The 49,302-nt window shown below is 74.0% G+C and carries 49 protein-coding genes (1 of these 49 running past the window's edge); 21 read left to right on the plus strand and 28 right to left on the minus strand.

What is annotated here, in order from left to right:
- On the plus strand, nucleotides 1–243 hold the 3' portion of the coding sequence (locus DMH08_RS04095) for a hypothetical protein (RefSeq protein WP_125611797.1). Its footprint begins 156 nt before the window's first position; the window shows 243 of its 399 coding nt (coding positions 157–399); its start codon lies beyond the left edge, outside the window; its stop codon occupies nucleotides 241–243.
- Nucleotides 244–443: 200 nt separating this feature from the next.
- Nucleotides 444–650 carry a hypothetical protein gene (locus DMH08_RS04100; RefSeq protein WP_125611799.1) on the plus strand — a complete coding sequence of 69 codons (207 nt, stop codon included), beginning with the start codon at nucleotides 444–446 and terminating at the stop codon, nucleotides 648–650.
- A 21-nt stretch (nucleotides 651–671) separates the two neighbouring features.
- On the opposite strand, the gene DMH08_RS04105 is transcribed toward DMH08_RS04100, so the two are convergent.
- From DMH08_RS04105 to DMH08_RS04170, 14 genes are all read right to left on the minus strand, one after another.
- Nucleotides 672–2,279, minus strand: a complete 1,608-nt coding sequence (locus tag DMH08_RS04105) for an AMP-binding protein (protein ID WP_125611801.1) — start codon at nucleotides 2,277–2,279, stop codon at nucleotides 672–674.
- A 62-nt stretch (nucleotides 2,280–2,341) separates the two neighbouring features.
- Nucleotides 2,342–3,526 (minus strand): argininosuccinate synthase-related protein, encoded by a 1,185-nt coding sequence (locus tag DMH08_RS04110; protein ID WP_034517029.1) that lies wholly within the window; start codon nucleotides 3,524–3,526, stop codon nucleotides 2,342–2,344.
- A 95-nt stretch (nucleotides 3,527–3,621) separates the two neighbouring features.
- Nucleotides 3,622–5,166: a class I adenylate-forming enzyme family protein gene (locus tag DMH08_RS04115; RefSeq protein ID WP_125611803.1), complete on the minus strand. Its 1,545-nt coding sequence runs from the start codon at nucleotides 5,164–5,166 to the stop codon at nucleotides 3,622–3,624.
- A 76-nt stretch (nucleotides 5,167–5,242) separates the two neighbouring features.
- Entirely contained in the window at nucleotides 5,243–6,274 is a 1,032-nt protein-coding gene (locus DMH08_RS04120; RefSeq protein ID WP_026401519.1) for a M20/M25/M40 family metallo-hydrolase, read from the minus strand.
- Nucleotides 6,271–7,071, minus strand: a complete 801-nt coding sequence (locus tag DMH08_RS04125) for a [LysW]-aminoadipate kinase (protein ID WP_034517025.1) — start codon at nucleotides 7,069–7,071, stop codon at nucleotides 6,271–6,273. Before DMH08_RS04125 ends, DMH08_RS04120 begins: the two co-directional genes overlap by 4 nt.
- Entirely contained in the window at nucleotides 7,071–8,078 is a 1,008-nt protein-coding gene (argC, locus tag DMH08_RS04130; protein ID WP_026401517.1) for an N-acetyl-gamma-glutamyl-phosphate reductase, read from the minus strand. The genes DMH08_RS04125 and argC overlap by 1 nt, the downstream gene beginning before the upstream one ends.
- Entirely contained in the window at nucleotides 8,075–8,989 is a 915-nt protein-coding gene (lysX, locus tag DMH08_RS04135; RefSeq protein ID WP_233617386.1) for a lysine biosynthesis protein LysX, read from the minus strand. The genes argC and lysX overlap by 4 nt, the downstream gene beginning before the upstream one ends.
- A gap of 5 nt (nucleotides 8,990–8,994) precedes the next feature.
- The gene (gene lysW / locus DMH08_RS04140) at nucleotides 8,995–9,162 is read right to left on the minus strand and encodes a lysine biosynthesis protein LysW (protein ID WP_026401516.1); all 168 of its coding nucleotides are present in this window, start codon (nucleotides 9,160–9,162) and stop codon (nucleotides 8,995–8,997) included.
- Nucleotides 9,137–10,237, minus strand: a complete 1,101-nt coding sequence (locus DMH08_RS04145; RefSeq protein ID WP_199747610.1) for a transketolase family protein — start codon at nucleotides 10,235–10,237, stop codon at nucleotides 9,137–9,139. Before DMH08_RS04145 ends, lysW begins: the two co-directional genes overlap by 26 nt.
- Entirely contained in the window at nucleotides 10,234–11,097 is an 864-nt protein-coding gene (locus DMH08_RS04150) for a transketolase (protein ID WP_125611805.1), read from the minus strand. The genes DMH08_RS04145 and DMH08_RS04150 overlap by 4 nt, the downstream gene beginning before the upstream one ends.
- A complete protein-coding gene (locus DMH08_RS04155) occupies nucleotides 11,097–11,936 on the minus strand; it encodes a family 3 encapsulin nanocompartment shell protein (protein WP_125611806.1) in 840 nt (279 codons plus the stop codon). Before DMH08_RS04155 ends, DMH08_RS04150 begins: the two co-directional genes overlap by 1 nt.
- A 3-nt stretch (nucleotides 11,937–11,939) precedes the next feature.
- A complete protein-coding gene (locus DMH08_RS04160) occupies nucleotides 11,940–12,713 on the minus strand; it encodes an SDR family oxidoreductase (protein WP_125611808.1) in 774 nt (257 codons plus the stop codon).
- A complete protein-coding gene (locus tag DMH08_RS04165; RefSeq protein WP_199747611.1) occupies nucleotides 12,698–13,405 on the minus strand; it encodes a hypothetical protein in 708 nt (235 codons plus the stop codon). Before DMH08_RS04165 ends, DMH08_RS04160 begins: the two co-directional genes overlap by 16 nt.
- Before the next feature lie 348 nt (nucleotides 13,406–13,753).
- On the minus strand, nucleotides 13,754–14,794 hold the full coding sequence (locus tag DMH08_RS04170) for a ketoacyl-ACP synthase III family protein (RefSeq protein WP_026401512.1): 1,041 nt from the start codon (nucleotides 14,792–14,794) through the stop codon (nucleotides 13,754–13,756).
- Between the two features lie 309 nt (nucleotides 14,795–15,103).
- Between DMH08_RS04170 and DMH08_RS04175 the strand changes: the two genes are divergently transcribed.
- Nucleotides 15,104–16,738: an AMP-binding protein gene (locus tag DMH08_RS04175; RefSeq protein WP_158642246.1), complete on the plus strand. Its 1,635-nt coding sequence runs from the start codon at nucleotides 15,104–15,106 to the stop codon at nucleotides 16,736–16,738.
- Nucleotides 16,739–16,782: 44 nt separating this feature from the next.
- Here DMH08_RS04175 and asnB read toward each other — a convergent pair whose 3' ends face one another.
- From asnB to DMH08_RS04195, 4 genes are read right to left on the minus strand one after another with little or no spacing between them, the layout of a single operon-like run.
- A complete protein-coding gene (gene asnB / locus DMH08_RS04180; RefSeq protein ID WP_125611814.1) occupies nucleotides 16,783–18,621 on the minus strand; it encodes an asparagine synthase (glutamine-hydrolyzing) in 1,839 nt (612 codons plus the stop codon).
- A 38-nt stretch (nucleotides 18,622–18,659) separates the two neighbouring features.
- On the minus strand, nucleotides 18,660–19,457 hold the full coding sequence (locus DMH08_RS04185) for an alpha/beta hydrolase (RefSeq protein WP_026401510.1): 798 nt from the start codon (nucleotides 19,455–19,457) through the stop codon (nucleotides 18,660–18,662).
- The gene (locus DMH08_RS04190; protein WP_125611816.1) at nucleotides 19,454–21,016 is read right to left on the minus strand and encodes an amino acid adenylation domain-containing protein; all 1,563 of its coding nucleotides are present in this window, start codon (nucleotides 21,014–21,016) and stop codon (nucleotides 19,454–19,456) included. Before DMH08_RS04190 ends, DMH08_RS04185 begins: the two co-directional genes overlap by 4 nt.
- On the minus strand, nucleotides 21,013–22,191 hold the full coding sequence (locus DMH08_RS04195) for an acyl-CoA dehydrogenase family protein (RefSeq protein WP_026401508.1): 1,179 nt from the start codon (nucleotides 22,189–22,191) through the stop codon (nucleotides 21,013–21,015). Before DMH08_RS04195 ends, DMH08_RS04190 begins: the two co-directional genes overlap by 4 nt.
- 385 nt (nucleotides 22,192–22,576) lie before the next feature.
- Between DMH08_RS04195 and DMH08_RS04200 the strand changes: the two genes are divergently transcribed.
- Together DMH08_RS04200 and DMH08_RS04205 are read left to right on the plus strand one after the other, a co-directional pair.
- Nucleotides 22,577–22,861, plus strand: coding sequence for an acyl carrier protein (locus DMH08_RS04200; protein WP_034517137.1), 285 nt, complete (start codon nucleotides 22,577–22,579; stop codon nucleotides 22,859–22,861).
- A gap of 1 nt (nucleotide 22,862) precedes the next feature.
- On the plus strand, nucleotides 22,863–24,212 hold the full coding sequence (locus tag DMH08_RS04205) for a TrpB-like pyridoxal phosphate-dependent enzyme (RefSeq protein WP_125611818.1): 1,350 nt from the start codon (nucleotides 22,863–22,865) through the stop codon (nucleotides 24,210–24,212).
- A gap of 36 nt (nucleotides 24,213–24,248) precedes the next feature.
- Here the strand turns inward: DMH08_RS04205 and DMH08_RS04210 are convergent, their stop codons facing one another.
- From DMH08_RS04210 to DMH08_RS04220, 3 genes are all read right to left on the minus strand, one after another.
- The gene (locus DMH08_RS04210) at nucleotides 24,249–25,703 is read right to left on the minus strand and encodes an MFS transporter (protein WP_051300389.1); all 1,455 of its coding nucleotides are present in this window, start codon (nucleotides 25,701–25,703) and stop codon (nucleotides 24,249–24,251) included.
- Nucleotides 25,704–25,977: 274 nt separating this feature from the next.
- On the minus strand, nucleotides 25,978–26,820 hold the full coding sequence (locus tag DMH08_RS04215) for an NAD(P)H-binding protein (RefSeq protein ID WP_125611820.1): 843 nt from the start codon (nucleotides 26,818–26,820) through the stop codon (nucleotides 25,978–25,980).
- A gap of 70 nt (nucleotides 26,821–26,890) precedes the next feature.
- A complete protein-coding gene (locus DMH08_RS04220) occupies nucleotides 26,891–28,075 on the minus strand; it encodes an epoxide hydrolase family protein (protein WP_125611822.1) in 1,185 nt (394 codons plus the stop codon).
- A 62-nt stretch (nucleotides 28,076–28,137) separates the two neighbouring features.
- On the opposite strand from DMH08_RS04220, the gene DMH08_RS04225 reads away from it, so the two are divergent.
- Nucleotides 28,138–29,112 carry a helix-turn-helix transcriptional regulator gene (locus DMH08_RS04225; RefSeq protein WP_125611824.1) on the plus strand — a complete coding sequence of 325 codons (975 nt, stop codon included), beginning with the start codon at nucleotides 28,138–28,140 and terminating at the stop codon, nucleotides 29,110–29,112.
- Here the strand turns inward: DMH08_RS04225 and DMH08_RS04230 are convergent.
- The 5 genes from DMH08_RS04230 to DMH08_RS04250 all read right to left on the minus strand — a co-directional run bounded on the left by DMH08_RS04230 (nucleotide 29,109) and on the right by DMH08_RS04250 (nucleotide 33,463).
- Nucleotides 29,109–29,717, minus strand: a complete 609-nt coding sequence (locus DMH08_RS04230) for a carboxymuconolactone decarboxylase family protein (protein ID WP_026401503.1) — start codon at nucleotides 29,715–29,717, stop codon at nucleotides 29,109–29,111. The two genes, DMH08_RS04225 and DMH08_RS04230, sit on opposite strands and share 4 nt — an antisense overlap.
- Nucleotides 29,710–30,564 carry an SDR family oxidoreductase gene (locus DMH08_RS04235; protein WP_026401502.1) on the minus strand — a complete coding sequence of 285 codons (855 nt, stop codon included), beginning with the start codon at nucleotides 30,562–30,564 and terminating at the stop codon, nucleotides 29,710–29,712. The genes DMH08_RS04230 and DMH08_RS04235 overlap by 8 nt, the downstream gene beginning before the upstream one ends.
- A 33-nt stretch (nucleotides 30,565–30,597) precedes the next feature.
- Entirely contained in the window at nucleotides 30,598–31,239 is a 642-nt protein-coding gene (locus DMH08_RS04240; RefSeq protein WP_125611826.1) for a TetR/AcrR family transcriptional regulator, read from the minus strand.
- A 96-nt stretch (nucleotides 31,240–31,335) separates the two neighbouring features.
- Complete coding sequence (locus DMH08_RS04245; RefSeq protein ID WP_125611828.1) at nucleotides 31,336–32,592, minus strand: hypothetical protein; 1,257 nt, start codon at nucleotides 32,590–32,592, stop codon at nucleotides 31,336–31,338.
- Nucleotides 32,593–32,611: 19 nt separating this feature from the next.
- Nucleotides 32,612–33,463, minus strand: a complete 852-nt coding sequence (locus DMH08_RS04250; RefSeq protein ID WP_026401499.1) for an LLM class F420-dependent oxidoreductase — start codon at nucleotides 33,461–33,463, stop codon at nucleotides 32,612–32,614.
- Nucleotides 33,464–33,543: 80 nt separating this feature from the next.
- On the opposite strand from DMH08_RS04250, the gene fadD1 reads away from it, so the two are divergent.
- The 14 genes from fadD1 to DMH08_RS04320 all read left to right on the plus strand — a co-directional run bounded on the left by fadD1 (nucleotide 33,544) and on the right by DMH08_RS04320 (nucleotide 47,106).
- A complete protein-coding gene (fadD1, locus tag DMH08_RS04255) occupies nucleotides 33,544–35,121 on the plus strand; it encodes a fatty-acid--CoA ligase FadD1 (RefSeq protein WP_125611830.1) in 1,578 nt (525 codons plus the stop codon).
- 76 nt (nucleotides 35,122–35,197) lie between these two features.
- Nucleotides 35,198–35,797 (plus strand): TetR/AcrR family transcriptional regulator, encoded by a 600-nt coding sequence (locus DMH08_RS04260; RefSeq protein WP_026401497.1) that lies wholly within the window; start codon nucleotides 35,198–35,200, stop codon nucleotides 35,795–35,797.
- Nucleotides 35,794–37,050, plus strand: a complete 1,257-nt coding sequence (locus DMH08_RS04265) for a cytochrome P450 (RefSeq protein ID WP_125611832.1) — start codon at nucleotides 35,794–35,796, stop codon at nucleotides 37,048–37,050. Before DMH08_RS04260 ends, DMH08_RS04265 begins: the two co-directional genes overlap by 4 nt.
- 16 nt (nucleotides 37,051–37,066) lie before the next feature.
- A complete protein-coding gene (locus DMH08_RS04270; RefSeq protein ID WP_125611834.1) occupies nucleotides 37,067–37,849 on the plus strand; it encodes an SDR family oxidoreductase in 783 nt (260 codons plus the stop codon).
- Nucleotides 37,846–39,231 carry a cytochrome P450 gene (locus tag DMH08_RS04275; protein WP_125611836.1) on the plus strand — a complete coding sequence of 462 codons (1,386 nt, stop codon included), beginning with the start codon at nucleotides 37,846–37,848 and terminating at the stop codon, nucleotides 39,229–39,231. Before DMH08_RS04270 ends, DMH08_RS04275 begins: the two co-directional genes overlap by 4 nt.
- A 5-nt stretch (nucleotides 39,232–39,236) precedes the next feature.
- Nucleotides 39,237–39,434, plus strand: coding sequence for a ferredoxin (locus DMH08_RS04280; protein ID WP_026401493.1), 198 nt, complete (start codon nucleotides 39,237–39,239; stop codon nucleotides 39,432–39,434).
- Nucleotides 39,435–39,443: 9 nt separating this feature from the next.
- Nucleotides 39,444–40,103, plus strand: a complete 660-nt coding sequence (locus tag DMH08_RS04285; RefSeq protein ID WP_125611838.1) for a nuclear transport factor 2 family protein — start codon at nucleotides 39,444–39,446, stop codon at nucleotides 40,101–40,103.
- Nucleotides 40,100–41,605: an aldehyde dehydrogenase gene (locus DMH08_RS04290; protein ID WP_125611840.1), complete on the plus strand. Its 1,506-nt coding sequence runs from the start codon at nucleotides 40,100–40,102 to the stop codon at nucleotides 41,603–41,605. Before DMH08_RS04285 ends, DMH08_RS04290 begins: the two co-directional genes overlap by 4 nt.
- Nucleotides 41,602–42,351, plus strand: a complete 750-nt coding sequence (locus DMH08_RS04295; RefSeq protein ID WP_026401491.1) for an SDR family oxidoreductase — start codon at nucleotides 41,602–41,604, stop codon at nucleotides 42,349–42,351. Before DMH08_RS04290 ends, DMH08_RS04295 begins: the two co-directional genes overlap by 4 nt.
- Before the next feature lie 23 nt (nucleotides 42,352–42,374).
- Nucleotides 42,375–43,247, plus strand: a complete 873-nt coding sequence (locus tag DMH08_RS04300) for an NAD(P)-dependent oxidoreductase (protein WP_199747613.1) — start codon at nucleotides 42,375–42,377, stop codon at nucleotides 43,245–43,247.
- Nucleotides 43,244–43,687, plus strand: a complete 444-nt coding sequence (locus DMH08_RS04305) for a carboxymuconolactone decarboxylase family protein (protein ID WP_125611843.1) — start codon at nucleotides 43,244–43,246, stop codon at nucleotides 43,685–43,687. The genes DMH08_RS04300 and DMH08_RS04305 overlap by 4 nt, the downstream gene beginning before the upstream one ends.
- Nucleotides 43,688–43,699: 12 nt before the next feature.
- Entirely contained in the window at nucleotides 43,700–44,788 is a 1,089-nt protein-coding gene (locus tag DMH08_RS04310) for an NAD(P)H-dependent amine dehydrogenase family protein (protein WP_125611845.1), read from the plus strand.
- Nucleotides 44,789–44,839: 51 nt separating this feature from the next.
- Nucleotides 44,840–45,577 carry a glucose 1-dehydrogenase gene (locus tag DMH08_RS04315; RefSeq protein ID WP_125611847.1) on the plus strand — a complete coding sequence of 246 codons (738 nt, stop codon included), beginning with the start codon at nucleotides 44,840–44,842 and terminating at the stop codon, nucleotides 45,575–45,577.
- 29 nt (nucleotides 45,578–45,606) lie between these two features.
- Nucleotides 45,607–47,106 (plus strand): FAD-binding protein, encoded by a 1,500-nt coding sequence (locus tag DMH08_RS04320; protein ID WP_084549958.1) that lies wholly within the window; start codon nucleotides 45,607–45,609, stop codon nucleotides 47,104–47,106.
- A gap of 37 nt (nucleotides 47,107–47,143) precedes the next feature.
- On the opposite strand, the gene DMH08_RS04325 is transcribed toward DMH08_RS04320, so the two are convergent.
- Both DMH08_RS04325 and def read right to left on the minus strand, forming a co-directional pair.
- Nucleotides 47,144–47,968: an MOSC domain-containing protein gene (locus tag DMH08_RS04325; RefSeq protein ID WP_026401486.1), complete on the minus strand. Its 825-nt coding sequence runs from the start codon at nucleotides 47,966–47,968 to the stop codon at nucleotides 47,144–47,146.
- A 7-nt stretch (nucleotides 47,969–47,975) separates the two neighbouring features.
- On the minus strand, nucleotides 47,976–48,653 hold the full coding sequence (gene def / locus DMH08_RS04330; protein WP_125611849.1) for a peptide deformylase: 678 nt from the start codon (nucleotides 48,651–48,653) through the stop codon (nucleotides 47,976–47,978).
- 95 nt (nucleotides 48,654–48,748) lie between these two features.
- Between def and DMH08_RS04335 the strand changes: the two genes are divergently transcribed.
- A partial coding sequence (locus DMH08_RS04335) for a helix-turn-helix domain-containing protein (protein ID WP_125611851.1) occupies nucleotides 48,749–49,302 on the plus strand: 554 nt, incomplete at its 3' end.

Genomic DNA, 49,302 nt, shown 5'->3' on the forward strand with positions numbered 1-49,302 from the left:
GTCCCGGAGGAGTACCGCTGCGCCGGCGGCGACCTGGCCGGGCTCAGCGTGTTCCAGTCCGACGACCACGTGGCCGACGCGGTGGAGGGGCGGCGGACGCGATCGGCGGGGCCGCCCCGCCGGAGCACGGCCCGCAGGCCGCGGCGTTCTGGTCCGCACTCGCGGCCTACGCGGAGGACCGCCATGCCCGTGAGCGCTACCGCGAGGACGAGATCGGCGGCGGCTGGGCCTGGATCTGGCTGACCGAAGCGGAGCTCGCGGCACCGCCCTGCCCGCTGCCCGACCCCGCGACGAAGGAGCCGGACCGGACGGACGACGACTGCGCCGACGCCTGGCGGCACGATCGTCCGGCACGCCCGCTGCGCCTCCGGGCCCGCGCCGACGACCCGAACGCCGGCAAGCGCTACGACGAATGGGGAAGCAGCGGGTCCGGGTACATCGAGATGCACTCCGAGGAGGGCGAGCGCCTCGGGCTGAAGGAGAGGTTCTTCGACCGGTGCCACTTCGGCGGCACCGCCACCGTGGCGAACGGCGGCGACTTCGGCCCGTTCTTCCTCGGCTTCGGCGAGGCGCTCGGCGACCCGAACCTCGGCGGCGGCGGCTTCGCGCACCTCGACCTGGAGACCGAGGAGATCGACTGGTCGCAGTGAAGGTCCTCCCCGGCCGGGCGGTCAGGTGAAGCGGTCGCGGAGTTCCACCTTGCGCACCTTCCCGGTGGCGGCCGCCCTGGGGAGGGCGTCGACGAACTCCAGGCGCTCCGGCCAGAAGAACGCCGTCATCCCGGCGTCGCGCAGCAGCGCCCGCACCTCCTCCAGCCCGATCCGGCCGTCCGCGGAGGCCGGTCGGACGACCGCGCAGATCGTCTGGTCGGCGCCGCCGAGCACCGGCAGCCCGACCACCGCCGCCTCCTCAACGGCGGGATGCCGGGCGAGGATCTCCTCCATCTCGGTGGTCGGCACGAAGAACCCGTTGCGGAAGACGGTGTCCTTCGTGCGGCCGGTGATGCGGATCCCGCCGCGCCCGTCGCGGCGGGCCAGGTCGCCGGTGTCGAACCAGCCGTCCTCGTCGCAGAACGACGCGTACAGCTCCTCCCGCCGCAGGTACCCCAGGCATTGGGCGGGGCCGCGCACCCGCAGCGCGCCGACGTCCTCCCGGCCGGGCAGCGGGTCGATGCGGACCTCCATGCCGGCGATCGGGCTGCCGTCGCTGTGCGCCGCCCAGTCCACCGGGTCGTCCGGGCGGCTGATCGTGACCGCGCCGTTCTCCGACATGCCCCACAGCGAGAACAGGCGCCGCCCGAACACCTCGCCCACCTCCCGGACGAGCGAGGTCGGGATCGGCGCGGACCCGCCGACCACCCAGCGCAGGGCGCCGAGGTCGCGCGGCCCGGCGCGCTGGGCGTCCACCAGCGGCCGCAGGAAGTGCGGCGGGGCGTACAGGTAGGTGACCCGGTGCTCCGCCAGCAGGTCCGCCATGGCGGCGCCGTCCGTGGTGTCCTGGAAGACCGCGGTGCCGCCGAGCGCGAGCGGCATCAGCATCCCGCGGACGAACCCGGTGTAGTGGGTGTAGGCGGCGACCATGGTCAGGACGTCGTCGGCGCCCAGGTCGAAGACCTCGGCCTCGCCGCGGATCGGCGCGTACAGGGTGTTCTGGCTGTGCAGGACGCCTTTGGGCTCGCCGGTGGTGCCCGAGGTGAACAGGGTCAGGTACGGCTCGTCCGGGCCGAGCTCCCGGCCATCGAGGTCCGCTTCGCGCGTCTTCTCCCACGGGGTGTCGAAGAAGAACTCGTGCAGGTCGCGGACGCCCGGGGGTTTCGGCCCGCCCGACACCACGACGTGCTCGAGCGACGGCAGCTCGGCGGCGAGCCGCAGGCCGAGCTCGCCCGGCGCCTCGCCGCCGAACTCGGCGAGCGTGACGAAGACCCGGGACTCCGTCAGGCCGAGGTAGGCCGCCAGCTCCCGCTCCCGGTACACCGGGAGGAGCGGGCAGATCCGCGCCCCGGCGCGCAGGCAGCCCAGCGCGAGCACCGTCAGCTCCCAGCCGTTGGTGAGGTGGACGGCGACGGTGTCGCCGGGTCGCACGCCCAGCTCGATCAGCGCCCCGGCGCAGCGGTCGGTCAGCAGGGCGAGCTCGGCGTAGTCGAGCGTGCGGGTGTCCCCCGAGTCCGCGCGGCGCGCGACGACCGCGGCCTTGCCGGGGTGGTCGCGCGCGTGCCGCCGCAGGTCGTCGAGGAAGGTCGCGTCCCGCCACCAGCCGCTCCGCCGGTACTCCTCGGACATCCCGTACCTCCGTCTGGTTCGCCTCGAACGTCGGATTCGATGGGTGGTCTCCCCGGGGCGCGTCACGCCGTGGAGAAGTGGAAGGCCGACCGGGCCGTGTCGCGCTCCCACGCGTCGCGGTCGCGGATGTAGAGGGCGTCGCGGGCCTCCACCGACAGCACGGTCATCCCGGTGCGGTCGAGCCGGTAGGTGATCCGGCCGGTCACCCGCTCGGCGACGCTCGTCACGAACGCCTGCGCGGCCACCCGGAGCGACCCGAACCAGCGGCCCTCGAGCGCCTCCCTGGTCCACGCCTGCTCCAGCGACAGCTTCTCCCGGATGGTCTCGGCGGGGACGGTGGCGCTCTCCAGCTGCCGGTACGCGTGGAGCAGCAGGCACGCGGCGGGCATCTCGCGGACCTCCAGCACCTTCTCGCCGCTGTCGATGTGCTCCAGGCCCGAGTAGCGGCCGAGACCGTAGCGGCCCGCCCGGCGGTTGAGGGCCCCGATCAGCTCGCGGAGGCCCGCGGGCTCCCCGTCCAGCGCCACCGGCCTGCCGGCCGCGAAGTCGATGGCGACCTTCTCCGGCCGCTCCGGCGGCGCGGCGGACGTCCAGGTGTAGAGGTCCTCGGGGACCGGGAACCATTCGGGGTCGTCCAGCAGGCCGGACTCGAACTCCCGGCACCACAGGTTGGAGTCCCCGCTGTGCGAGCGGTCGGCGAAGTCCGGGAAGCCCGCCTTCTTCAGCGCGGCCCGCTTGTCGTCGCGGCCGATCGCGTCGAGCTCGTAGGGGCTGCCGAAGTGCCCGTCGAAGCCGAGCGCGGCGATCGAGGTGTTCAGCCTCCGCAGGCTGTTCTGCGACCGGTTCGCGGTGTGCAGCACCACCTGCGCGCCGACCTCGCGGGCGAGCTCCACGGCCGCGCGCGCGAGCAGCGGGCGGCTCAGCGAGGAGCTGACCGGGTGGATGCCGAGATAGGACGCCTGCGCGGCGATGGCGGGCGCCACGAACTCGTCGGCGAAGACCGCCGCGCGGTCGGCCAGGACGTGGCGGGCGCCGAGCCGCGCCGCCCCGCCGGCGCTGTCGTCGTACTCGGCGTCGCCGCCCAGGCCCACCGACAGCGCGTACACCTCCAGGTCGGGGTGGCGGCTGAGCCGCCACAGCAGGTAGAAGCTGTCCAGTCCGCCGCTGAACAGCGTCACGACCCGCCCGCCGTTCCGGGCGACCGCTTCGATGTCGTCGAATTCGCGGACGCATTTCTTGGTCCACACGTCAAACCTCCGGAGCGGGACGCTCCCATGCCGTTCCGAGCCACGTCGGTAGTGAGAAACGGGACGCGGACGCGCGCCCGTGCAGATCCGGGGGGTCAGTTGACCTGGCGGTCCCTTCCCGCCCAGTGCGGCTTGCGGAGTTCGCGTTTGAGGACCTTCCCGGTGTTCGACAGCGGGAGGGCGTCGACGAACTCGTAGCCGGTGGGGGTCTTCCAGGCGATCAGCGGCTCGCAGTGCCGCCGGATGTCCTCCGCGCTCGCCGTCCGGCCGTGCTTGAGCACGATGACCGCGTGCACCTTCTCGCCCGGTTTGTCGTCGGGGACGCCGATCACCGCGACCGCGGCGACGGCGGGGTGGGACGCGACCGCCTGCTCCACCTCGGTGGAGTAGACGTTCCACCCGTCGACGTTGATCACGTCCTTGATGCGGTCGACGATGTAGAGGTAGCCGTCCTCGTCCATGTACCCGCCGTCGCCGGTGTGGAGCCAGCCGTCCCGGACGGTCCGCGCCGTCTCCTCGGGCTTGCTCAGGTAGCCGAGCATCATGGCGCCGGTGCGGACGAGGATCTCGCCGACCTCGCCGCGCGGCACCTCCGCGCCGGTCTCGTCGGCGATCCGCACCTCGGCGCCGATCGCGGGCCGCCCGGCGGACCGCAGCTTGCGGCCCGCGGCGTGGTCCTCCGGCGGCAGCAACGTGGCGAGCCCGAACTCGTTCATCCCGTACCACTGGTGGAAGGCCGCGTTGGGGAACACCTTCATCACCCGCGTCAGCAGCGCCTCGGTGATGGGCGCCGCGCCGTAGGCGATGCTCCGCATGCTGGACAGGTCCCGCTCGGCGATGTCCGGGCGGTCGACGATCTGCTGCATCGTGCCGGGCGCGAACGGCGCGTGCGTGACGCCGTGGCGCTCGATGGCGTCGAGGAGCCCGTCGACGTCGGTCGACCGGGGGACGACGGTGATCCCTCCCCACATCCCCTGGATCAGCCAGGTCACCATCATGGAGATCGAGGAGAAGTTCGACGTGATCAGGATGCGCCCGCCGGGGACGCCGTGGCACGGGACCCGCGCCGGGAGGATCAGCGCCTGGTGGACGAGCCCGGCGTGGCTGACCACGACGCCCTTGGCGCGTCCCGTCGTCCCGCTGGTGTAGACGACGCAGGCGGGGTCCTCCCCGCCCCGGCGGGCGTCCTCCACCGGCCCGGTGCCCGCGATCAGCTCCTCGAACCCGGCCATCCCGGCCGGCGGCGGCCCGTCGCCGACGTGGACGACCTCGCGCAGGTCGGGGCAGGCCGCCCTGATCTCCTCGAGACGGTCCAGGAACGCGTCGTCGATGAAGAGGATCTCGGTCCGGGACTCGGCCAGCGCGTAGATCATCTCGCGCGTGCTCCACGCGGGGTTGACCGGGTGGAACACCCCGTTCGCCCACGCCACGGCCAGGAAGAACTCGATGTAGCGGTCCGAGCCGAGGGCGAGCATCCCCACGTGTTCGCCGCTCCCCACCCCGCGCTCCCGCAGGGCGCCCGCGAGGCGGGACACCCGGTCGGCCTGTTCCCGCGCCGTACGGAACCGGTCGCCGTAGGCCGTGACCGGCTCGTCCGGGGCGAGCTGCAGCGCCCGATGGACGATGTGGGTTAGGTGCATGGTGTCCTCCGAGTAGCGAACGGGCCGGGCAGGGCCCGCCGACCGGGATCGCGCCGCCCGTCCGGGTTCACGGCGTTCACAGCGCGGTGGCGAGTTCGTCGAGGGCCGCGGTGAGCACGTCGACGCCCCGCAGGTACTCGCCGATCTCGATGTGCTCGTCGTCGGCGTGGTCCAGCGAGCTGTCGCCGGGGCCGTACGTCGCCATCGGCACGTTCCAGTGGGGTGCCACGGTGTTCATGTCGGACGTGCCGGTCTTGAGGGTCGGGCGCGGCCGTCCGCCGTGCCGCCGGATCGCCGTCGTCACCGCCCGGACGACCGGGTCGGACCGGTCGCGGCGCACGGCGGGGATGTACCGGACGACCGTGACCTCGCCGCCGTCCGCGCGCCCGCGCAGCCGCGCGGCCAGGTCCTCGACGTCGAAGCCCGGCGGGACCCGGCAGTCGATGTCGACCACGGCCTCGGTGAGGTCGCCGCGGATGCCGCGCAGGGTCGCGGCGGGCGCCCCGAACGCGCCGTGGTCGGCGCCGGGCCCGAGCTCCTCCAGCAGGCCGCGCCAGAATCCCGCCGCGACCTCGCTCGCCTTGGCCACGGGGTTGGTGGAGTGCGTCGCGGGGCGCGCCACCCGGTACTCGATGTCGATCTTGCCCTTGTAGCCCAGCACGACCCGCGACCAGCCGCTCGGTTCCCCCACGACCAGCGCATCGGGCGCCGGGACGGTGCGCGCCAGGTGCTCGCCGCCGCGCGAGAGCCGCTCCTCCTCGACCGCCCCCGCGACCCGGATCGTGCCGGGGAAGGTCGGCCGGGCGGCCGCCGCGCTGATCATCGCCGCGAGCGGCCCCTTCGCGTCCGCGGCGCCCCGGCCCACCAGCCGGTCGCCGTCGCGGCGCGCCGGCAGCGGCCGGTCGACGGTGTCGAGGTGGCTCAGCAGCATCACCACCGGGCCCCGCCCGGTGCCGATGTCGCCGATCACGTTGCCGACCTCGTCGCGGTACGCGGCCATGCCGAGGTCGTTCATCGTCTTCTCGAGGAAGCGCGCCAGCTCGTCCTCGCGGCCGGACGGCGAGGGGATGTCCAGCATGGCGTGCAGCAGGTCGACGGGCCCGATCATGTGATCTCCAGGGTCGTGCCGGCGCCGCGCAGGGCCGCGGTGACCGGACGGGGCACGCGCCCGTCGCAGACCGAGACCCGGGGGACGCCGGCGAGCAGGGCCTCGCGAGAGGCGATGAGCTTGCGGTGCATGCCGCCGCTCGCCGCGTACGGCACCGGGCCGTCGGGGGCCAGCGCGCAGCGGTCCAGGACGGTGTCCTCGTCGGCCGCGTCGCGCAGCAGGCCGGGTGCCGTGGTCAGCAGCACCAGCCGCTCGGCGCCGAGCGCGCCCGCCACCGCCGCCGCGGCCCGGTCGGCGTCCACGTTCACCGGCGCGCCGTCCTCGCCCAGCGCGGGCGGCGACACCACCGGGACGAACCCGCCGTCGAGCAGCACCCGCAGCACCCGGGTCCGCACGCCGGTGACGCGCCCGCTGTGGTCGTCCCGGACGAGCACGGTGCGGCCGTCCCGGACGGTGCGCTGCGCGGGTTTGCGCCGCGCCCGCAGCAGCCCGCCGTCGAGCCCGGTCAGCCCGACCGCCGGGACGTCCGCCGCCGCGAGGGCGCGCAGCAGCCGCGGCTTGACGCGTCCCGCGAGCGCGAGGGTGACGACGTCCAGCATGGCGGGGTCGGTGTACCGGCTGGTCACGCCGCTGGGCGACACGAGGGTGCGGGCGGGCACGCCCAGCTCCCCCGCCAGCCGGTCGGCCTCCGGGCCGCCGCCGTGCACGAGGACGACCTCGCCCGCGCGCCCGGCCAGGTCCGCGCACACCGGCTCGGGCGGCACCGCGCCGCCGCACTTCACCACGGTGACGCCCATCAGACCGGGTGCAGGCCGGGGAACCCCAGGCCCAGGGTCTCGGGCTCGCCGGCGCGGATGTTGAGGCACTGCACCGCGGCGCCCGCTCCGCCCTTCACGAGGTTGTCCAAGGCCGCGATCGCGGTGATCCGGTCGCCGTCCACCGCGAAGCCGACGTCGCAGTAGTTCGAGCCGGACAGCAGCTTCGGGTCGGGGAACCGGTGCGCGCCCGTGCGGTGGGCGACGACCCGGACGAACGGCTCGTCCGCGTAGCGTTCGCGGTAGGCGCGCCGCAGGGTCTTCTCGTCGGCCGTCCCGGTGGCGTGGCAGACGACCTGCACCCCGCGCACGGCCTCGACGCCGGTGGCGGTCATCCGGGCGTCCAGGCCGGTCAGCCGGGTCACCTCGGCCTCGTGCCGGTGCCGCACCGGGGCGAACACCCGCATCGCGCCGCTGCGCTCGGCGTGCAGGTTGGCGGCCCCGGCGAGCGCGCCCGAGCCGCTCGACCCCGTGCGCGCGTCGATCTGCACGTCCGGCCGGACCAGCCCGGCCAGCGGCAGCAGGGCGAGGGTCGCGGCGGTCGCCGCGCATCCCGGCACGCTGATCAGGTCGGCCCCGGCCAGTTCGGCCCGGTACATCTCCGGGATGCCGGGGACGAACGCGCCGAGCAGTTCGGGGGCGGCGTGCGGCACGCCGTAGTACCGCTCGTAGACCGCGGGGTCGGGGTCCCGGAAGTCCCCCGAGAGGTCGATGACCGTGCCCGCCCGCTTTCTCACCTCGGGCAGCAGCGCCATGGTGGCCCGGTGCGGCGTGGCCGTCAGCAGCACGTCGCAGGTGTCCAGGTCGTCCGGTGCCGTGAACACCAGGTCGGTCTGGCCGCGCAGGTTGGGGTGGACGGAGTCGGCGCGGCGGCCCGGGAAGCGGGTGGAGACCGCCTGCGCGACCGTCGCCCCGGGATGCCCCAGCAGCAGCCGCAGCAGTTCGCCGCCCAGGTATCCGGCGGCGCCCATGACGCCGACCCGGATCATGTCGCCTCCCCGGTTCGCGCGCCCGGCGCCGACCCGGCCGCGGCGGCGGGCTCGGCGCCGGCGCGGGACGCCGCGTCCAGCAGGTGCGCGACGATGGCGTCGGCCACGTCGACGGCGTCGCCGTGCGCTTCCTGGAACCCGTGGAACTCCACGGTGTGGTTCACCTCCAGGACGAGGGGCCCGGCGGGGCCCTCGACCAGGTCGACGCCCAGCACCCCGCCGCCGACGGCGCGGGCGGCCGCGCGCGCCGGCTCGGTGAGGTCCGGGGTGAGCGGGCAGGGGACCGACCGCGCGCCCCGGGCGGCGTTCGTCCGCCAGCCGTCCGCGTAGCGGTACGTCGCGCCGACCACCTCGTCCCCGGCCACGATCACCCGGATGTCGCGGTTCGGCTTGTCGACGAGTTCCTGCAGGTAGACGATGTGCTGCTGCGGGGTCGGCAGGGCGGCGCGGTGCTCCAGGACGGTCTCCGCCTGGTCCCGGTCGTGGACGGCCGCGACCAGCCGCCCCCAGGACCCCGCCAGCGGCTTGATCACGACCGGGAAGCCCAGCCGTTCGGCGGCGTCGGCGCCCGCCTCGGGGGCGAGCGCGACCGCGGTGCGCGGGACGGGCACCCCGGCGCGCCGCAGCAGCAGCGTGGTCCGCAGCTTGTCGCCGCAGGCGGTGATGGTGTCGGACGTGTTGACGGTCGCGACGCCGCGGGCCTCCAGCAGCAGCGACGCGTACAGGCCGCGGCTGTGGGAGATCTCCCGGTTCAGCGCCGCCGCGTACTCCGGCGCGCCGCCCGCCGCGGGCCCGCCCGGCTCGTCGGCGAGCCGGCGGGTGTCGACGTGCGCGTACGCGACCCCGCGCCGCTCCAGCGCGGCGAAGATGCGTTTCTCCTCGTAGCGGACGCGGGAGGCGAGGACGGCCACCGGCCTCACTCTCCCCAGTCCTCCTCGATCTCGGGGGCGAGTTCGAGGGTCACCGGGTCCAGGGCGACGACCTCGAGTTCGCTGGAGCAGTCCGCGCACTGGGCGATCTCGCTCATCCGGACGGGCTCGGCGAGCCGTACCGGGCCCTCACACTCGGGACAGGCAAGGGTCATCCGTACCACCTCCATGGGTTCCGCTGAACAGCTTCAGTGCCGCGGCGACGGCCGCGTCGGCCGTGATGCCGTACCGGTCGAGCAGGTGCTCCTGGTCGCCCGCGCGCTCGGCGAACGTCGCGGGCATGCCGATCCGCGCCACCCGGACGGGCGCGTGCTCGGCCAGCGTCTCGGCGACCGCGCCGCCGAGCCCGCCCGAGCGCCAGTGCTCCTCGACGGTGACGACGCCCCGGGCGCCCGCGGCGGCCTCCAGGACCGCGTCCGCGTCGAGCGGGTGCGGCGTGTGCAGGTTGAGCACGGCCGCCCGCACCCCGCGCGCCGCCAGCAGGTCCGCGGCGCGCAGCGCGGCCAGCACCGGGTGCGGCCCGCACGCCATGAGCGCCACGTCCCCGGGCGGCGGCCGCAGCCACTGGGCGCGGCCGATCTCGAACGGGGCGGCGCCGGGTCCGCCGCCGTCCAGGTCCGGGGTGGCGCCGCGGCCGAGCCGGATGTAGACGGGGCCGGGCAGCGCCAGACTCTGCCGGACCGCCTCCTCCGCCTGCCGCGCGTCGCCCGGGACGACCACGGTGAAGCCCGGCAGCATCCGCATGATGCCGAGGTCCTCGAGCGCGTGGTGGGTCGGTCCGAGGTGCCCCGCGGCCAGCCCCCCGTGGGTCGCGACGATCCGGACCGGCAGCGCGTTGTACGCGATGTCGATCTTGATGAACTCCAGCGCGCGGGTGGCGGCGAAGGTGGCCATCGTGGTGACGAACGGCATCTTCCCGCTCGCGGCGAGCCCGGCGGCCGTGCCCATCAGGTTGTGCTCGGCGATCCCGAGGTTGAGGTAGCGGCCGGGCACGGCGGCGAAGGCGTCCCGCTCGAACAGCCCGGTGTCGCTGTCGAGGCAGTAGAGCCGCTCGTCGGCGCCCATCAGCCCGGGCAGCAGGTCGCGGTACACCTCCCGCGCGGACCGCGGCCGTGCGGCCGGGCGCTCGTCCGTCCGCGTTCCCGAACGCCGGTCCGGGCCCGCTTCCGGGCGCCGGTCCGGCCGGTCTCCGCGCGCGCCGTCCGGCGTGCCCGTCCCGTCGCCGGTCACGGGGCCTCCTCCCTTCTGCGCCGGGCGCGCAGCACGGCCAGCGAGCGGTCGGCCTGGCGGCCGCTCAACTTCGCGTAGTGGCTGCGGGTCTTCGCCTCGACCGACGGGAGCCCGCGGCCCTTCACCGTGTGGGCGATGACCGCCACCGGGCGCCCGTCCCGGCGCGCCGCGCTCCCGTTCGCGCCGGACGCGCCGGACGCGCCGGGGGCGAGCACGCCGCGCAGGGCGGCGAAGTCGTGGCCGTCCACCTCCCGCACCGACCAGCCGAAGCTCCGCCAGCGGTCCGCGAGCGGCTCCAGGCCGATCGCGTCCTCGGTGGGACCGGTGATCTGCAGCCGGTTCCGGTCGATGACGGCCGTCAGGTTGCCGAGCCCGAGCGCGGCGGAGGCCATGGCCGCCTCCCACACCGAGCCCTCCTGCAGCTCGCCGTCGCCGAGGACGGCGAAGCAGCGGCGGTCCCGGTCGGCGAGCGCGAATCCGTTGGCGAGCGCGAGCCCGTGGCCGAGGGAGCCGGTGGGCATCTCCACCCCCGGGACGGCGCGGACCGGATGGCCCATGAGCCTGCTGCCCGGCCGGGCGTACTCCGCCAGCTCCCCGACCGGGAAGAAGCCGCGCTCGGCCAGCACGCCGTACAGGCAGATGGCGCCGTGCCCCTTGCCGAGGACGAGGATGTCGCGGTCCGCGGCGGCGGGGCGGCGCGGGTCGATCCGCATGACGTCGAAGTAGAGGACGGTGAGGATCTCCACCAGCGACATCGACCCGCCGAGGTGGCCGCCCTCCGGCCCGCCGCACATGCCCACGATGTGCTCGCGGACCCGGTGGGCCGTCGCCGCGAGGTCCGCCCGCGCCGGCGCGCCCATCAGGCCCGGCCCGGCAGCGCGGCCAGCACGAAGTGCCCCGGCAGGTGCACGGCGAGTCCCTCGCGGATCTCGGCGACCAGCGCGCCGCCGTCCAGCCGGATCACCGACGAGCGGCGGTCCAGCAGCGTCGCGGCGGCGGTGAAGTCGCCGACGAGCGCCGTCCCCGGGGGCACCATGCGGGTGCGGCTGACCTTGACGCCCTGGGCGGCCAGCCGTTCGAGGAACGCGCCGTCCTCGACCAGCGGCCACCAGTCGTCCGGGTGCAGGACGATCCCGTCGGCGGACCCGCCGTACCACTCGCACAGCGCCGCCGTCGCCAGCAGCGCGCGGGCGGCCGACCCGCGGTCCTCCGGCGCGGACGGGCGGTGCCGCAGCCCCGGGGTCCGCAGCAGGCCGCGGATCGGACCGTTCCCGTTGAGCAGCACGTCGTTCTCCGCCGTGCCGAGCCGCACGAGCAGGCGGTAGTCGACGAACGCGGCCAGCGCCGCCGGGTCGGCGAGGATCTCCGCCGGCACCGGGACGGACGCGCTGACCGTCTGCGTCCGCACCGTCGCCGCGCCCACCTCGAACTCCCACTCGGGGGCGGCGTCGTCCGGCTTGGTGTTCTCGGCCCGCTCGGTGAAGACGACGGTCTCGTCGGCGTCCACGACGGCCTTGCGGAGCAGGTGCCGGACGGTGAAGCGGGGCCGGCGCTTCGCGGGCGGGAACAGGTCGCTGATGGACGCGCGCAGCTCGACCCGCGCGCCGGGCCCGTGCCGGGCGTGGGCGAGGGCGAACTCCTCCCCCGGGCTGCGCCGCGTCAGTGCGGGATCGTCCAGCAGCATGTGCACGTCCGACATGGATCACATCCCCAGGGAGCGGCCGCCGTCGACGACCTGGACGGTTCCGGTGACGAAGCTCGCGCGGGCGCTCAGCAGGAACGTTCCCACGGCCGCGACCTCCTCGGGCCGGGCCACCCGGCCGAGCGGGATGCCCGCCTCCGCGGCGACGCGGGCGGTCTCCGCCTCGGCGTCGCCGGTCAGGTCGGCGAGCAGGGCGTCCGTCGCGGTGTAGCCGGGGGCGAGCACGTTCACGGTGACGTCCCCGGGGCCCAGCTCGTGGACCAGCGTCTTGGCGTAGCCGATCAGTCCCGGCCGGACGATGCCCGACAGCGCGAACTTCGGGATGATCTCGCGGACCGTCTCGCTGGTGATCATCAGGATCCGCCCCCAGCCGGCCCGGCGCAGGTGCGGCAGCGCGGCCTGGACGAACGCGATGTGCCCGACCATGCCCAGTTCGAGCGCCGAGCGGTAGTCGTCGGGGCCGAACGCGCTCGTCGGCCCGGCGGGCGGCCCGCCGGCGTTGGCGACCGCGATGTGCACCGCGCCGTGCTCGGCGGCGGTGTCGTCGATCCAGGCGCGCGTCGCGTCGGTGTCGCGCACGTCCAGCGCGCGGGTGCCGACCTCGGCGCCCAGCTCGGCGCGGATCTCGTCGCGGGCCTTGGCCAGCCGGCCCGGGTCGCGGCCCGCGATCGACACCGCGGCGCCTTCGCGGACCAGGTCGCGGGCGAGCGCGAGGCCGATGCCCGCGGACCCGCCGGCGACCAGGGCCACCTTTCCGTTCAGTCCCAGGTCCACGTCGTCCCCTTCGGGTAGCCGTACCGGTGGAGCAGCGGAAGCGAGAGAAGGGTGGTGGCGGCGCGCCGCGGGCCGGGCATCGCGGTCCGCCACCGGCGGTCCTCCTCGATGGCGGTCCGGCCCCGCCCGAAGCGGTTCGGGTTGCCGGTGACCGTGTGGTTGCCGCCGAGTTCGACGGTCCCGTCGGCGCCGACGGGGTTGGGGCCGCCGTGCCCGAGCAGGTCCAGGACGGCGTCCACCGCGGCGCGCGGGCTCCCGGCCACGGCCTCGTACAGCATGTGCAGCGAGTCCTCCCGGTGCGCCCGGCCGACGGCCTCGGCGGCGAGGTTGAATCCGGTCCAGTGCAGCGTGCTGTCCAGCAGGGAGCGCTGCCCGGTGTAGTCCTTGTTCCGCGCCCATGACCAGGCGGCGGCGCGCGGATCGCGGATGAGGTGGACGTAGCGGCCCTCGATGCCCGGCATCCGGGACAGCAGCGCGGCGTCGGAGGCGTACTTGGAGCCGTCGACGATCACTTCCGCGCCGGAGACGCGCGCGATGGCGCGGTAGGTCGCGGCGAGCGTCTCGGGCCAGCCGTTGCGCGGCGGGGCCCGCAGCACGCGCCAGGTGTGCCGGGTGCGGTACTGCTCCTGCCAGGCGACCACTTCGGCCGCGTGCCTTTCGAGGGAGAGCCCGGCCGGCCTGACTTCTTCCAAAACCTCGGACCAGAAGGGGCACTTGCGGTGATTCTCGCCGCAGCCGCACCGCGCGTTACTACCGGTACCGAGCACTCCATTACGCCAGAGGAATCGCAACTCGCCCACATGGACGATACCTGGAACCTCGGCCAGAACATTACCCAGCATGGTGCTGCCGTTACGGCACCAACCGGTGATGTAAAGCACTTTCACTGACGATCACAACCCTCCGAGCGGGACGGGTCCGCGTCGACCTCGAACATGGAAACATGATCTTGCACGAAGGGGAATTATCAAGATAGGAGCATGATTGGCTCCGTTTGTTGTGATGTTGTGCCATAAAGGGGCGGGCGGGCGGCCGCGGTGTCAGGCGCTCCAGGAGGGGCGGGCGACGATCTCGACGGCGGCGCACGACCAGGCGAATCCGGCGCCGATGCCGACCAGCAGGACCCGGTCCCCCGGCGCCGCGCGTCCGGTCTCCACCAGGTGCGTCAGGCCGGTGAGCTGGTCCGCGGCCCCGACGTGCCCGGTGCGGCGGCCCCAGTCCCACGCGGTGCGGTCGAGGTCCAGCCCGAGCGGTTCCGCGTACTTCGTCCGGAGGACGTGCTCGCCGACGTTGGGGAAGACGTACCGGTCGATGTCGCCGGGCTTCAGACCGGCCTCGTCCAGCGTTCCGCCGACGGCGTCGGCGAGGCCGGACGCGATCCGCTCCCCCACCGAGCCGCCGGGCCGGTCCGCGGCGCCCCCGGCGAACGCCGCCCGGCGGTCCCGCACGTCCACCGGGCGGCCCGGCGCCGCGGCGAACGGCTCGGCGCCCCGGTACATGCCCTCCAGCCCGGTGTCCACCACGGTCGAGACGGCCAGCAGCCGCGCGAACCCGGTCCGGCCGATGACCGCCGCGGCCGCGCCGTCGCCGTACACGATGCCGCGCACGTCGCCGCGCCAGCGGTCGAAGCCGGGGTCGGCGTAGCGGTCGGCGGTCGTGACCAGGGCGGCGCCGCGGGAGGCGTCGGCGGCGAGGTAGGAGGCGGCCAGTTCCACCGCGCCCAGCGCGCCCGCGCACATCTGCTGGACGTCCAGCGCGGGCGCCCGGCGGCCCGCGTCGCCCAGGACCTCGCGGTGCACGTACGCGGCGGCGGGCCAGTAGTCGATCCCCTGGAACCACGCCGAGGCGTGCAGGAGGAGGGACACGCCGGACGCCGGCGTCCCGGACCGGGCGAGCGCCAGCCGCCCCGCTGCGGCGGCCATCTCGGGCGGGGCCTCCCCGTCGGCGACCGTGACGGAGGCGTACCCGTCCGCCCGCCGGTCCTCCGGGTCGTACCGGCCCTCGCCGACCGCCGTGTCGACGTCCACGGCGGGCGGCAGCCGGTACGCGAGCCCGGAAAGGAACAGATCACCGCAACGCATTCGAACCTCCGAGGGTGGTGACGGTAGAAGATTTAGACGTTATGTTGATCTCCGGCGCCGCATTAACCGTTTCCCGCATCGGCAGGAGGCCGCGGTGGGCGACAGCACTCTCCCGAGTTATCGTGACCCGATCCGCAACGGCCGGTCCGGGAGACGCGCCCCTCCGGCGGATCCAATTCCATGCGGCCCGGACCGCAGTTATCGAAGCGCACGAAACCGATCGCGAAACGTTTCCGGAAGGACGAACGGGCGGCGGCCGTTTCCGGCTTCGGCCGCACGCGCCCGCCGGAGCAGAACGGGAGTGCAGACATGACCACGACCTCCGCGAGCCACCGCGAGCGCGGCTGGTGGCGGGACGAGACGTTCCTCGACGACCTCCGGCGGCACGCGCGCGACACCCCCCGCAAGACGGCGGTGATCGCCCGGCGGCAGTCCGACGGGCGGACGCACCGGCTCGACTACGAGCGGCTCGCCGCGATGGCCGACCGGTGCGCGAGCGCGCTGGTGGAGCTCGGGCTGCGGCCCGGAGACGTGTTCGCCGCCCAGCTCACCGACAGGTGGGAGCTCGCCGCGCTCACGCTCGGGTGCATCCGGGCCGGGGTCGTGTACTGCCCGCTGATGAAGACGTACCGGCGCCGCGAGCTCGACGTCATGCTGCGCGTCACCGAGGCGCGGGTCCTCGTCACCATGGCCGAGGACAACGGCGACCGGCTGGGCGAGCTGGGCGCCGAGTTCGCCGCGGAGCTGCCGTCCCTGGAACGCGTGTTCGTCGCGGACGGCCCCGGACCGGAGGGCACCGGCGAGTTCGAGTCGTTCTTCTTCGGCACCGCCTGGGAGGAGCGGCACGGCCACCTGCTCGACGAGCGGGAGCTCGGCCCCGACGACCCGTACCTCGTCCTGTTCACCTCCGGCACGACCAGCGACCCCAAGGGCGTCCTGCACAGCCAGAACACCCTGTACGCCGCCGTCCGCGGCGAGGCGGAGACGTTCGGGCTCGACGAGACGCTCGTCATGTACACCACCGCGCTGTACACGCACTACACCGGCGTCGTGCAGGGCATGCTGATGCCGCTGGCGCTCGGCGGCACCATGGCGTTCCAGGACGCCAAGGACCCCGCCGACGCCCTCGACTTCATGGCCGCCCACGGGGTCGCGTTCTTCTACTGCGCGCCCTTCTACCTGCTGAGCCTGATCAAGGAGCAGCGGGCCGCGCCGCGCGCCCTGCCGGCGCTGACCTGGCTGGTGAGCGGGTCGGCGCCGATCCCGCCGTACTTCATCGACGAGACCAGGAGCGTCTTCGGGCTCCGGCTGTACTCGCTGTGGGGGATGACGGAGAACGGGCCCGTGACGATCACCCGCCCGGACGACCCGGAGGACTGGGCCGCGCACAGCGACGGCAGCCCCATCGCGGACATGCGGCTGCGCATCGACCCGGTGTCGGACCGGAGCGGGGGCGAGGGCGTGCTGTGGGTGAAGGGGCCGACGCAGTGCCTCGGCTACTACCGGCGGGACGAGCTGTACGCGGCCGACCTCGACGAGGACGGCTGGTTCGACACCGGCGACCTGGCGCGGCCCGACGGCCGCGGCGGCATCCGGATCACCGGCCGCGCCAAGGACATGATCCTGCGCAACGCGAACATCGCGCCGGTCACCGACCTGGAGTCGATCATCGGCCGGCATCCCGGCGTGCGGGACGTCGCGGTCATCGGCCTGCCCGACGAGCACGAGGACGAGACGATCTGCGCGGTGGTCGCGCCCGCGCCGGCGGCCCCGCCGGTGACGCTCGACGAGCTGCACCGCGCGCTGGACGGGGCCGGCATGACCAAGGCGTACTGGCCGCGCCGGCTGGAGCTCGTCGAGAGCTTCCCGACGACCGCGACGGGCAAGATCCGCAAGGAGGAGCTGCGGCGGCGCTACGGGCGGACAGGCCACCGCCCCGGCTGACGTGCGCCGGGGCCCGCGCCCCGCCCGGCGGCGGCCGGGCCCCGTCACGCCACGACCCGGACCCGGGAGAGCCACCGGTCGAGCTCGAGCAGGTACGACAGCCCGATGGCGGACGTCCGCGCGGTGATCGGGCCGGGCAGCGCGTCCAGCCCGGAGGTGACCGCCGCGCGGACCTTCTCCCGGTCCAACACGTCGAACAGGGGCGCGTTCGGGTCGCCGGCCCGCTCCAGGACGAGGCCCTTCAGCGTCTCGACGTACCCGGGGTCCCGGCTGGCCGGGTAGGCGCTCTTGGGGCGGTCGACGATCTCTTCCGGCAGGAGGTCCGCGCACGCCCGGCGCAGCAGCGCCTTCTCCATCCCCCCGCCCTCCGCGCCCCGGCCGGTCTTGAGGTCCGCGGGGACGTTGAACAGGTACTCGGCGAGCCGGTGGTCGGCGAACGGCACCCGCACCTCGAGCCCGACGGCCATGCTCATCCGGTCCTTGCGGTCGAGCAGCGCGCCCAGCCACCGGGTGAGGCCGAGGTGGAAGACCTCCCGCCGCCGACGCGCGCCGGGGTCCTCGCCCGCGAGGCGCGGCACCTCCGCCAGCGCGTCCCGGTAGCGGTCGGCCTCGTACTCCTCCGGCCGGATCGCGCGCCGCACCTCCTCGCGGAGGAGCACCTCCGGCTGGCGGCGCCCGTACATCCAGGGGAACGACGTGTGCCCGACGTACCGCTCGTCCGTCTGCCAGGTGTAGCCCCCGAACATCTCGTCGGCGGACTCCCCCGACAGCGCCACCGTGCAGTCCTCCCGGACCCCGCGGAACAGGTGGTGCATGGAGATGTCGAGGTCCCCCCAGCCGGGGAGGTCGCGGGCGCGCAGGCCGAGTTCGATGTCCTCGACGAGGCCGTCCGTGCCGACCTGGACGACCGAGTGCTTGATGCCGAGCCGCTCGGCGACCAGCTGCGCGTACGGCTCGTCCGGGCTCGGCCGCCACAGGTCGCTGCCCGGCCGGGCGGGCGCCGGGACGCTCACGGAGTAGCTGGTGAGCTCCCCCGCGAACCGCCCCGCGGCCAGGGCGGTGATGGCGCTGGAGTCGATCCCTCCGGACAGCAGCGTGCCGACCGGCACGTCCGCGACGATCTGGCGTTCGACGATGTCCTCCAGCAGGGAGCGGACCTCCTCCGTCGTCGCGCGGAAGTCCCCGGTGTGGGGCCGGGCCTCCACCTGCCAGTACCGGCGCTCGCGGACCCCGGACGCGTCGGCGACGACGAGGCGGCCCGGCTTCACTTCCCGCATCCCGCGGTAGACGGCGTGCCCGGGCGTCCTCGCGCGCGGGACGGCGAGCAGCTCGGCGAGTCCCTCGAGGTCCACCTCGGCGTTCATCTCCGGATGGGCGAGCAGCGCCTTGGGCTCGGAGCCGAAGACGATCCCGCCGCCGAGCCGGGCGTAGTAGAGCGGCTTGATGCCGAGCCGGTCCCGCACCAGGAGGAGCCGCTGCTCCCGCTCGTCCCAGATGGCGAACGCGTACATCCCGTTGAGCCGCGCGACGAGGTCCTCGCCCCACTCCAGGTAGGCCGCCAGCAGCACCTCCGTGTCCGAGCGCGTGCCGAACGACCGGCCCGCCGCGCGCAGCTCCGCGCGCAGCTCAGCGAAGTTGTAGATCTCGCCGCTGAAGGTGATGACGACCGGGCGGCCGTCCGGCCCGGGCCGCAGCATCGGCTGCCGCCCGCCCTCGATGTCGATCACGGCGAGCCGCCGGTGCCCCAGCGCGGCGTGCCGCGACAGCCACGTGCCCTCGTCGTCCGGCCCCCGCGGCGCCTGCGTCCGCGTCATCGCGGTGATGACGGGGCCGCGGTCCCGCAGGTCCAGCGTCCAGTCGACCCATCCGGTGATGCCGCACACGAGCGCTCCCTCAGTCGTCTTCTAGTGGTGCACGCAGGTCAGGCGGACAGAAGGCGGCCGCGCGCGAACGCGAAGAGGTCGGCGAGGCCCGCGTTCACGAACGCCCAGTCGTGGCCCCCGGGCCGCTCCCGGTAGCGGTGGGGCACGGAGTGCTCGGCGAGCGCGTCCCGCATCCGCCGGTTCATGGCGATCATCCGGGGGTAGTCGTCCAGGCCGACGTCGAGATGCATTTCGATCGGGTACTTCTCGTCCCGGTCGCGGAGCGCGCGGTACGGGTCGTACTCGCGCCGGACCGCGCTGCCGACCGGGCCCCAGACGCGCTCGTGGTCCCGCGTGGTGGGGATCGCCAGCCGCCGCTCCTCCCGCAGCCGGCGGTACGGGTCGCCCTCCCGCAAGGGGGCCTCGAAGGCGCCGGCGCTGCTGCACACGACCGAGAACACGTCGCCGTGCCGGAGCGCCTGGAAGAGGGCCGCGGCCCCGCCCATGGAGAACCCCCCGATGCCCCTCCCCTCGCGGGACGCCGCCGTGTTGTACCCGCCGTCGACGCGGCCGACGACCTCGCGGACGAGGTGGTCCTCGTAGCGCCTGCCGCGCGCGTCGTTGATGAACCAGGAGCGGCCGGACTCCGGCAGCACCACGATCAGCCCGGTCGCCTCCACGACCGCCGGCAGGTCCGCGCACCGCAGCCAGGTGCCGCGGTTGCCGCCGAACCCGTGCAGCAGGTAAAGCACCGGGAAGGCGGGGCCGACCGGCGAGTACGTCGACGGCAGGACGACGTTCACCGACTTCTCCCGGCCGATCGACGCGCTCCGCCAGGTCTCCGTCACGACCTTCATCGCACGTCCGCCCGCGAGGCCAGCCGCCTCCGGTCGATCTTCCCCGTGCCGGTGACCGGGAGCTCCGCCGCGGCGTGGAAACGCTCCGGGACCATGTAGCGCGGGATCTCGGCCAGGCAGTGCCGGCGCAGGCCGGGGACGTCGAGGGGCCGCCCGTCCGGCACGACGTGCGCTTCGAGGACCCGCTCCCCGGAGCCGTCGTCGACGGCGACGCACGCCGCCTCCCGGACGTTGTCGGCGGCCGCCAGGACCGCCTCGACCTCGCCGATCTCGACACGGTGTCCGCGGATCTTCACCATGTCGTCCTCGCGACCGCAGAACTCGTAGTTCAGCTCGTCGTCGACCCGCACCAGGTCGCCGGTCCGGTAGGCGGCCGGCGGCGCGGCGCCGTCCCGCGGCGGCCGGAGCGTCTTCGCCGCGGTGAGGTCGTCGTCCCGCCAGTAGCCGAGCATCACCGAGTCCCCGGCGACGCAGAGTTCGCCGAACGCTCCCGGCTCGTGCTCCAGCGGGCGCCCGTCCCCGTCGACCACGAACGTCGTCGCGTACGGGCAGGCCCGTCCGATGGGCACGGGCCGGACGCGTCCTTCCGCGACGTCCCGCTCGCGGACGCGGTGGTAGACGCAGACGTTCGTCTCGGTCGGGCCGTAGAGGTTGCAGAGGTCGGCGCCGGGGAGGAGCGCGCGCAGCTCCCGGAGCCGGGCGACCGGGAACGCCTCCCCCGCGAACAGGACGGTCCGCAGGGACGACCCGGCCAGCAGCCCGCGGTTCTTCGCGGCCAGCATCCGGGTGAGCGCGCCCGGCACGGAGTACCACACGGTGACGCGCCGCTCGGCGACGAGCCGGTTGAGGGCGCCGCCGAGGCCGGCGTGGCTCTCCGGCACCAGGACCGTGCAGCCGCCGGCCAGGCACGTCGCGAACAGGTCGAGGACCGACAGGTCGAAGTGGAAGGGCGCGTGGCCGGCGACGCGGTCGTCCGGTCCCAGCCCGAACTCGCCGACCGCCCACTCCACGAACGCCCCGGCGTTGCCGTGGGAGAGCACGACGCCCTTGGGGACGCCCTTCGACCCCGACGTGTGCAGGATGAAGGCCGGGCTGCCGGGACCGGTGCCCGGCCCGTCCGCGTCGTCCGCCGGAGCCGCGGCGAGCGCCCGCTCCCAGGCGATCACGGACGCGTCCGGCGCCGCGCCCACGCAGACGATCGGGCAGGACGAGTTCTCGAGCAGCCACCCGACGCGGTCGTCCTGGGCGATCACGCACGCGACCTCGCAGTGCGCCAGGATGCGGCCGGCCCTCTTGTAGGGCGCGCTCGGGTCGATCGGGACGTACGCGGCACCGGCCTTCAGGACGCCGTGCACGGCGACGACCGCCTCGATCGACTTGTTGAGCCACAGGCCGACCCGGTCGCCGGCGGCGACGCCGCCGTCGCGCAGGGTGCGGGCCAGCGCCGCGCTGCGCCGGTCCAGCTCGCCGTAGGTCAGCGTCTCGCCCCGGAACTCGACCGCGGGCGCGTCCGGCCGCTCCGCGGCCCACCGGCGCAGGGGGTCGCCGAGACCGTTCACCCTTCCTCCCCGTCTCCCCCGGTGTCCGGCCAGGTGATGCCGAGCTTCCCGGAGATGATCACTCGCTGCATGTCCGACGTCCCGGATGAGATCGTCATGCCGAGGGCGTCCCGGAGGTTCCGCTCGGCGCGTCCGTCGGAGGTGTAACCGAGCGCCCCGTACACCTGCATCGCGCTCGTGAAGACCTCCGCCGCGGCCTCGCTCGCGTACAGCTTGCCGACCTCGGGGAAGATGCCCGCGTCGGGCCCGTCCAGCTCCGCCGCGGCGCGGTACAGGAGCATGCGGGCGACCTCCCAGCGGATGCGCATGTCGACGATGCGGTTGGAGACCGACTGGAAGTGCCCGATGTGCTTGCCGAACTGGCGGCGCCGCCGGCAGAAGAGCGTGCACGCGTCGATCTCGCGCCGCATCACGCCGAGCCACGGCGCCAGGAGGAGGGCCCGCTCCCAGGCCATCGACCGTGCGAAGACCGCGGCGCCCTGCCGCTCGGCGCCGAGCCTCCGGGAGGCGGGGATGCGGACGCCGTCCAGCTCGACCTCCCCCCAGCGGGCGGTGCGCAGGCCCATCTTCTCCGGCCGCTCCCGGACCGAGACGCCCTCGTCGTCACGTTCCACCAGGAAGGCGGTGACGCCGGTGAAGCCGAGTTCGGTGTCCACCGTCGCGTACACGACGAACACGTCCGCCACGGGCGCGTTGGTGACGTAGCGCTTGCGCCCGGTCAGCCGGTAGGAGCCGCCGTCGCGCTCGGCCTCGGTCGCGAGGGACATCGCGTCCGATCCGCTCTTCGGCTCGGTCATCGCGTTGGCGCCGATGAGCCGGCCGGCGGCGAGTCCGGGCAGGTACCTGCGGCGCTGGTCCTCGTCGCCGAACGTCCGGAGCGGCAGCTCCACGGCCAGGACGTGGGCGCCGATCGCCATCAGCAGCCCGTTGTCGAGGCAGCCGTGGCCGAGCCCTTCCATCGCGCTCACGTAGTCGCCGAGATCGCGTCCGGCTCCCCCGTATTCGGGGGGCAGGACCAGGCCCAGCACCCCGCGTTCGGCACATCGCGCCCAATCGTCGCGGCCGAACATTCCGGCCCGATCGCGTTCGGCCGCGTCCCCGCTCAGCTCTTCTTCGGCGAACCTGCGGAAATCGCGGTAGAGCTCCTCCCGGCCATCGTCCCTTTCGAACCGCAAGGCACTCCAATCCCCCGAGCGGGATGTCATCCGGCCGCACCGAACGCTGCCCATTGTGCATGCGCCTAGCGATCTTGAGAAGCACAACATCTGCCAAATGGGTTCGGCGCGCCACTTCGCGCCGCCTCTTGCGCGCCCCGGACGCCTGTCGTACGGTACGGACCGTCAACCGATCGACGCGGTAAACGACCCGGTCATGGGCCGCCGCCGGTTCTCCGGAGAGGACCCGGCGGGTCGGACCGGCCGAACCGGCGACTCCACCGCCGGCCCGTGACGCGCCGTTCCGCGACTGCTGGCGCACGCATATCCCCGGCGCCGATTCCTCCCCCCGCCGACTCCCGTTCGCTTCTCCTTCCGGCCGACGCCGCAGACGAGGTGCATGCCCATGGATCGTGCCAACAGAACGGACCTCGCGGCGCAGATCAAAAGCATTATGATCCGCGTTCTCGATCTGAACATCGACCCTGCGCGACTCGACGAGAAGGTCTCGCTCTACTCGCCGACCGTGGGCATGGACTCGCTCAGCCTGCTGCACACCCTCGTGGAGGTCGAGAAGGAGTTCGGCATCGAGATCGACGACGAGGACGTCATGCTCGCGGAGCTGCGCGACGTGGGCAGCCTGGTGGACATGATCAGTGGAATCGTCGACGCGGAGGGCGGCGGAGCCTGAGATGCGGGAGAATTTCGAACTCGACCGGGACCGGATTCCGACGCATTGGTACAACGTCCTCGCCGATCTCCCGTTCGACGTTCCAGCGGCGCGGCCGGCGCGACCGAGAAACGACTTGGAAACACCCCTGCAACCGCAACTCCCGCTGTCGATGTACCGCCAGAGCATCAGCCGCGAGCGTTTCATAGAAATACCCGACCCCGTTCGGGCGGAGTACCGGCGCTGGCGCCCGACTCCGTTGTTCCGCGCGGTCAGACTCGAGAAGGAACTCGACACCCCGGCGCGTATCTATGTCAAATACGAGGGCACCAGCCCTTCTGGCAGCCACAAGATAAACACCGCGCTGGCGCAGGCGTATTACTACGGCAGGTCGGGCGTCCGGGAGATGGTCACGGGAACGGGCGCGGGCCAGTGGGGCACCGCGCTCGCGATGGCCTGCCACCCGTACGGCATGGCGTGCACCGTCTTCATGGTCCGGTCCAGCTACGAGCAGAAGCCCTACCGGGGCACGCTGATGCGGCTGAACGGGGCCGAGGTCGTCCCGAGCCCCAGCACGAGGACGGAGGTCGGCAGGGCCGCCCTGCGCGCCGACCCCGACTCGCCGGGCACCCTCGGGATAGCGAACGCCGAGGCGATCGAGTACGCGAACGGCCGCAAGGAGGCGCGGTTCTCGATCGGCAGCGGCGAGAACCACGTCCTCATGCACCAGACGGTCATCGGCGAGGAGGCCCTGCTCCAGATGCGCCTGGCGGGCGAGTTCCCCGACGTCGTCATCGGGGCGATGGGAGCGGGCAGCAACTTCGCCGGGCTGACCTTCCCCTTCTACCGGGCGTCGCGGACCGAGAACCCCGGCACCCGGTTCCTCGCGGTCGAGCCCGAAGCCTGCCCCAAGATGACCCGCGGCAGCTACATGATGGACTACACCGACTACTCCGGCGTCACCCCCGCCGTGAAGATGTACACCCTCGGGCATACGTTCACGGCCTACCACATCCACGCCGGGGGGCTGCGGTACCACGGCGCCGCCCCGATCGTCAGCGCGATGTACCACGACGGCCTGGTGGAGGCGACCGCCTACCCGCAGACCCGGGTGTTCGAGAGCGGCGCCGTGTTCGCGAAGGCCGAGGGGCTCGTGCCCGCCCCCGAATCGGCCCACGCCGTCGCCGCCGCGATCGACGAGGCGGCGCGCGCCCGCGAGGAGCGGGCCGAACGCGTCATCCTCATCGGGCTGAGCGGCCACGGGCTGCTGGACCTCGGGGCCTACGAGAGCCACCTGTCCGGGGAGACCGCCGACGTCGCCCCCACCGACGAGGAGATCAAGGCGTCCCTGCGCCTCATCGAGTCGCTGTGAACCGCCCCCCGCCGAGCGATGGCGCGCGGAGCGCCTTCAGGCGCTCTCCCGACCGGCGGGGCGCCGCCGGAAGCCGACCAGCGCCGTCACGAGCATCCCCGCGGTGAAGACCGCGCCCGCGGTGAACGCGCCGCGCATGCCGGCCAGCTCGGACGTCCCGCGCGCGGCGGCGTCGTGCGTGCTGACCAGCACGGCCAGGCCCAGCGAACCGCCGGTCTGCTGCATGCTCTGCAGCAGCGCCGACGTGGCGCCGGTCTCGCCCGGCGGCACCGACGCCAGCGCCACGAACGTCGCCGCCACCGACACCAGCCCGGTGCCGGCGCCGAACAGCAGCACCGGGCCGAGGATCATCGTGAGGTAGCCGCTCGTCTGCCCCGCCTGCGTCAGCCACACCATCCCCGCCAGGCACAGCACGGCGCCCGCCGCCATGATCGGCCGCGGGCCGTACCGGGAAAGCAGCCGGGGCACCGCCCTGCTGGCGGCGATCAGCGCGATCGTCGTCGGGAGGAACCCGAACCCGGTCTCCAGCGGCCCGTACCCGAGCACCCCCTGGACGTACAGGGTGAGGAAGAACAGCATGCCGCTCATGGCGGCGGTCAGCAGCAGCCGCATGATGAGCGCGCCCACCCGGTCCCGGTCGCGGAACAGCCGCAGCGGCATGATCGGCTGCCGGGCGCGGGCCTCGATCACCGGGAACAGCGCGAGCAGCAGCACGGCGACGCCGAAGGCGCCCGGCGTCCAGCCCGCGGACCAGCCGCCCTCGGCGGCGCGGATGAAGCCGTACACCAGGAGCGTCGACCCGGCGGTGCAGGCGAACGCGCCGGCCAGGTCGAAGCGGCCCTCCCGGCGCGGGGACTCGCGGATGGCGCGCGGTGTGAGCAGCACGATGGCGGCCCCGACCGGGACGTTGACGAACAGGACCGCCCGCCACGACGCCCAGGCCGTCAGCACCCCGCCGAGGACGAGCCCGACCACCATGCCCGCGCTCCCGACGATCGCGGACACGGCCAGCGCCCGGCTCCTGCGCGGCCCGTCCTCGAACGTCGTGGCGATGAGCGCGAGCGCCCCGGGCCCGGCGAGGGCGGCGCCGACGCCCTGCGCCGCCCGCGCGGCCAGCAGCCACCCCGGCGCGGCGGCGAGCCCGCCGACCAGGGACGCGACCGTGAACAGGCCGACGCCCGCCATGAACACCCGGCGGTGGCCGAGCAGGTCGCCCGCCCGTCCCCCGAGCAGCAGCAGCCCGCCGAACGCGAGGGTGTAGGCGTTCACCACCCAGGACAGCCCCGCGTCGCCGAACCCCAGGCCGCTCCGGATGCTCGGCAGCGCCACGTTCACGATCGAGGCGTCCACCACGAGCGTGAGCTGGCAGGTGGCCAGGATCGCGAGCGCGAGGCGCCCGCCGGCCGGGCCGCCGCCGCGCCCCTCAGCGGCGGGCGCGGGGCGTCCGCGCCCCTGCTTCCACGTCCGGGCGCGCGGGACGAGACGCGTCATCGCGGGTGCCCGCCGATCGGGCGTGCGGCGGGGGGCGCGACAGGACTGTCAGGGAGCATGGGTCCTCACGGCGAAGCTGGCGGGGCCGCCACAGGCGGTTCTAGGCGGAAGCTAACCGACTCGGGAGCCACCGGCAATGCCCACAGCCCCACCGGTCCCTCCGGTGTATCGGCGGCGCGCCGCGTCCGCCTCGCGAACGCGGCGCGCCCCGCCCCTCGTGCCGGGGGCCGTCCCGGCACCGGGCGGAGGGGCGGCGGGCGCCGCCCCTCCCCGGTCAGCCGCCGAAGTCGGACCGGTGATCCGCGACCCACCGGGCGTAGGGACGCGCGGGGTGCCCGGTGATCTGTTCGACGACGTCGTTGACCGGTGCGGGCTGGCCGACCGCACGCGCCATGAGACCGAACAGGGCCGCCAGGAACTCGGGGTCCATGAACCGGCCCATCTCCCGCAGGACGGGTTCCGGGTCGACGTCCTCGACGGTGAGCGGGCGCTCCAGCGCCTCGCCGAGGATGCGCACCTGCGCCGCCTGGGTCAGCGACTCGGGCCCGGTCAGGTCGTAAACCCGCCCCGCGTGCCCGCCGCCGACGAGAATTCGTGCGGCCACCTCGGCGACGTCCCGTTCGTGCACGGCACTGAAAGCGGCCTTCGTGTAGGGCGCACGAACGACGTCACCGCCCTGGAGTTGCATCGCGAACGTCAGCGAGTTGATGGCGGGGAACAGCAGCCGGAGGAACGTCCACTCCATCCCGGACGCCTCGACGGCCCGCTCCACGTCGCGGTGGTACCGGGCGATCGCGTCCGGCTGCCGCTCGGCGCCCGGGACGACCGCCCCGGAGGACAGCAGCACGAGCCGCCGTACCCCGGCCCGCTCCGCGGCCGCCACCAGCGGAGCGAGGTCCATGCCGTACTGCGGAACCAGGAAGACGGCCTCGACTCCGGCCAGCACCGCCGGCAGTGTCTCGGGCTTGGTCAGGTCGCCCTGGACCACGTCGGCCTGCGCCGGCAGGCCGGCCCGCTCCGGCGCGCGGGTCAGCGCCCGGACGGGCGCGCCCGCGGCGACCAGTTCCTCCACGGTCTGGCGTCCGAAATGGGCGGTGGCACCGATGACGAGATACACGAGGGCTCCTTTTCGTTGCGGGGAAACGGGAGGGATGAGGAAACGGGGGACGCGAACGGGCGGCGGCAGGTCAGCGGACCTTGCGGAAGAACTCCCGGAGGTCCTGGACGAGCAGGTCCGGCGCGTCGTGCGCGGCGAAGTGGCCGCCCCGGTCGTAGGCGTTCCAGGAGACGATGTTCGCGTGGTCGCGCTCGGCGAACGTCCGGATCGACTGGTAGTCCCAGGCGAGGTTCGCCAGCCCGAGGGGCACGGTGGTCGGCTCCGGCACCGCGGTGCCCCGGCCGTTCGACTTCTGCCGGGCGGGGGCGGTCGTCGCGTCCTCGTAGTAGAACCGCGCGGCCGAGGCGGCGGTGTTGGTCAGCCAGTAGAGCATGACGTTGGTGAGCACGTAGTCCGGGTCGAGCGAGGGGCCGAGAAGTTGGGCGTGCCAGCCCAGCAGGCCGGCGGGCGAGTCCGCCAGGGCGTGCGCGAGGTTCTGCGGCTCGGTGGACTGGAGCTTGTCGTACGCGCCCCGGTTCTCGGTGAACCACTCGGCGAAGGCGAGCTTGCCGCGCTCCTCCTCGCCGAGCCCGTCCAGCTCGGCGGGGTCGCCCGAGGGGAACGAGAAGACCTGCGTGACGTGGACGCCGCAGACGTGCTCGGGATCGGCCCGGCCCACCTCGGGGGAGATCAGCGATCCGCCGTCGTTGCCGGCCGCGCCGTACCGGTCGTACCCGAGCCGGCGCATCAGCTCGGCCCAGGCGCGCGCCACCCGGTACCGGTCCCAGCCGCGCTCCCGGGTCGGCCCGGAGAGCGGGAAGCCCGGCACCGACGGGACGACCAGGTGGAACGCGTCCGCCGGGTCGCCGCCGTGGGCCCGCGGGTCGGTGAGCGGGCCGATCACGTCGAGCCATTCGACGACCGACGTCGGCCAGCCGTGGGTCAGGATCAGCGGCGTGGCGTCCGGCTCCGGCGAGCGCACGTGCAGGAAGTGGACGTTCTGGCCGTCGATCTCAGTGGTGAACTGCGGGTGCGCGTTCAGCTTCGCCTCCCAGGCGCGCCAGTCGTATCCGGTGCGCCACCGCTCGACGAGCTCCCTGACGTAGCCCACCGGGACGCCGTACTCCCAGCCGGGCGGTACCGGGCCGGACGCCGCGGCCTCGCCGGCGGGCGGCTCCCCGGCCCACCGGGTCCGGGCCAGCCGCTGCCGGAGGTCGTCGAGCTCGGCCTCGGGAATCTCGATTCGGAAGGGGGCGATCGCGCCTTCGTTCGTCATGCCCCTAACGTAGGGAGCAATTAGGCAAGGTCCGTTCCTAATGGCGAGGCAGGCTCCGAAGAATGTTGGAAACCTCGGCGCGGCTGCTGCGCCTGCTCTCCCTCCTGCAGACCCCCCGCGACTGGACCGGCGCCGAATTGGCCGAGCGGCTGTCGGTCAGCACCCGGACCGTCCGCAACGACGTGGAACGGCTGCGGAACCTCGGCTACCCGGTGCACGGCACTCGCGGCTCGGTGGGCGGGTACCGGCTCGGCGCCGGTGCCGCGCTGCCGCCGCTCCTCCTCGAGGACGACGAGGCGGTCGCGGTGGCGATCGGGCTCCGCACCGCCGCCGGCGGCACGATCACCGGGGTCGAGGAGACCTCGCTGCGCGCGCTGGCGAAGCTGGAGCAGGTCCTGCCGGCCCGGCTCCGGCGCCGCGTCGGCGCCCTCCAGCGGTATGCCGTCGCGGTACCCCGGGACGACCCGGGCCCGCGGGTGGACGCGGACACGCTGAGCACCCTCGCCGCCGCCTGCCGCGACCACGAGCGTCTGCGGTTCGACTACCGGGGCCACGACGGCTCCGCGACCCGGCGCGAGGCGGAGCCGTACCGGCTCGTCAACTGGGGGCGCCGGTGGTACCTCGTCGCGTTCGACGTCGACCGGGCCGGCTGGCGGACGTTCCGGGTGGACAGGCTCCGCCCGCGCACCCCGGCGGGCCCCCGGTTCGCTCCCCGCGAGCTCCCCGAGGAGGCCGTCGACCAGGTGCGCCGGGGCGTGTCCTCGGCCTCCTGGCGGTACCGGGCGCGGGTCGTCGTGCACGCGCCGGCCGAACGGGTCGCCGAGCGGATCAACGCCGCCGTCGGGGCGGTCACTCCGGTCGACGACACCCGCTGCCTGCTGGACACCGGCGCGGACGGCGTCGAGGCGCTCGCCGTCCACCTCGGCCTGCTCGGCTTCGACTTCACCGTGACGGAACCCGCTGAGCTCGTCGAACACGTGCGCGCACTCGCCGATCGCTACCGCCGCGCCGTCGAGCCCGGGCGGGAGGAGAGTTAACGGGCACTCTTGCGGGCCGGCGCCTCCGTGTCCGTCGACGAGCCGCGCCGCCGCGGGCGGTCGGGCTGGATGCGCAGGGCGGTGATCACGGTGGCGAGCATGTCGTAGTGGCCGGCGAGCATGCACAGCTCGACGCACTCCGGCTCGGTCAGGTGCTCGCGCAGCCGGGCCCAGGCGTCGTCGTCGATGTCGCGGTCCCGCTGCAGGCGGTCCACGGCGGTCAGGATCGCCAGGTCGCGGCCCGTCCAGCCGCCGTCGCGGGGACCGGCCGTGATCCGTTCGAGGTCGCCGGCCGTGAGGCCGGCGCGGCGGGCGAGCCGGGAGTGGTGCCGGAACTCGTAGTCGCAGCCGCGGAGGTGCGCCACGCGCAGGATCACCATCTCGCCCTCCCGCCGCGGCAGGCCGCCGGCCGGCATCAGCCGGGCGGCGAAGTGCAGCCAGCCCCGGAACAGCTTCCGGCGGCGCCCCAGCGTGAGGAAGAGGTTCGGCGGCGTCGTGCCCGCGACCCGCGCCGTGCCGCGGCTCACGAGCCAGGCCAGCGGCCCGACCTGCCGCAGGCCGCCGGGCGCGACGCGCGGCCGCCCGGCGGGCGACGGCTCAGCCACGGCGCGCCGCCCGCCGCACGGCCCGGACGAACGCCCGGTTCATCGCGTGCATGGCCGCCTCGTACAGCGGCGGGCACAGGCGCTGGGCCAGGTGCCCGATCCGCACGTCGGCCGAGGTGTAGACCATGTACCGATCGCGTTCGACGCCGCGCAGGACGGCCCGCGCCGCACGGTCCGGGGACACCGCGTGCCGGGCGAACAGGCGGGTCATCCGGCGCGCCGTCGGCGTCTCGCGGTCGATGCCGACCAGCTCGACGCTCCGGACGAGCGGGGTGGCGACCGCGCCGGGGCAGACGAGGCTCACGCCGATGCGGTGGCGGCGCAGGTCGAAGCGGAGCACCTCGCTGACGCCGCGCAGCCCGAACTTGCTCGCGCTGTAGGCGGCGTGCCAGGGCAGGCCGAACAGTCCCGCGGCCGAGGACACGTTGACGAGGTGCCCGCCGCGTCCCGCCGCGATCATCGGCGGCACGAACGCCTCGATGACGTGGATCGGCCCCATCAGGTTGATGTCGACCGTGCGGCGCCAGTGCCGGTGGTCGAGCCGGTCGACGGCCCCCCAGACCGAGACGCCCGCGACGTTCATCACCACGTCGACGCCGCCGGTGGCGGCGAGCGCCCGCTCGGCCAGCCGTCCTACCGCGTCCCGGTCCGCCACGTCGGCGGCCTCACTGAACCGGACGGTGCCGCCCGCGTCCCGCACCTCGTCGGCCGTGCGCCGCAGGCCGGCGTCGTCCAGGTCGGTCAGCACCAGCTCGGCGCCGCGGGCCGCGGCGGCCAGCGCCATGCTCCGGCCGAGGCCGCCGGCGGCACCGGTGATGAGGCACGTCCGGCCCTCCAGATTCGTCATGGCCGGGACGGTAACATTTATAAACAGTGATGGCTATATATCGGGGTCCTCGTCGAGCGACCGCGCCAGCCCGCGCAGGAGGGCGCCGAGCGGAGCGCGGAGCCCGGGCAGGGCCGCGAAGTCGTCCCGGATGATCCGGGCGGTGGCCATCGAGACGACGGCTCCGAGCAGCGCCTCGCAGGTCAGCCGCCCCTGCGGCGAGCGGGCGCCCACGTGGTCGGCCAGTGCGTCGACGACCGAGCGCTGCCGGTCGATCCGGCGGCGCAGGAACTCCGGCCCCGCGGCGTACGCCTCGACGAGGAAGAGCCGGGCCAGGACGGGCTCGGCGGCGAGCGCGTCCAGGTAGGCGCCGACGGCCCGTTCGATCGACTCCCAGCGCCCGCCCCCCTCCTCCAGGGCGCCCGTCAGCACGTCCATCAGCGCGTCGGTGGCGGCCGCGTAGGCGGCCGCGAAGCACTCCTCCTTGCCGGAGAAGTGCTGGTAGAAGGTCAGGCGCGACACCTTGGCGCGCTTGAGCACGTCCGCGACGGTGACCGCCGCGTAGCCCTTCTCGGCGGCCGCCTCGGCCATCGCGGCGAGCAGCCGCGCGCGCTGCGAGGCGGTGACCTCCTCCCGGCTCAGGCCGTGCCGTCCCGGCGAGAGCCGCTTGGGTTCGGTGTCGGGAGAGTCCTCCATCGGACCGATGCTAGTGCCGGGCGCCCGCCGCCACCGGCGGTCGCGGACCGTCCGGCGGCGGGCGGACGACGCCGTCGCGGGCATGCGGACCGGACGTCAGACGGGGGTGATCGGCAGGGACCGGCGGGGCTCGAAGGCGAAGTCGGCGCCGGTGCTGAAGCGGACGACGGCGACCTCGTCGGGTTCGGGAACCGGCCGTTCCCGCCGCACGACGGCGAGCCGCCACTCCGCTTCGGTGCCGGTCGCCTCGACGTCCAGACGCGGGTCGACGGCCCGGACGGCGGCCCGCAGCGCGGTCGTCCACCCGGGGCCGCACAGGGAGATCCAGGCGCCGTCCTCGTGGGCCGGGGACGGGCGCACCGCGATGCCCCCCGCGGCGTCGAAGTCGGCGGTGACGTAGGCCGCGGGATTGAAGAGGGGGTGCACCGCGAGGAGGCGGGCCGCCCCCCGCGGGCCGTCCGGCAGGTCCAGCGCGCGCGCCAGGCGTTCCGCGGCGATGCCCGCGATGCCCGTGAGCTGCTTGCGGCGGATCCGCAGGAGCCCGTCGGCGTCGGCGGCATGCTCGGCCACGGCGAGCGCGAAGGCCCGGTCGAGCAGGTGCATCTGCAGGCACACCTCGTCCGCGATCCGGGCCAGCGCCGACCGGGAGAAGGCGGCGAAGTCGAGGTCGGACAGCAGCGGGCCGGAGTAGTCGGCGCGGCCCTCGTCGGCCGGGTCGATCGGGGCCAGCTCGAGGTTCGCGGCGCGGGAGCGCTCGTTGACGGCGAGCAGCGGGATGCCCCGGGCCTCCGGGTGGGACTCGTCGATGGTGACGGTCCAGGCGCAGTGGGGGTGCCGGTCGGCGGGGCTGCGCGGCGGGCGGTGGACGGGCCGCACCTGCGCCTTCGGATTGGTCGCGACCGCGGTCGCGTCGAACGTCGGGTCCTCGATGTCGTGGCACATCGAGCGGACGTAGGCGTCCCCCATCGGCTCGACGTCCATGAGGGCGCCGCAGTGGTCGAGGTGGAACTCGCCGTGCCACCGGTCGTGGACGGTGTAGCGGAAGTCCATGAACTGCGGCGGCGCGCCGATGTCGAGCTGCAGGCCCTTGAAGATCGTCGGGATGTCGCCCTTCCCGGGCACCTCGGGCGCGTAGCCGAGCGCCCGCTGCATCCGCCTGGTGTAGATCGGGCTGGAGGCCGCCCATTCCTGGATCGCGATCCGCGCCATCGCCTCCCGCCCGAAGTCGCTGATGCACCACGCCATGCCGGAGCGGTCGATGAGCTGCCCGATCAGGAGCAGCTCGGGGACGACGGCCGCGAGCTCCTCCCGGGAGAGGTCGGCGTAGCGGCTCGGAGGGGTCGCTCGGTTCATCTGCCGGTCTCCTCGATCGTCAGCGCGGGGCCAGGCCCAGGCGGGCGGCCGTCTTGTCCAGGTACTCGAGCACCGCGGCCTCGTCGGCGTCCGGCACGCCCCAGATCAGCTCGGACGCGCCCGCGGCGGACCACTCGGCCATGTCCTCGGGGCTTGGCTTCTTCGCGACCAGGATCCGCACGTCGGGCTCGCCCTCGCGGCCCGCTTCGGCCCACTCCTCGCGCAGCAGCCCGGCCTTGGCGGCGATGCCGCTCTCGATCGGGGTGGTCATCCACCCGTCGGCGTTGCGGGCGATCCACTTCATGGTCTTGGGCCCGCCGCCCGCGCCGATGACGACCGGGATGCGGCCCTGCGGCGGCTTGGGGTAGGCCCAGCTCGGCCCGAACGAGACGAACTCGCCGTCGTAGGACGCCTCGTCCCGCGTCCACAGCGCGCGCATCGCCTCGAGGTACTCCTTGAGGACGGTGCGCCGCCTGTCCGCGGGGACGTGGTGGTCGGCCAGCTCGTCGGTGTTCCAGCCGAAGCCGGCGCCGAGCGTGACGCGGCCGCCGGACAGGTGGTCGAGGGTCGCGAGCGTCTTGGCGAGGGTGATCGGGTCGGACTCCACCGGCAGCGCGACCGCGGTCGCCAGGCCGATCCGCTCGGTGACCGCGGCGGCGGTGGCCAGCGAGACCCACGGGTCGAGGGTGCGCGTGTACCGGTCGTCCGGCAGGTCCTGGCCGCCGGTGGGGTGCGGCGCGTCGCGGCGCACGGGGATGTGGGTGTGCTCGGGCACGTAGAAGGTGTCGAAGCCGCGCTCCTCGGCGGCCTTCGCGAGCACGGACGGCGCGATGCCGCGGTCCGAGGTGAAGAGCACTATTCCGTTGCGCATGGCGCCATGCTAGAACGTGTTCTACATACTTTGGAATGGTGACTGGACAGCTGTCTTGCCGAAGGACGGAGAACAGCCCCATGGAAACCGTCCAGCAGTGCCTCCGGTCGCTCGCCGACAGCGACGCGACGGCGATCAAGTTCGGTGACCTCACCTGGACGTGGCGGGAGTACGTCGCCGGCGCCGGTGCCCGCGCCGGCGCCATCGGGCCGATGCTCGCGCCGGACCGGCCTCCGCACGTCGGCGTGCTCCTCGCGGGCACCCCCGAGAACGCGTTCGCTCTCGCGGCGTCCGCCCTGGCCGGGTACGTCGCCGTCGGGATCAACGTCACCCGGCGGGGCCGGGCCCTGGCCGACGACATCCTGCGGGCGGACTGCCAGGTGCTGCTGACGGACTCCGAGCACCTCCCGCTCCTCGACGGGCTCTCGCTTCCGGGCGTCCGGACGATCGACACGGACGGCGCCGAATGGCGGCGCGCGGTCGCCGAGCGGCCGGCCCGGCTCGAGCACCCGCGCGAGGTGGCGGCGGCGGACCCGTTCATGCTGATCTTCACGTCCGGCACGAGCGGGACGCCCAAGGCCGTCCAGGTCAGCAACCTCATGGTCGTCTTCTCGGGCGCCGCCCTGTGCGACCGGTTCGCCGTCACGGCGGCGGACACCTGCTACCTGTCGATGCCGATGTTCCACAGCAACGCGATCCTCGGCGGCTACGCCGTGGCGCTCTGCTCCGGCGCGGCGATGGCGCTCGCGCCCCGGTTCTCGGCCGGCGGCTTCCTCGCCGACGTCCGCCGGTACGGCGCCACCTACATGAACTACGTCGGGAAGCCGCTCGCCTACATCCTCCGCACGCCGGAGCGGCCGGACGACGCCGACAACCCGCTGCGGGTCGCCTTCGGCAACGAGGCGTCCGACCGCGACATCGACGCGTTCGCGCGCCGTTTCGGCACGACGGTCTGGGACGGGTTCGGCTCGACGGAGGCCGCCGTCATCATCACCCGCGAGAGCGGCACGCCGCCCGGGTCCATCGGGGTGCCGTGGGACGGGGTCGCGGTCTACGACCGCGCGACGCGCACGGAATGCCCGCGCGCCGAGTTCGACGAGCACGGGCGCGTCACGAACCTCGACGAGGCCGTCGGCGAACTGGTCAACACGCTGGGCGCCGGCCACTTCGGCGGCTACTACAACGACCCCGCCGCCACCCGCGAGCGCCTCGACGGGGGCATGTACTGGTCGGGCGACCTCGCCTACCGCGACCGGGACGGCTACGTCTACCTCGCCGGACGGACGAGCGACTGGCTCCGCGTGGACGGCGAGAACCTCGCCGCGGGGGTGGTCGAGAACGTCCTGGTCCGGCACCCCGCCGTCAGCCAGGCGGCGGTCTACGGCGTGCCCGCCCCGGACGTCGGGGACGACCTGGTCGCGGCGCTCGTCCTGCACGACGGCGGCTCCCTGACCCCGGCCTCGTTCGAGGAGTTCCTGGCGGCGCAGGCGGACCTGTCGCCGAAGGCGTGGCCGCGCTACGTGCGCATCGCCGGGGAACTGCCGACGACCGCGACGAACAAGGTGCTCAAGCGCGAGCTGGTGCGCGAGGGGACGGCCTTCGCCGATCCGTGCTGGATCCGCGAAGAGCGGGGCCGGCGGTACGGAGTGCGGACGTGACCGCGGGCGCGGGCCCGTCCGATCCGGTGCCCGCGCGGCTCTTGCGGCGGCCCGCCGGCCCACCTAAGGTGGACACATGTCCAGTCAGGTGACCAGTCCCACGCCGCGGCAGGGCCTCAACCCCCGGCAGGCCGAGACGGTGCGGAAACTGATGGCCGCCGGACTCGAGGAGTTGCGCGCCGTCGGGCACGAGGCGCTGACGGTGCGGACGGTGGCCCAGCGCGCGGGCGTCTCCCCCGCGACCGCCTACACCTACCTCTCGTCCAAGAACCACCTGTTCGCGGAGCTGTTCTGGCGGCATCTCACCGAAGGCGGCGCCCACGCGACGGCCGAAGGCGGGGCGACCGAGCGCCTGCAGGCGGCCGTCCGGGCGCTGACCGCCCGGATCGTCGCCGAACCGGAACTGGCGGCCGCGGTGACCCCCGCGCTGCTCGGCGGCGACCCGGACGTCGCCCGGCTGCGGCTGCGGATCGGCGGCGAGTTCTACGCGCGGTTCGAGACCGCCCTCACGGGGCCCGGACCGTCCGGCGAGCCGGCCGACGCCGCCGTGCTGGAGGTGCTGGTGCTCACCTTCACCGGGGCGCTGCTGCAGGCGGGCATGGGCCTGCTGACCTACGACCAGATCACCGACCGGCTCGTCACCTCCGTCGAAGTGATCATGAGAGGCAACGCATGACCGCCCCGAGCGGCGCACCGGCCGAACCCCTGGCCTTCGATCCCTACGACTACGACTTCCACGAGGACCCCTATCCGCTCTACCGGCGGCTGCGCGACGAGGCGCCGGTCTTCCACGCCGAGCGGGACGACCTGTGGGTGGTCTCGCGGCACGCGGACGTCTTCGACGTGCTCCGCGACGACGCGGCGTTCTCCAACCGGATGGGCGTCTCCCTCGACGCGAGCGCGTGGAACCCCGAGGCGCACCGGGTGATGAGCTTCCTGGCCCTGGACGGGCAGCGGCAGACCCGGCTGCGCAGGCTCGTCTCGGCCGCGTTCACGCCGCGGCGGGTCCGGGAGCTCCAGCCGCAGATCCAGCGGCTCACCGAGCACTACCTGCGACGCGCCTTCGCCGCCTGCGCCGAGCACGGCGAGGCGGACTGGATCGCCGACTTCGCCGGCAAGCTCCCCATGGACGTCATCTCGGAGATGATGGGGGTGCCGGAGTCCGACCGGGACGAGATCCGGCGCCTCGCCGACCTCGTCGTGCACCGCGAGGACGGCGTCCGCGACGTGCCCCCGGCCGGCATGGAGGCGGCCGTCGAGCTGATCACCTACTACGGCGGGATGGTCGCCGAGCGCCGGGCCGCGGCCGACCCCGCGGAGGACCTCACCGCCGCGCTCACCGTCGCCGAGATCGACGGCGACCGGCTCGCCGACGGCGAGATCATCGCGTTCCTGTTCCTCATGGTGGTCGCCGGCAACGAGACCACCACCAAGCTGCTCGGCAACGCCCTCTACCACCTGTCCGCGCACCCCGCGCAGAAGGCGGAGGTGCTCGCCCGCCCGGACGACCCCGAACCGCTGGTGACGGCGTGGATCGAGGAGACCCTGCGCCACGACACCTCCAGCCAGATGCTCGCGCGCTACGTCGTCGACGACGTCGAGATGCACGGCGTGACGATCCCCGCCGGCGCCAAGGCGCTCGTCCTGCTCGGCTCGGCCAACCGGGACGAGCGGGTCTTCACCGAACCGACCGCCTTCGACCTCCACCGGTCCAAGGACGAGCTCGGCCGGATCCTCAGCTTCGGCTCCGGCAAGCACTTCTGCCTGGGCGCCAACCTGGCCCGGCTGGAGGCGCGCGTCGTCCTCAACGAGCTGGTCCGGCAGGTGGGCGACTTCCACGTGCACGCCGACCGCGCCGTCCGCGTGCACTCCACCAGCGTCCGGGGCTTCGCCGCGCTGCCGACCGGCTTCACCCTGCGGAAGAGCTGAGGCGGAAGGGTTCGACGTGTCCAAGAAGTACCAGCACCCCGACCGGCGTCCGGCGGTGATCACCGGCGCGTCCTCCGGCATCGGCGCCGAGACCGCCCGGGTCCTCGCCGCGGCGGGGCACCCGGTCGCGCTCGGCGCGCGCCGCGTCGACGCCCTCGAGGAGCTCGCCGCGGCCATCCGCGCCGGCGGCGGCGAGGCGGTCGCGCACGCGCTCGACGTCACCGACGACGACGCGGTGGCCGAGTTCGCCGCGAAGGCGACCGCCGACCTCGGCGACATCGAGGTCGTGGTCAGCAACGCCGGCCTGGTGGCGCCCGGCGCGACCATCGAGGTCACCTCCGCGCGCTTCGCCCGGGAGATCGACCTCAACCTCGTCGGCGCCCACCGGATCGTGCGGACGTTCGTGCCCGCCATGGTCGAGCGCCGGCGGGGCGACATCGTCTTCGTCTCCTCCGACGTGGCGGTGCGCCCCCGCCCGTTCATGTCGGCCTACTCGGCCGGCAAGTGGGGCCTGGAGGGGATGGCGAACGCGCTGCAGATGGAGCTCGAGGGCACCGGCGTGCGGGCCTCGATCGTCCGGCCGGGGCCGACGTGGAGCGGCATGGGCACCGACTGGGACGACGGCGACGCCGCGTTCGTGCTCGACCAGTGGGTCCGCTTCGGGCTGGCCCGGCATCCCCACTTCCTCAAGGCGAGGGCGCACGCGGACGCGATCGCCACGATCGTCGGCGCACCGCGCGGCGTGCATCTGAGCCTGCTCGACGTCAATCCCGAAGCACCCGTGGAGGAGAGATCATGACTGCCCCCGGGCTCGACCGGCTCGCCGGGATCCCCGAGGTGAGCACGGTCCTGGACGACCGGAGCCCCGAGGTCCCCGAGATCATCCGCGGCACCGGGCATCTCCCGGAGATGCGGGTCGATCCGATCGGCCTGTTCCACCGCGTCCGCGCGGAGTGCGGCGACGTCGGACGCTTCCGGCTCGCCGACAAGGACGTCGTGCTGGTCAGCGGCGCCGAGGCGAACGAGGTGTTCTTCCGGGCGCCCGACGAGCTGCTCGACCAGGCGGCCGCGTACCCGTTCATGACGCCGATCTTCGGCAAGGGCGTCGTCTTCGACGCCTCCCCGGAGGAGCGGCAGCAGATGCTGAAGAACCAGGCGCTGCGCGGCGACATGATGCGCGGGCACGCCCGGACCATCGAGGCGGAGATCCGCCGGATGGTCGCGGACTGGGGCGACGAAGGCGAGATCGACCTCCTCGACTTCTTCGCCGAGCTGACCATCTACACGACGTCCGCGTGCCTGATCGGCAAGCCGTTCCGCGAGGAGCTCGACGCGTCCTTCGCGCAGCACTACCACGAGCTGGAGCGGGGCACCGACGCCATCGCCTACGTCGACGCGCACGCCGACATCGACAGCTTCCGGCTGCGCGACGCGGCCCGGGAGAAGCTGGTCGCGCTGGTGCAGGGGATCATCGACCGCCGCAAGGAGCGGGGCAAGGTCCCCCGCGAGGAGCGCGACCTGCTCGACGTCCTCATCTCCCTGGACATGAGCGCCGAGCACATCACCGGCATCTTCATCTCGATGATGTTCGCCGGCCACCACACCTCCAGCGGCACCGCGTCCTGGGCCATGATCGAGCTGCTGCGCCACCCGGACGTCCTCGCCGATGTGGTCGCCGAGCTGGACGCGCTGTACGCCGACGGGTCCGAGGTCTCGTTCCAGGCGCTGCGCTCGATCCCCCTGCTGGAGTCGGCGCTGAAGGAGACCCTCCGCCTGCACCCGCCGCTCATCATCCTGATGCGCCTGGTCCGGGAGGACTTCGAGCTGCTCGGCACCACCGTCCCCGCCGGGACGCTGCTCGCCGCGTCGCCCCGGGTCTCCAACCGGATCGAGGACGACTTCCCCGACGCCGAGCGGTTCGAGCCGGGCCGCTACATCGACCCCCGCCAGGAGGACCTGCAGAACCGCTGGACCTGGATCCCGTTCGGCGCCGGCAAGCACCGCTGCGTCGGCAACGCGTTCGCGATGATGCAGATGAAGGCCATCTTCTCCGTCGTCCTGCGCGACTTCGCCTTCGAGCCCGCCCAGCCTCTCGACTCCTACGGGGACGACTTCTCGAAGATGGTGATCCAGCTCAAGCAGCCCTGCCGCGTGAAGTACCGGCGCCGGGCGGGGCGGTGAGCCGGATGCGGGTCGTCGCCGACACGGGCATCTGCCAGGGGCACCGGCTCTGCCAGGGGGACGCGCCCGACGTGTTCGGGTTCGACGAGGAGAACGACGTGGTCGTGGTCCTCGACGAGCGTCCGGACGAGTCGCGCCGCGCGGACGTGGCCACGGCCGTGAAGTACTGCCCGGCCTTCGCACTCTCGATCGACGAGGACTGAGGAGACGCAGTGAGTGAGCACAGTGGGCTGACCCGGGCCGAGATCGAGGAGTTCTGGGACTCCTGGCTCGCCGGCAACCGGGAGGCCGAGCGGACCGGCGACTGGCGGATGCTGGCCGACTGGTACGCCGAGGACGCGTCCTACGGCTGGATGTACAGCCACGACGAGCACTTCATGGCGGTCGGCCGCGACCAGATCCGCGACTGGGCGATCGGCATCGAGATGGACGGCTTCGACGGCTGGCACTACGACTACCAGGTCACCGTCATCGACGAGCGGAAATCGATGATCGTCGGCTTCTGGAAGCAGAGGTCCGGCATCGTCAACGACGAGACCGGCGGGGAGTACGAGATCCTCGGCATCGGCGGCTCCTGGTTCGGCGTCGAGCGGCAGACCTCCGGACCGGACGAGGGCCAGGTCAAGATCGCCTGGCAGCGGGACTGGTTCGACCTGCCGTCGACCGCCCACACGTTCATGGAGATCGTCAAGTCCGGCAAGGCTCCCGAGTCGCTGCTGAAGCGGATGAAGGTCGCCGGCCACGGCGTCCCGGGCCACTACCGCTACAAGGACCTGACCTCGTCCCTCTGGCCCCCGCCGGTCGAACGCGGCGACTACATCACGCAGGCGCCCGGGCAGGCGCCGGGCGGCGCCGCGGAGGAAGCGCGGTGACCGGCCGCGTCCCGGGCAACCCGCCGGCCCGGCAGTACATCGACGGCAAGCTCCGCGGTGCGGGCGGCGGGGCGTCCTTCCCGATTCTCAACCCGGCCACCGGGCAGGAGATCGGCCGCGCGCCCGACGGCACCGCCGCGGACGTCGACGCGGCGGTCGCCGCCGCCTGGCGCGCGTTCGACGAGACGGCCTGGTCGTCCGACCGCGCGCTGCGCATCCGGGTGCTGCGCCAGTTCCACCGGGCGCTGCTCGACGACGCCGACCGGCTCCGGGCCCTCACGACCGCCGAGGCCGGGGCGCCGGCGTTCTTCGTCACCGGGCCGCAGTTCGACACCCCGGTCGAGAGCCTGAAGTGGACGATCGACCTCGCCGAAGGCTACGCGTGGGAGACCGACCTCGGCGTCGGCACCACGATGGGCATCCGCTCCCGCCGCACCGTGCGGCGCGAGCCGGTGGGCGTGGTCGCCGCGATCACCCCGTGGAACTTCCCCAACCAGATCAACCTCGCCAAGATCGGCCCGGCGCTCGCCGCCGGGAACACCGTGGTGCTCAAGCCGGCCCCCGACACCCCGTGGCTGGCGAGCGAGCTGGGCCGGCTGTTCGCCGAGCACACCGACGTCCCGCCCGGGGTGTTCAACGTCGTGACGCCCCGCGACAACGACACGGCGGCGCTGCTGACCACCGACCCGCGGGTGGACCTCGTCTCGTTCACCGGCTCCACCGCCACGGGACGGGCGATCGCGGCGGCCGCGGCGCCCACCCTGAAGAGGGTCTTCCTCGAGCTCGGCGGCAAGTCCGCGGCGATCGTGCTCGACGACGCCGACCTGGCGTCCGCCGTCGGCACCACCGCCTTCGCGGCGTCGGTGCACGCCGGCCAGGGCTGCGCCATCACCACCCGGCTTCTGGTGCCGCGGGACCGCTACGACGAGGCGGTGGAGATCGCCGCCGCGACGATGGGCTCGCTCGGCGCGAAGGACCCGCTCGACCCCGGCACGATCTGCGGCCCGGTGATCTCGGCGGCGCAGCGGGACCGGGTGAAGGGCTACCTCGACCTGGCGGCCCGGGAGGGCGGGCGGTTCGCCACCGGCGGCGGGATCGCCGAGCAGGAAGGCGAGCTGGCCGGCGGGTTCTGGATCGAGCCGACCGTGGTCGCCGGCCTCGACAACACCGCCCGGGTCGCCCAGGAGGAGATCTTCGGCCCGGTGCTGACCGTCATCGCGCACGACGGCGACGACGACGCCGTGCGGATCGCCAACGAGTCCCCGTACGGCCTCTCCGGCTCGGTCGACTCCGGAGACCTGGCGCGGGCCAAGGCCGTCGCCGACCGCGTCCGCACGGGGACGATCGGCGTCAACGGCGGCATGTGGTTCGGCGCGGACGCGCCGTTCGGCGGCTACAAGCAGTCCGGCATCGGCCGCGAGATGGGCGTGGCCGGGTTCGAGGAGTACCTCGAGACCAAGACCGTGGCCGAGCCGGCCCGACCCCAGGGAGACCAGCGGTGAGCAGATTCCAGGACAAGGTCGTCATCGTCACCGGCGCGGCGCAGGGCATCGGCGAGGTCTACGCCCGGGGGCTGGCCGCCGAGGGCGCCTCGGTGGTGGTCGCCGACATCAACGAGGACGCCGGCGCCCGGGTCGCCAAGGAGATCCGGGCGGACGGCGGCGCGGCGGTCTTCGCCCGCGCCGACGTGGCGTCGCCCGAGTCGGCGCAGGCCGTCGCGGACACGGCCGTCGCCGAGTACGGCGGCATCGACGCGCTGGTCAACAACGCCGCCATCTACGGCGACATGAAGTTCGACCTGCTCATCAGCGTCGACTGGGACTACTACCGGAGGTTCCTCGACGTGAACCTCAACGGCGCGCTCGTCATGACCCGCGCGGTGTACCGGGAGATGCGCAAGCGCGGCGGCGGCTCGATCGTCAACCAGTCCAGCACCGCGGCCTACCTCTACTCCGGCTTCTACGGGCTGGCGAAGGTGGGCGTGAACGGGCTGACCCAGCAACTCGCGCACGAGCTCGGCGGGATGAACATCCGGGTCAACGCGGTCGCGCCCGGCCCCACCGACACCGAGGCCACGCGGGTCCAGGCGGGCGACGCGGCCAAGGAGCTCGTCGGCGCCATGGCGCTCAAGCGGTTCGGCCGCCCCGAGGACATGCTCGGCGCGGTGAAGTTCCTGCTGTCCGACGACGCCGCGTGGGTGACGGGCCAGATCATCGCCGTCGACGGCGGCCAGACCTTCCGGCTGTAGGCGCGGACGAAATGGGGACCGACATGAGCGACGCCGTCCGCGTCGGGTTCGTGGGCCTCGGCGACATCGGGAAGCCGATGGCGGCGCGGCTGGCCCGGCGGCAGGCCGAGGCGGGCCTCGCCCTGAGCGTGTTCGACATCGCCGAGGCACCGGTCGCGGAGCTGGTCGAGGCGGGCGCGAAGGCGGCCGACGGCGTCGGCTCGCTCGCCGCCGGCAGCGACGTGCTGTGCGTGATGGTCAACAACGACGACCAGGTGCGCTCGGTGCTCGGCGAGGTGCTGGCCGCCGAAGGGACCGGCGCGGGACTCACCGTGGCCGTCCACTCGACCGTGGCGCCCGCGACGCCCGCCGAACTCGAGGCGCTCGCCGCGCGGCGGGGCGTCCGGCTGGTCGACGCGCCCGTCTCCGGCGGCGCGATGGGCGCGGGCACCGGCGAGCTGGCCGTCATGGTCGGCGGGTCCGCGGACGCCTTCGCCGCCGTCCGCCCGGTGCTGGACGTCCTGGCGAAGAAGGTCGTGCACGCCGGGGCGATCGGCGCGGGCACCCGGTTCAAGCTCGCCCGCAACCTGATGCACTACGCCGCGTTCACCGCCGCGACGGAGGCGCAGCGGCTGGCCGAGGCGGCCGGGCTGGACATCGCCGCCCTGGGCGACGTGGTCCGGCACACCGACGCGCTCACCGGCGGGCCGGGCGCGATCATGCACCGCGACACCACCGCCGCCCTGGAGCCGGGTTCGTTCTGGTTCACCACCTTCGACCACGTCAGGCGGCTCGCGGAGAAGGATCTCGACTTCGCCATCGCGCTGGCCGAGGAACTCGGCGTGGACGTGCCGATGGCCAGGATCGCCCGGGACGGGCTCGCGTCCGGGCTGGGTTTCCGCGAGGAGCGGTCATGAGCGACGAGAAGAACGGCAAGTTCGACGGACTCCCCGAAGCGCGGGCCCGGGGCCTCCGCAAGATGGAGCAGGTCTACGGCTTCGACATGAACGACGGCCCCGGCGACTTCTTCCGCTACACCGCCGACCACCTCTTCGGCGACATCTGGCACCGGCCGGGCCTCTCCGACCGGGACCGGCGCCTGCTCCTCATCGGCATGCTCGCCGGCCAGGGCGCCGCCGACGTGCTCGGCGTCCAGATCCCCGCCGCCCGCGCCGCCGGCGAACTCGACGACGCCGCGCTGCGCGAGATCGTCGTGTTCCTCAGCCACTACGCGGGCTGGCCGAACGGCGCGCGGCTCAACTCGGTCGTCGAGGAGACGATCGGCAAGGCGGCCCGGGCGGCAGCCAAGGCGGCCAAGGCGGCCGAGGCGGCCGAGGCCGCCCAGGACCAGGACTGACCCGGGAGCATCATGGCCATCCGCGTCCTTCATGTGGCGACCGGCAACGTCGGCCGCATCGCCCTCGCGCACCTCATCGAGGACCCCCGGTTCGAGCTGGCCGGGCTGGTGGTGTCGAACCCCGCGAAAGTCGGCCGGGACGCCGGCGAACTCGCCGGCCTGGACGCGGTCACGGGCGTCGCGGCCACCGCCGACCTGGACGCCGCGCTGGCCGCCGCGCGGCCGGAGTGCACGGTCTACTGCGCGCTCGGCGAGAACCGGCTCGGCGCGGCGCTCGGCGACGTCGCGAGGATCCTCGCGTCCGGCAGCGACGTCGTCGCCACCGCGCCGGTCCCGCTGGTCCACCCGTGGGGCGTGCTGCCCGAGCGGATGATCGCCCCCGTCGAGGACGCCTGCCGGACGGGCGGCACGAGCCTCTTCGTCACCGGCGTGGACCCGGGGTGGGCCAACGACGTGCTGCCCTTCACGATCGCGGCCACCTGCCGGCGGGTCGAGCAGGTGCGCTGCTCGGAGATGGCCGACTACGCCACCTACGACGGGGCGCCCGTCATGTTCGACTTCATGGGCTTCGGCCGTCCGCTGGACGAGGTGCCGAAGCTGTTCAGGCCGGGGATCCTGGCGGCGTCGTGGGGCGTCAGCCTGCGGATGCTCGCCCGCGGGTTCGGCTTCGAGCTGGACGAGATCACCGAGCGGTTCGAGCGTGAACCGGCGCCCGAGGCGTTCGACGTGGCCGCCGGGCACATCCCCGCGGGCGGGATGGCGGCGGTGCGGTTCCAGATCGCCGGCGTCGTCGGCGGCCGGGAAGTGCTCGTCATCGACCACACGACCCGCCTCCGCGGCGACCTGCGCCCCGACTGGCCGCAGCCGGCGCAGGCGGGCGGCTCCTACCGCGTCGAGATCGTCGGCGAGCCGTCGTACCGCGTCGACGTCTGCCCGTCCAGCGCCGAGGGCGACCACAACCACGCGGCGATCGCGGTCGGCGCCGGACGCGCCGTCAACGCGATCCCCGACGTCGTGGCGGCCCCGCCGGGCCTCCGGACCCCGCTCGACCTGCCCTTCAACACCGCCCGTGGCGTCTTCGCGACGACACTGGCCCGCTGACCCGCACGAGCTGACCCGCACGAGCTGACCCCGCACGAAAGGACATCGGCGATGGGACGTCTGGACGGGAAGACCGCCCTGGTCACCGGGGGCGCGCGCGGCATCGGCGCGGCCGCCGCCGCGGCGCTGGCCGCCGAGGGCGCGAAGGTCGTGATCGGCGACGTCCTCGACGAGGCCGGCGGGGCCGTCGCGGACGGCCTGGGCGACGCCGCCCGCTACGTGCACCTCGACGTGACGAGCCCCGCGGACTGGGCGTCCGCCGTCGAGACGACCGTCGCCGAGTTCGGCGGGCTCGACGTGCTGTTCAACAACGCGGGCATCGTCAACGGCGCGGCCGTCAACCGGTTCAAGCTGGAGAAGTGGCAGGAGATCATCGACGTCAACCTCACCGGCCCGTTCCTCGGCATCCGCGCGGCGGCGGACCCGATGATCGCGGCCGGCGGCGGCTCGATCATCAACAACTCCTCCATCGAGGGGCTGCGCGGCACCTCCTGGGCGCACGGCTACGTCGCCTCGAAGTGGGGGCTGCGCGGCCTGACCAAGTCGGTCGCGGTCGAGCTGGCCCCGCACGGCATCCGCGTCAACTCCCTGCACCCGGGCCTGATCCGGACGCCGATCACCGAGGGGTTCCCCGACGACCAGATCCCGATCCCCCTCGGCCGCCCCGGCCGCCCCGAGGACGTCGCGTCCTTCGTCGTCTTCCTCGCGAGCGACGAGTCGTCCTACGCCACCGGGACCGAGTTCGTCGTCGACGGGGGAACCGTCAACCAGATCCCGCACAAGGGCTGACCGCCACCACCTACGCGAGGCAAGGATCGATGAACGCACACTCCTCCCCCGGACTGGCCGTGCCCCGGGCGCTCCCGGCCGCGGACCTCCCCCACGACGCCGAGCGGTTCGACGTCGTGGTGGTGGGCTTCGGCATCGCCGGCGGCTGCGCCGCGCTGGAGGCCGCGCGCTCGGGAGCCCGGGTGCTGCTGCTGGAGCGCGCCGCCGTCCACGGCGGGACGTCCAGCATGTCGGGCGGCCACTTCTACCTCGGCGGGGGCACCGCCGTCCAGAAGGCCACCGGCCACGAGGACACGGTCGAGGCGATGGCGCGGTACCTGACGGCGAGCACCAAGGACCCGGACGAGGAGAAGATCCGGGCGTACTGCGAGGGGTCGGTCGCGCACTTCGACTGGCTGGAGGCGCTGGGGTTCGAGTTCGAGCGGTCCTACTTCCCGGGGAAGGCGGTGATCCAGCCGGGCACCGAGGGGCTGATGTTCACCGGGAACGAGAAGGTGTGGCCGTTCCGCGACGAGGTCCGCCCGGCGCCGCGGGGGCACAAGGTGCCGGTGCCGGGCGACACCGAGGGCACCAAGCTGGTGATGGACCTGCTGCGGGACCGGGTCGAGGAGGCCGGCGTCGAGGTCCGGTACGAGACCGGCGCCACCAACCTGGTGGTCGCCGGGGACGGCGCGGTCACCGGGGTCGCGTGGCGGAACTTCGACCGGACCGGGGTGGTCGCCGCCGCCGGGGTCGTGATCGCGGCCGGCGGGTTCGTGATGAACCCGGACATGGTCGCGGCCTACACCCCGGCCCTCGGCGGGAAGCTGTTCACCCTGGGCGGCAGCTACGACGACGGCCTCGGCATCCGGCTGGGCCAGTCGGCGGGCGCCGCGCTCGAGCACATGGACGAGCCCTTCATCACCGCGCCGTTCTACCCGCCGTCGTCCCTGGTGAAGGGGCTGATCGTCAACAACCGCGGCGAGCGGTTCGTGGCCGAGGACGGCTACCACGCGCGGACGTCCGCCTTCGTGCTGAAGCAGCCGGGCGCGGCGGCGTACCTGATCGCCGACAGCGAGCACATGGAGGAGCAGCGGATGCCGCTGGTCCCGCTGAAGGACGGCTACGAGACGATCGAGGAGATGGAGGCCGGTCTGGGCCTGCCGCCGGGCTCGCTCGCGGCGACGATGGCGCGGTACAACGAGCACGCCGCGCGGGGCGAGGACCCCGACTTCCACAAGCATCCCGACTGGCTGGCACCGCAGGTCAAGGGTCCCTGGGGCGTCTACGACCTCACCCTCGGCACCGCCCTCTACGCGGGCTTCACGCTCGGCGGCATGGCCACCACCGTCGACGGCGAGGTGCGGCGCGCGGACGGCTCGGTCATCGGCGGGCTCTACGCGGCCGGGGCCTGCGCGTCCAACATCGCCCAGGACGGCGCCGGCTACTGCTCGGGCACCCAGCTCGGCGAGGGGTCCTTCTTCGGCCGCCGCGCCGGCCTCGCCGCCGCGGCCCGGGCGCGCGAGACGTCCCGCCGGCCCGTCCCCTGACGGACCCGCCGCGGCGGCCCGCTCCGGGGCCGGCCGCTCACAGGAGGCGGAAGGCGTCCCCCGCGTTCACCCGTCCGGGCGTCACGACCTGCGCGTAGACGCCCGCGCACGGGCGCGGCCCGAGTCCGGGCACCGGCTCGACGAGGTTGAGCCGGGCGGGGGCGCGGAGCGCCGCGGTGTCGCGGGGCAGCGCGCCGTGCTCCAGCGTCGGCACGGAGCAGCGCGGCGTCGGCGCCATGACGCGCAGGACGGCCTCGCCGATCTCCAGGTCGCGGCCGACCCAGGCGTTCTCGCCGAAGCCGGGGCCGCCGGTGTCGAGCACGATGTTGGGCCGGTACCGCGCGGCCTCCATGACGCCGCGCTCCCCCGCCTCCGCGATCGCGTCCAGCGTCGCGGTGCCGACCAGGTGGACGGGCGCGAAGTCGACGAACGTGCCGGGCGGGGACCCCTGCCCGAGGACGACCTCCTCGTCCTCCACCTCGGCGGTGACCCCGGCCGCGAGGACCTGGTCGGGGACGGCGCGCGCCAGCGTGGCGCCGTCGGGACGGGTGCCGGTGAGGACGACGCGGCGCCCGAGCGCCTCCGACAGGGCCGCGTCGGCGCCGGCGTCGCCGCTGCGCACCGTCCGGCCGTCCGGCAGGACGATCCGCACCCCGGTGCCGTCGGTCACCGCCGACATGGTCAGCAGGGCGCGCCACAGCCGGGGGCTCTTGGCGCTCGCGATCCGCCCGCTCTCGGCGTCGAGCAGCGCCCATCCCCGGTCGCCGGCGACGCCCGTCGCGACCAGTTCGGCCGAGGGCAGCTCCTCGCCCAGCATCGACTTGACCGGATAGCGCCACAACTCCGCGGCCGTTCCCGCCATGGCCCCCTCACTTCCTTCCGTGGTCGCGGTCCAGGTCGGCCGCCTTGGCGGCGCGTTGGGCGAAGACGTCCTCGCGGCGCTCCTCCATCTGCCGCAGCGCCTCCTTCCGGCCGCGTTTGGAGAGCCGGTCGATGTACGTGCGGCCGAACAGGTGGTCGGTCTCGTGCTGCAGGCAGCGGGCGAAGTAGCCCGTCCCCTCGATGACCAGCGGGCGCCCGTCCTTGTCGGACCCCCGCGCCACGGCACGGTCGGTGCGGGGGACCTCCATCGAGGCGCCGGGCACCGACAGGCACCCCTCGACGTCGTTGAGGAGCCTGCGGTCGCCCGCTTCGGGCAGTTCCAGGACGGGGTTGACGAGGTGGCCGACGTGCCGGACCCCGTGGTCGTCCGGGCAGTCGTACACGAACAGCCGGAGGTCGACGCCGACCTGGTTGGCCGCCAGCCCCGCGCCGTCCGCGGCGTACATCGTCGCGAACATGTCGTCGATCAGGGCCGACAGCTCCGGCGAGCCGAAGTCGGACACCTCGCGGCACGGGCGCGCCAGGACCTCCTCGCCGACCACGGTGATCCGGCGCACCGAACCGCGCCGCGCCTCCGGCGGCAGGTCCGGGTAGGAGTCGACGGGACTCCCCTGCACGCGGACCCGCCGGTCGACGGGTTCGGAATGCTCGTGACCAGCGGCCATGCTGCCCCTCCTTGTCCGCACGCCGCGAACGTCCCCGCGACGCGACGCTCCGGCGGGACTTGCCGTGATCTTTGCAAAGTAGCAGACTTTGCAAAGTGACTGAGGACGACCTCGACGCCCTGCGCGACCCCCCTCGCGGCACCGGCGGCGGGCTGCGCGAACACGAGGTCCGCACGGCGCTCCTGGACCTGCTGGCCCGGGTGGGCACCGCCACCGCGACCGAGGCCGCCGCCCGCCTGGGCTACAGCTCCGGCCTCTGCTCGTTCCACCTGAGGCAACTCGCACGGCACGGGTTCATCGAGGAGGCGCCGCGCGGCGGGGGCCGCGCCCGCCCCTGGCGGCTGCGGCGCGGCGACCGGGCCGCGGACGCCTCGGGCGAGGCGTTCGGCGACCTGGCCCGCGGGCTGGAGGACGAGAGCTGGCACCGGTGGCTCGCCCACCGCGACCAGGCGCCGCCCGAGTTCCGCCGCGACGAGGCGTTCAGCGCCGTCGCGTACCTGACCCCGGAGGAGATGAGCCGGGTCGCGGACGCCGTCCGGCGGGCGCTCGCCCCCTACCGGGATCGGGAGCTGCGCCCCCTGTCCCGTCCGGAAGGCGCCCTGCCCGTGGCCCTTATCGCCCGGTTGTTCCCCCTGCTCCCCCACACCCC

This window comes from Actinomadura sp. WAC 06369, assembly GCF_003947565.1.
In the GTDB taxonomy this organism is placed as follows: domain Bacteria; phylum Actinomycetota; class Actinomycetes; order Streptosporangiales; family Streptosporangiaceae; genus Spirillospora; species Spirillospora rifamycini.

Excerpts from the sequence above, each read along its gene's own strand:
- DMH08_RS04310 (WP_125611845.1), top strand. The coding sequence starts at position 43,700 with ATGGCCATCCGCGTCCTTCATGTGGCGACCGGCAACGTCGGCCGCATC.
- DMH08_RS04205 (WP_125611818.1), top strand. The coding sequence starts at position 22,863 with ATGCGGGAGAATTTCGAACTCGACCGGGACCGGATTCCGACGCATTGG.
- def (WP_125611849.1), bottom strand. The coding sequence starts at position 48,653 with ATGGCCGCTGGTCACGAGCATTCCGAACCCGTCGACCGGCGGGTCCGC.
- DMH08_RS04240 (WP_125611826.1), bottom strand. The coding sequence starts at position 31,239 with ATGGAGGACTCTCCCGACACCGAACCCAAGCGGCTCTCGCCGGGACGG.
- DMH08_RS04250 (WP_026401499.1), bottom strand. The coding sequence starts at position 33,463 with ATGCGCAACGGAATAGTGCTCTTCACCTCGGACCGCGGCATCGCGCCG.
- DMH08_RS04115 (WP_125611803.1), bottom strand. The coding sequence starts at position 5,166 with ATGCACCTAACCCACATCGTCCATCGGGCGCTGCAGCTCGCCCCGGAC.
- DMH08_RS04105 (WP_125611801.1), bottom strand. The coding sequence starts at position 2,279 with ATGTCCGAGGAGTACCGGCGGAGCGGCTGGTGGCGGGACGCGACCTTC.
- DMH08_RS04315 (WP_125611847.1), top strand. The coding sequence starts at position 44,840 with ATGGGACGTCTGGACGGGAAGACCGCCCTGGTCACCGGGGGCGCGCGC.
- DMH08_RS04220 (WP_125611822.1), bottom strand. The coding sequence starts at position 28,075 with ATGACGAACGAAGGCGCGATCGCCCCCTTCCGAATCGAGATTCCCGAG.
- DMH08_RS04305 (WP_125611843.1), top strand. The coding sequence starts at position 43,244 with ATGAGCGACGAGAAGAACGGCAAGTTCGACGGACTCCCCGAAGCGCGG.
- DMH08_RS04185 (WP_026401510.1), bottom strand. The coding sequence starts at position 19,457 with ATGAAGGTCGTGACGGAGACCTGGCGGAGCGCGTCGATCGGCCGGGAG.
- argC (WP_026401517.1), bottom strand. The coding sequence starts at position 8,078 with ATGATCCGGGTCGGCGTCATGGGCGCCGCCGGATACCTGGGCGGCGAA.
- DMH08_RS04120 (WP_026401519.1), bottom strand. The coding sequence starts at position 6,274 with ATGATCGGGCCCGTCGACCTGCTGCACGCCATGCTGGACATCCCCTCG.
- DMH08_RS04265 (WP_125611832.1), top strand. The coding sequence starts at position 35,794 with ATGACCGCCCCGAGCGGCGCACCGGCCGAACCCCTGGCCTTCGATCCC.
- DMH08_RS04280 (WP_026401493.1), top strand. The coding sequence starts at position 39,237 with ATGCGGGTCGTCGCCGACACGGGCATCTGCCAGGGGCACCGGCTCTGC.
- DMH08_RS04245 (WP_125611828.1), bottom strand. The coding sequence starts at position 32,592 with ATGAACCGAGCGACCCCTCCGAGCCGCTACGCCGACCTCTCCCGGGAG.
- DMH08_RS04125 (WP_034517025.1), bottom strand. The coding sequence starts at position 7,071 with ATGGGCGTCACCGTGGTGAAGTGCGGCGGCGCGGTGCCGCCCGAGCCG.
- DMH08_RS04235 (WP_026401502.1), bottom strand. The coding sequence starts at position 30,564 with ATGACGAATCTGGAGGGCCGGACGTGCCTCATCACCGGTGCCGCCGGC.
- DMH08_RS04100 (WP_125611799.1), top strand. The coding sequence starts at position 444 with ATGCACTCCGAGGAGGGCGAGCGCCTCGGGCTGAAGGAGAGGTTCTTC.
- DMH08_RS04225 (WP_125611824.1), top strand. The coding sequence starts at position 28,138 with ATGTTGGAAACCTCGGCGCGGCTGCTGCGCCTGCTCTCCCTCCTGCAG.
- DMH08_RS04150 (WP_125611805.1), bottom strand. The coding sequence starts at position 11,097 with ATGGGCGCGCCGGCGCGGGCGGACCTCGCGGCGACGGCCCACCGGGTC.
- DMH08_RS04210 (WP_051300389.1), bottom strand. The coding sequence starts at position 25,703 with ATGACGCGTCTCGTCCCGCGCGCCCGGACGTGGAAGCAGGGGCGCGGA.
- DMH08_RS04260 (WP_026401497.1), top strand. The coding sequence starts at position 35,198 with ATGTCCAGTCAGGTGACCAGTCCCACGCCGCGGCAGGGCCTCAACCCC.
- lysW (WP_026401516.1), bottom strand. The coding sequence starts at position 9,162 with ATGACCCTTGCCTGTCCCGAGTGTGAGGGCCCGGTACGGCTCGCCGAG.
- DMH08_RS04275 (WP_125611836.1), top strand. The coding sequence starts at position 37,846 with ATGACTGCCCCCGGGCTCGACCGGCTCGCCGGGATCCCCGAGGTGAGC.
- DMH08_RS04200 (WP_034517137.1), top strand. The coding sequence starts at position 22,577 with ATGGATCGTGCCAACAGAACGGACCTCGCGGCGCAGATCAAAAGCATT.
- DMH08_RS04170 (WP_026401512.1), bottom strand. The coding sequence starts at position 14,794 with ATGCGTTGCGGTGATCTGTTCCTTTCCGGGCTCGCGTACCGGCTGCCG.
- fadD1 (WP_125611830.1), top strand. The coding sequence starts at position 33,544 with ATGGAAACCGTCCAGCAGTGCCTCCGGTCGCTCGCCGACAGCGACGCG.
- DMH08_RS04175 (WP_158642246.1), top strand. The coding sequence starts at position 15,104 with ATGACCACGACCTCCGCGAGCCACCGCGAGCGCGGCTGGTGGCGGGAC.
- DMH08_RS04320 (WP_084549958.1), top strand. The coding sequence starts at position 45,607 with ATGAACGCACACTCCTCCCCCGGACTGGCCGTGCCCCGGGCGCTCCCG.
- DMH08_RS04300 (WP_199747613.1), top strand. The coding sequence starts at position 42,375 with ATGAGCGACGCCGTCCGCGTCGGGTTCGTGGGCCTCGGCGACATCGGG.
- DMH08_RS04325 (WP_026401486.1), bottom strand. The coding sequence starts at position 47,968 with ATGGCGGGAACGGCCGCGGAGTTGTGGCGCTATCCGGTCAAGTCGATG.
- DMH08_RS04155 (WP_125611806.1), bottom strand. The coding sequence starts at position 11,936 with ATGTCGGACGTGCACATGCTGCTGGACGATCCCGCACTGACGCGGCGC.